We start from the raw sequence: 55,213 nt of genomic DNA, 5'->3' as shown, positions 1-55,213 counted from the left end.
GTTCCTGTCCGGATCGCAAGCTTTGAAAGCAGATGCCCTGGATTTTTTGGGCGACGGCGCAATCACCTTTCTGGGCCTGCTCGCTATCGGTTGGAGTCTGACATGGCGGGCGCGGTCGGCGATGATCCAGGGCGTGTTCTTGGGATTTCTGGGGCTTGGCGTTGTCGGCAGCACAATCTGGCGTGTCCTGAATCAGACGACACCAGAGGCCGGGTTAATGGGAGCCTTCGCCGTGGGCGCGCTGATCGTAAACATTCTTGCGGTGCTGCCGCTGCTAAAACACCGCAAGGGCGACGCCAACATGCGGGCCGTATGGCTGTTCTCCCGGAACGACGCCATCGGCAACCTCGCCGTGGTGATCGCTGCCGGACTGGTCGCCTGGCTCGGCAGTGCCTGGCCTGACCTCATCGTTGCTTTCGCCATCGCAGGGCTGTTCCTGCATTCGTCATGGATGATCATCCGGGATGCGCGGAGTGATCTGTCAGAAACCGAGTGATCTGGCGGAAAAGCTGACGTGCGAACCGGAAACCGACATTCGCCACTGCGCAGCGAGTCCGGAACTTTGGGCTCGAACCGGCAGTTTGCTGCGATGGGCATGAACGTCCGGTCTGACGCGGTAGCCGCATGATGTGCATGTCGAGAAGAAAGCAGCGCTCACGCGCCGCCCTCATGCTTCAGGACCGGAATGCCCAGCTTGCGCGCCTTGTCGGCAAGGTTCTCCTGGATCCCGGTGCCGGGGAAAACCAGCACACCAATCGGCAGGACGTCAAGCATCGCATCGTTGCGCTTGAAAGGGGCCGACCGACCGTGGTTGGTCCAGTCGGGCCGGAACGCGACCTGCGGCACCTTGCGGTGATCGGCCCAGCGGGAGGCGATGAGTTCCGCGCCCTTGGGTGAGCCGCCATGGAGCAGCACCATGTCCGGGTGCTTGGCATGGACACGGTCGAGGCGCGCCCAGATCAGGCGGTGATCGTTGAAATCCGCCCCGCCGGTCACGGCCACCTTGGGGCCTTCGGGAAGAAGCAACTGCGATTCGGCCCGGCGGCGGGCTGCGAGGAAATCCCGGCTGTCGATCATCGCGGCGGTCAGGTTGCGATGGCTGACGCGCGAACCGGACCGGGGATGCCAGGGCTTGCCTAGGTGATGCTCGAAGCCCTCGGCGGCGAGGTCGCGGAAGAGTTCCAGCGCGGTACGCCGTTCGACCATGCTCTGCCCCTCGGCCACCAGGCGTTCGAGTTCGAGGGATTTCACCTCGGAGCCGTCCTGTTCCCTTTGCAGGCGGCGCTGCGCCTGTTCGTTGTCGTCGAGCTGCCGCTCGGTCCGCGCCAGCGCGCGGTGGAAGAGGTTGACCGCGCCCCAGAGCAGTTCGTCGAGATCGGGTTCGAGCCGCGTGTCGCCGAGCGTTGCGACAAGGGCGTCGATGATATCGGCGACGGCCCCGGCGATCTGGTCGCCCTCCGGCAAGGGGCGCGGGTCGGGTTCATCCTCGTAGGGGCGCCAACCGTAGAGCTGGAGTTCGGTCAGGACATGGGCGGTCGGGGACGTACTGTGATGCGGCTCACGGGCATCGGTTTCGGGATCAAGGGTCATCTGTGGGGTCCTTCCTCGGGGGAGCCGCGCGCCACACGCGGCCTTCGTGGCAGGAACGCGCCCACGGGCGGGACGGTCGGGCAGCCCGAGCCCTTCGCGAGGGCCTTGATGGCCAAGCCCGGCTATTTTGCATCGCGATGCAAAGCGCCCCGCGGGGCGCGGCGGAAAATAGTCGGAGCGCGGCCATTGCCGGGCCGTCCCGGTTGTGGGCCCCCTGCCCTCTGAGAAGGCCGTGCGCGCAGGCCTGTCCCGTGGTCGGGACCTGCGCGGCATACCCGTCCGAAAGCGATGCTGTGAGCCTTGCAGCGCCAGCCCGATTGCCACCCTGTCACACCGGCACGAACCGCGCGGCGTCCTGGGCTTGGAGATGTAGCCGCAACCGCGCTTGCAAGGCCGCCAGACCATAGCGCCGGAGATCATCGTTGAAATCGCCCAATCGCGGCGTGAGGGTCAGCGTCTCGATCCCGGCCTCGGTTGCGCGTGCGGCCAATCGATCCCTTGCCGCCGCGCCCGCCGGATCGCGATCGCGCAACACGTAGAGCCGCCGCAGGCCAGCGGGAAACTGGATGGCGGCCAGGTGTCCCGACGACAGCGCCGCGAGGGCGGGCATTTCGGGCAGGGCCGAACGCACGGATAGGACCGTCTCGATCCCCTCGCCCGCGATGAGCACGTCACCGGGCGCGCCAAACCGCACCCCGTTCCCGAGCAAAGCCCCCATCGCGCGCCGCGGCGTGTCGATATTGGCCTTGGCGCTCCCGTCCGGGCGTAACCACGTGCGGTGAGTCCCGGTCTGCCGGCCCTCGAGATCGGTGATGGCAGCAAGCATGGCCGGAAGCCGTGCAACCGGCCCGCCGCCGTCGGGCCGATAGTAGCAGGCGAGATGGAACCGCAGGCTTGGCATCTGGTCGGTCGCTCGGATGCCACGCCCACACAGATAGATTTCCACCGGAGTTCCGCGGATCGACACGGCCATTGCAAACAGGCGTCGCGCCGCTTCCTGGGATCCGATGGCAGCTGGTGGCTGTGAATGTGGAGAATGCTGTCGGGGTGGATCAGGTAAGGGCAGGCTCAAGAAGCGTCGGGCCTCGTCGGCGACGTCCTTGAAGTCGACCAATCCGCAGGATTCGCGGATGACATCGAGCAGATCGCCATGCTCGGACGTGGCTGCATCAGTCCATTTTCCGGCAGCACGGGTGCCGGTTGCTGGCCCGGACAAGCGTACGAACATGGACCGCCCAGCGGTGTTCCGAACATCACCAACCAGCCAGTAGTGGCCCTGCTTCCGCCCGTTCGAGAGATAATGCCGGCACACAGCCTCGGCATTTTCGGCAAGCTGGCGCGAGAGATCGGCGGCGGAGCTTGTCATGTCGACCTCCATCATGCTTGGACGAAATCAGGGGCCCGCCATGACTGACGGGCCCCTGTGTTAGGAACCTGGGTGGAAGGTCCCGACCTGCTCGAAGGTCACTCGGCGGCTGTTTTGGCGAAGGCGTAACCGGCGACGGGATCATCGTCCTCCATCGGGTCGGAGTCTCCGATAGCCGGTTCGCCGCCGTCTTCCGCCGATTGTGCTTCGCCGGTGTCGGGCTCGTGGTCCGAAGGTCCTCCATCGGCGTCGTCGATCAACTTGATCTCAGGCGCGTCCTCTTCCGGCAGGGGTGGCGTGCGTAGCGGGTCGGGTAGCCAGCCGGTGCCGACGAGCAGGTCCTCGGCAGCGGTCACCATCTCGGCCTTTTTCAGCCCTGCGATCCGGTCAGTGGCGTCCTCGCCCTTCGCGTCGCGCACGGCCTCGAGGATGCGCGCCTTGGTCACGCGACCGAGGTAGCTGTCGCCTGTTGCCGTCCAGCCCGCCTTGGCCATGTCGAGCCGGACGGTCCCGGCCAGAACATCCGCATGCGCGATGGCGCGCGGGCGGCGCTGGTAGGGGTCGTGGACGGCATTGACGCTCATCGCCACGCAATGGGCGAAGAGCGCCTCGCGGCTGCAACTGTCGAACTCGGTCAGGGCCTCCCAGAGCTCTTCGGGCGCCTTCGGCAGGTTGCGCGCCCAGGTCTCGTGGCGCTGGTCAATGGCCTGCGCATAGCCCGTGTCGCCGAGGCCCGGCACCTGCGATCCGAAGCCCGCGTTGCGCGGTTCGATCTCGACGCAGCTGTCGACGGCGTAGCGGTAGAAGAGCCGCAGGACCATCGCGTGCAGGGCCGCGAGGAAGGCGACCTGCGGGTCCTGGGCCAGCGCATTGCGCAGCGCCAGGGTGCGATGGGCCGTCAGTTCCATGACGAGGCGGTCGGAGAGCGGTTTCAGGCCGTCGTCCTCTTCTTCGTCGTCCGTGGTGGACGTGACGGTGTCGTCGGAGTCCTCGACTGACGCTGCTTCCGGTGCGACGTCGCCAGTGTCCTCCACCTCTTCCACAGGCTCATCCTCGGGCCGCACGTAGCCGCGCTCCACGCGCAGACGCCCCGAGCTGTCGATGCTGACGAAGGCTCCGGCCAGCGCGAGGTCGTCGACCTCGAACCGGATCGGACGCGCCTCGAACGCCTCCATCGCCTCCTCGATCTCGCCCAACCGGGCATCGACTTCGTCGGGCAGTTCGTCGGCCTCTGCGTGCTCGGCCTCGAGCGCGTCGTATTCGGCCTTCAGAGCTTGGTAGCTTGCAGCCTCCTCGTCGCTCATCGGCTCCGCTTCGCCATGGATCCGGCGCATGCCGAAGGTATGGCCATAGGGGAATTCGGTATCCACCTCGACCCATTTCCAGCCCTCGGCACGGACCCCCTCGGCCTCCTCGGCCAGCTTCTCGTGCACCATGACGTCGAGAAGGGCGGCATCCTGCAGCCAGCCGCCGTCGTCCTGCTGGAACAGGTCGCGCAGGATCTCGCCCCCGGCCTCGACATAATCGTCGAGCCCGACGAAATGCGCCCGTTTGTCCGAGGCTCGCACGGCACCCTCGGTCAGCATGCGGCGGATCTCGTAGGGCTGCCGCGAATAGTGCCGCTGCAGCGCCTCCCAGACCTGAACCTGGAGCGCGTGATCGGGATTGACCGTAAAGGCCATGAGCTGGTCGAGCGTCATTTCCTCCTCGGCATAGGCATCATGCAGCGATGGTGCCACGGCGGCGAGCTTCAGCCGCTGCTTGACCACGCTGGCCGAGACGAAGAACGCCGCGGCGATCTCCTCCTCGGTGCGGCCCTTGTCCCGCATCGACTGAAACGCACGGAACTGGTCGAGCGGGTGTAGCGGCGCGCGCTGGACGTTTTCGGCGAGGCTGTCCTCTTCGGCCAGTCCGTCCGTGCGCACGATGCAGGGGACAAGTGCTGTCTTGTTCATGCGCTTTTGCTTTACAAGCAGCTCGAGCGCCCGGAACCGCCGCCCACCGGCGGGGATCGTGTACATGCCGGTCTCGGCGCCGCTGTCGTCCAGCACCGGCCGCACGGTGATGGAGCTCAGCAGCGTCCGCCGCGCGATGTCTTCGGCCAGTTCCTCGATCGACACACCGGCCTTGACGTGGCGCACGTTCGACTGGCTGAGCATCAGCTTGTTGAAGGGAATGTCGCGCGAGGCGCTGAGGGTGATTTTCTGTTGCTTTGTCATCGGGATATCTCCGCGACAGGCCAGCCGGGAGCCTCTCTCCCGACCTCCAAACCCGTCACGGAAAACCCGGCCCACCTCTTACTCTGAGAGAGCCACGATAGATCGATGCCGACACCGCGAAACTTCCCACCATCACCACTTGCAATGGCGAACGTGCCATACTATTTCTGAAGCAAGAGGGTTGGTTCCCTCACCGGCATAGACGGGCTAAGCATTCGGTGCTGCCCAATATTTTAAGGGCCGCCGGAGAGTAGCTGCTTAGTAGCAGCACCTGCGGCGGCCTCAATTGCCAAGTCAGCTTTCCTGTCGAAATAGCCGAAAAAACCTCCAAGGTTGCGCCTAAGCCACCCGGGTTTAAGCTGTTCGTCTATTTCGCGGCTCATGCGAGCAACGTCGATATCCGCACTCCTGAGAATCTGACGCAGTGCTTCACAGGTCAGTGCGTCGCCATGTTGATCTTCTACCGGCTCCAAGGCCGATAGACGGTCAACAAGTGATTTGAGCGCGGACTCTAGAGACCTCGGACCAGAGATCAGTCCTGCCTCAACCTGGCGCAAATAGAATGAATGTGCAAAAACAAGTGTCCTCAGCTGCGAGTAAAACAGCCTCGCAAGTCGTTCATTTGCATTTTCATCATCCAAGTCCCTTTGAGATTGGATTACGGCAGTATCAAAAATTTGGCCCTGTGACCCAGATCGTGTAAGAAATAACCTCAAGTCATCTTGATCGAGGAGATTCCGTTTCTGGCGTTCCTCTGCCAGCCTTGTCTGGTTCCCAGCCCTAATAAATACGAATGGCTTCCCCACGCCGACATAGTTGGCCCCAACAGTTGAGATGTCGAACGTACTTAGTGCCTTCGTTTTTGTGCTGCTGAGAAGCCATCCATCGCGAAGAGCATTCATCGCGTTCGAAAAAGGCTGCGTCAGCTCTCTGCCGTCAACGAGCTGTACTCGAACCTCTTCATCAAGAAGCTTCTTCGCCAAAGTGGATGCAATATACTGGGCATCGCCTCTAGTAACTGAGATGTCGGCAAGCGATCCTTCGTTGAGGCGAAAACCTAGTTCAAATCTGCCAGCCATCTGACCATCGAAAAAGAACCGGCGATAGAATGGGTAAGCAAGAATTGGGCGATTGAAATCAGCAAAAGGTGATACGAATATTTGCTCCGGATAACGAATTAGGTTGTCGCAATCGGCATAGTAATTCTCTCCAGAAAATCCATTTCCAGACTTTGTCCGCGTATGTATAGCTCCAAAGCCACGGGCGAATTGCGCCTGAGGATCGGTCCTCCCCCAAGCAGGCCGATCAAGCCTTCCGGCATTTTCGCGATGCAAGTTGCGAAAGTCCGCAACGGGGAAGGTGATCGAAATATACATGACTTCTGATTGCTCCTTATCCAGCATAACGACAATTAGATGGTACAAGCTTCGCGGACCAGACTTGTTTTCCTTGTGGCCCCAAGGTGGCGGTGCACTTGTGCCCGCCACCCAATATCGAGGATTAAAGCGCCCTTTCCAACAACACCTTCGCTTTCCCCTCCATCACCAGCCGCGCATCCTGCTGCGGCTTGGACCGGGCCACCGCCGTGATCCCTTGCACGAAGTCGAAGACGCTCTCGGGCGGGCGGCCTTCCTCGGCAAGGACCGTCTCGACGATCCGCCCCGTTTCCGCCTTCGAGAACCCGCGCTTGCGCAGGAAATCCTGTCGGTCGTCGTCCGACCGTGCGACGATCGTCTCCCGCGCCGCGCGGATGCCGTCGATGAAGGGCGCGGGCGAGGACTCGGCGAAGCGGCTGAGCGCCGGGGCGGCCTCGTGGGCGAAGCGGGAGGCGGCGTATTTCGAGTGTCGGATCGTGATCTCCTGGAAATCCTCGACGCCCCAGAGATTGCGGTTCTGGCAGACCGCGCGCAGGTAGAAGCTGGCGATGCCGAGCGTCTTCGCTCCGACCTCCGAATTCCAGCAATAGAATCCCCGGAAATAGAGGTCGGGCGAGCCGTCGGGCAGCAGCCCCGCCTCGATGGGGTTCAGATCGTCGACGAGGAACAGGAACACGTCGCGGTCCGAGGCGTAGAGCGTCGTCGTCTCCTTCGTAACGTCCACGCGCGGGTTGTAGATGCCGGTCGACCAGTCGAGCACGCCCGGCACCTTCCAGCGCGTGTCGCCCGTGCCATTGCCCGCGATGCGTTGAACTGCAGAGACCAACTCGTGGTCGTAGATGCGGCCATAGTCGGGTCCGGTCACGGCGCGCAGTTCGGTGCGACCGTTCGCGACCTCCATGGTCTTGATCTGCTCGGCCCGGTGGTTGGTCAGGCCGTATTGCAGGTTGATCCCCGCCAGCGGCGCAGGCAGCTGCCGCAGATAGGCGGCGGGCGCGCCGACGAGGCTCGAGAGCTGGCCGAAGGACCAATGCGTTGGTGCGATGGGTTCATCCGCACCGGGCAGGACCAGCCCCAGCTTCTTCGGGTTGTCGCGATGCGCCTCGACCCGGATCGCAGCACTTTCCACCGTCCGCGTCCGGCTCCGCTCCGCCCGGCCTTTGACGGATGCGAAGAGATCGTCGAGCGACAGATACCGCTCGTCGTCGGGCCGCGAGAACCACTCGGACGACACGCGGTCCACATTCGTGCCGCGCGACACATCCACCTTGTAGCCGCGGCTCATGTCAGGCCCGGCATCGATAATCTCGGTATTCATGTGTTTTCTCCCGCGACGGGCGCCGGAGGCCTCTCCTCCAGCCTTCAACCCGTCACGGCTCCCCTGCCCGCCTCTGGCTCTCTGAAACCCGGTGAACGTCCGCAGGAAGTCCGCCGATTTGATCGCATTCTGTCCTATTTGTTCGCCATCTTGCGCCGCCGCTTGCCGCCCTTTTCACGATCCAGGTCCCTGATCCCATCGAACACCGCCGCCCGCTCGCATTGATGGACAACGTGGCTGAGGTCAGGATGCGGAGCAGAGAAACCACCGAGACTGACCGATGAACACGCTTTTTCTCCTGATGGCTCAATATGATGGCCGCGCGGTCGTGCCGGTCGATGCGGTCTGCAAAGACTACTTTTCCCATCTGACCTTGCCGAAGTTTCTCAGGAAGGTCAGTTCCGGTGAAATCGATCTGCCGCTGGTGCGATCGGAGCGCAGCCAGAAGAGCGCGAAGGGCGTCCACCTTTCGGATCTCGCCAGCTATCTCGACAAGCGTCGCGAGGTTGCGCTGTACGAGCGGGACGCCTTCAAGTAGTGACCTTCGGCTTTTCAGAGTAGGCTCGTCCTGTGGCTCAGAGCACCCGCTGGAAGCAATCCGCCGAGGGGTTTTGTCACCACCTCGATCCGTCCAATCCAGCTGGCTAAAGCTTCGCCGGTGAAAAACTGGGCATAACCTTTCCAGCCCGACGCCAACCCTCTGAAATTAAATTCGAAAACAGGGTCGCTCGACGATGGCCTATCAGATTTTCTGCCTACTTTTTGTGCGCACGACCGGGACGGACTTACAACATAATTTACAACACGGGTTACAACATGACCGTAAAAAATTGAAATTTAACAGACTTTTTGAACTGTCGGTCCAGTCCATCATAGGGGCACAGGATAATCTAGCGTGTTGATTTATTTGCATTTTTTGTGTATCTTCAAACTGTTGGCGGCGGATGCTGCTACGCTGGAATACGCCCCAATATCCCCGAATTTGCCCCTCTACGACGACTCATTGCACACACAGCGCACACGAAAATGGCCTCCATCACCAAGCTCCCCTCCGGTGCATACCGGGTCCAGATCAGACGAAAGGGCCGCTACGCGAGCGAGACGTTCCTCCGCCGCGACGACGCCCATCGCTGGGCCCGCCAGGCGGAGACCCGGGTCGATCAAGGGCTGGCGCCGAACAAGTCGTCCGTTTCCCGCCTCCAGACCTTTGGCGACCTCATCGACCTTCATATAACCGATATGTGCGAGGTAGGGAAACCGCCGCGTCGCAGCAAGACCGCCACGCTCACGACGCTCAAGCGCGATCTCGGCAAGGAGAAGATCGGGCACCTGGACCGGCAGAAGCTGATCGACTACGGCAAGATGCGGGCGGAGCAAGGTGCGGGCCCGGTGACGCTCGGGATCGATATCGGGGTGATCAAGATGATCATTACCCACGCGGCAGCCGTGCACGGGCTCGACATTTCTCCGGAACCCGTCGATCTGGCACGCGTCGCGCTCAAGCGTCTCGGCCTCATCGGCAAGGGCACAGAGCGGGATCGTCGTCCCACCACGGACGAGTTGAACCGCCTCTTCCGTTGCTTCGAGGACAACGAGCGCCTGACCCTGCCGATGACACGCATCGTGAAGTTCGCGGTGGCCACGGCGATGCGGTTGGACGAGATCTGCCGCGTCGAATGGAGCGATCTCGATGTCCACCGCCGGATGCTCATGATCCGCGACAGGAAGGACCCGCGCAACAAGACCGGGAACGACCAGCGGATCCCGCTCTTCGCCGCCACGGGGTTCGATGCCTGGGCATTGGTCACCGAACAGGCCAAGGAACTCGGGCACGCAAGGGGCCGGATCTTTCCCTACAACTCGAAATCGGTCGGAACGGCCTTCCGGCGCGCCTGCGTCGAGGTCAGCGTGAAGGACCTGCATTTCCACGATCTACGCCATGAGGGCACAAGCCGCCTGTTCGAGGCCGGCTTCGCGATCGAACAGGTCTCGCTGGTCACCGGCCACAAGGATTGGAAAATGCTGCGCCGGTACACGCATATCCGCCCGGAAACGCTGCACCGGCTTGCCGCGTCGCGCGCCCCTTCCCGGCTCGAGACCCGCGCAGCCGAGTGATCCGAGAGTCAGAGGGGTGCCGTCCCGGCCCGTGACGGGTTTGGAGGTCGAGAGAGAGGCTTTCGGCCGCCCGTTGCGGGAGAAAACCCATGAACACCGAAATTATCGATGCCGGGCGTGACATCAGCGGCGGCTACAAGGTGGATGTGTCGCGCGGCACGAACGTGGACCGCGTGTCGTCCGAGTGGTTCTCGCGGCCGGATGACGAGCGGTATCTGTCGCTCGATGATCTCTTCGCCTCGGTCAAGGGGCGTGCGGAGCGGAGCCGGACGCGGACGGTGGAAAGTGCTGCGATCCGGGTCGAGGCGCATCGCGACAACCCGGAGAAGCTGGGCATTGTCGTGCCAGGCACGGATGAACCCATCGCGCCGACGCATTGGAGCTTTGGCCAGCTCTCGAGCCTTGTCGGCGCGCCCGCGGCCTATCTGCGGCAGCTGCCCGCGCCGCTGGCGGGGATCAACCTGCAATACGGGCTGACCAACCACCGGGCCGAGCAGATCAAGACCATGGAGGTCGCGGATGGCCGCACGGAACTGCGCGCTGTCACCGGCCCCGACTATGGCCGCATCTACGACCATGAACTGGTCTCCGCCGTGCAGCGCATCGCGGGCAACGGGACAGGCGACACGCGTTGGAAGGTCCCCGGCGTCCTCGACTGGTCCACCGGCATCTACAACCCGCGCGTGGACGTCACGAAGGAGACGACGACGCTCTACGCCTCGGACCGCGACGTGTTCCTGTTCCTCGTCGACGATCTGAACCCGATCGAAGCGGGCCTGCTGCCCGATGGCTCGCCCGACCTCTACTTCCGGGGGTTCTACTGCTGGAATTCCGAGGTCGGCGCCAAGACGCTCGGCATCGCCAGCTTCTATCTGCGTGCGGTGTGTCAGAACCGCAACCTCTGGGGCGTCGAGGATTTCCAAGAGATCACGATCCGGCACTCCAAATACGCCGCCTCCCGGTTCGCACATGAGGCTGCTCCGTCGCTGAGCCGCTTCGCCGAGTCCTCGCCCGCACCTTTCATCGACGGCATCCGCGCGGCGCGGGAGAAGATCGTCGCGCGGTCGGACGAGGACCGTCAGGATTTCCTGCGCAAGCGCGGGTTCTCGAAGGCGGAAACCGGGCGGATCGTCGAGACGGTGCTTGCCGAGGAAGGCCGCCCGCCCGAGAGCGTCTTCGACTTTGTGCAGGGGATCACCGCAGTGGCTCGGTCGAAGCCACAGCAAGATGCGCGGCTGGTGATGGAGGGGAAGGCGAAGGCGTTGCTGGAGAAAGCCGTCTAGGGAAGTATGTGGCGGGCGGCCATCAAAGGTTGGTCGCCCGTTGTAAATCCAAGGGTCGAGGATTACGGATCATAGATTATTGGTTCGCGCTGCACTTTGCGATGACGTCACCTCGGAGTTGGTACATGGAAGAAATCGATTGGTCCGATCGCGCGTTTTATGACGATGGGGAGTGGGTGACTTGGTCAGAAATAGACGAACAGCTTCGATACAAGGAATGGGGTGCTAAATATCCAAATGCAATCCGTTCGATGATTCCGTTTTTCCTTGATCTATTGTCCTTGGCTGAGAGCTATCATCTGGAAACCGGTCTGCATTTGAACGTTTACGGAGATATCGGAGAGCTATTTGGCGCAATCACCTACGGCATAAAGCTGAACAAAAACTATGCCCAAGGCGCCGATGGAAGACTCGGAAATGACCACATTGAGGTCAAGGCCATCACGCCTTTCAAAAACCGAGATGAGGTATTCGTGAAGCTGGCAGGAAATTGGTCCAAGTTATTGGTAGTCAAAATAAATGAGGATTTCGAGGTTTCTGGCAGAATGATTGATCGAAAGTCTTTTCCAAAGACGAAAGGCAAGAGTCTGCGTGTCCGATGGAGCGATTTGCCGTCCGATCAGTGAGGGGCTCCTTTTCTGTTCTTTAGCGCTGCGGCGCGGTGCCCCTTCTGCCTTTAGAGTGAAAGGGGTGCCGGGTTTTCCGTGACGGGTTTGGAGGTCGGGAGAGAGGCTCTCGGCTGGCCCGTCGCGGAGTATCCCGATGACCAAGCAACAGAAAATCACCCTCAGCGCCTCACGCGACATTCCCTTCAACAAGCTGATGCTCAGCCAGTCGAACGTGCGCCACGTCAAGGCGGGCGTCTCGATCGAGGAACTGGCCGAGGACATCGCGCGGCGGACGCTGCTCAGCTCCATCACCGTGCGGCCCGCGCTGGACGACAGCGGCGCCGAGACCGGCATGTACACGATCCCCGCCGGCGGGCGGCGGTTCCGGGCGCTCGAACTGCTCGTCAAGCAGAAGCGCATGAACAAGACCGCTCTGGTGCCCTGCATCGTGCGTACCGATGGGCTCGCCGAAGAGGACAGCCTCGCCGAGAACGTCCAGCGCGCGCCCCTGCATCCGCTCGACCAGTTCCGCGCCTTCCAGGCGATGCGCGAGAAGGGCCGGACCGAAGAGGAGATCGCCGCGGCCTTCTTCGTTTCGGCCAGCGTGGTCAAGCAGCGGCTGAAGCTCGCCGCCGTGGCGCCCTCGCTGCTCGACGCCTATGCCGAGGAGGAGATGACGCTCGACCAGCTCATGGCCTTCACGGTCAACCCTGACCACGCGCGACAGGAACAGGTCTGGGAGGCGCTGCAGCGGCACTATTCCCGGCAGCCCTACGAAATTCGGCGCATGCTGACCGAGGGTGCGGTGCGGGCCTCGGACAAGCGGGCGCAGTTCGTCGGGCTGGACGATTACGTCGAGGCCGGGGGCGAAATCCTGCGCGACCTGTTCCAGCAGGACGACGGCGGCTGGCTGCAGGATGCCGCCCTTCTCGACGTCATGGTGCGCGAGAAGCTCGCCGAGGAGGCCGAGGCGGTCCGCGCCGAGGGCTGGAAATGGGTCGAGGTCAATACCGAGTTCCCCTATGGCCACACCTTCGGGATGCGCCGGGTCCATGGCGAGGCGGTGCCGATGACCTGTGAGGAGGCCGCCAGCTACCAGGCGCTGAAGGCCGAATACGACGCGCTCGAGGCCGAGCATGCGGAGGCCGACGAGCTGCCCGACGACATCGATACCCGGTTGGGCGAGATCGAGGAGGCGATGGAAGCACTCGAGGCGCGTCCGATCCAGTACGAGGCCGACGATCTCGCTCTGGCCGGGGCCTTCGTCAGCATCGACAGCTCCGGGCGACTGCGGGTCGAGCGCGGCTACGTGCGGCCCGAGGATGAACCGGTCGAGGAGGCGAAGGACACCGGCGAGGTCGCACCGGAAGCAGCGCCGGGCGAGGACATTGATGACACCGTCACTTCCACCACGGACGAGGAGGAAGAGGACGACGGCCTCAAACCGCTCTCCGACCGCCTCGTCATGGAACTGACGGCCCACCGTACCCTGGCATTGCGCAATGCGATGGCCCAGGATCCGCAGGTCGCGTTCCTCGCGGCGCTGCACGCGATGGTCCTGCGGCTCTTCTACCGCTACGCCGTCGACAGCTGCGTCGAGATCGAACCGCGGACCGCCACCTTCGGATCGCAGGTGTCGGGCCTCGGTGATACGGCCTATGCGCAGGCCATCGACCAGCGTCACGAGACCTGGGCGCGCAACCTGCCGAAGGCACCCGAGGACCTCTGGCAGGCGCTGACCGAGTTCGACAGCTGCAGCCGCGAGGCGCTCTTCGCTCATTGCGTGGCGATGAGCGTGAATGCCGTCCACGATCCCTACCAGCGCCGTCCCCGCGCCATCGCGCATGCGGATGTGCTGGCCGGGACCGTCGGCCTCGACATGGCCAAGGCGGGCTGGACGGTGACAGGCGACAGCTACCTCGGTCGCGTGACCAAGGCCCGCATCCTCGAGGCCGTGCGCGAGGCAAAGGGCGAAGATGCCGCTGACCGGATCGCCGGCCTGAAGAAGGCGGAGATGGTGACCGCCGCCGAGGACCTGCTCGTCGGCACCGGGTGGCTGCCCGACCCGCTGCGCACGCCGCCGCTGCCGGAAGAGGACGCGCCGGAGATCGAGTTGGTCGACGACACCGACACCGCCGATGGAGGACCTTCGGACGACGATCCCGAGACCGGCGAAGCGCAATCGGCGGAAGACGGCGGCGAACCGGCTATCGGAGATTCCGACCCCTCGGAAGAAGATGATCCCGTCGCCGGTGACGCCTTCGCCAAGACAGCCGCCGAGTGACCTTCGAGCAGATCGGAGCTCCTGTCCCCCGAGTTCCGGCAGCCGGGGTCCGCCAGAAATGGCGGGCCCCTTTTTATATCCACGACAGGAGGCACAAAGCATGCAAAGCCCCGCCGCCGACATCGCCCGCCGCCTTGCCGAGAATGCCGAAACAGTCTGCCGTCACTACCTTACGAACGGGCGCAAACAGGGCCGCTACTGGATCGTTGGCGATGTGCAGAATACGCCGGGCCGCAGCCTCTATGTCCGACTGACCGGTCCGATCTCTGGTCCCGGTGCCGCCGGAAAATGGACCGATTCCGCAACCGGGCAGCATGGCGACCTTCTGGACCTGATCGCCTTGAACATGGGTATAACCACCCTGAGGGACACGCTGGACGAAGCGCGCAGGTTTCTCAGCCTGCCGCAGACAGAAAGGCACCGCGCCGCCAATCCCCCAGTCTCTCGCGGCTCACCCGAGGCCGCCCAGCGGCTCTGGGCCATGGGCCAGCCGATGTCGGGCACCTTGGCGGAACGCTATCTCGCAGGGCGCGGCCTCACCGGGCTGGGCGATCTCGACAGCCTCCGGTTTCACCCGAAATGCTTTTACGTGCGCGAGGATCACGCGCCGACAGACCGTCCTGAGGCCTGGCCCGCCCTGCTCGCCAAGGTGACGGACCTCGACGGACGGCTCACCGGCCTGCACCGCACCTGGCTTGACCCCGCCACTGCGGACAAGGCCCCGGTCATTCCACCGCGCAAGGCGATGGGCAATCTCCTCGGCCATGGTGTTCGCATCGGCAAACCGGTCAGCGTGCTGGCCGCAGGCGAAGGGCTGGAGACCATGCTCTCCCTGCATCTGGCGCTGCCGGAGTTGCCTGCGGTGGCGGCTCTGTCCGCCAATCATCTCGCAGCCCTGCAACTGCCCGCCGATCTTCGCCGCCTCTACATCGCCGTCGATGCCGACCCGGCAGGCCTGTCCACCGCGGACCAACTGGCGCATCGGGCCATCGGGGCCGGGATCGCCGCCGTCCATCTCTCCCCCTGTCTCGGCGATTTCAATGACGATCTGCGGGCCAATGGCCGCGACGCCTTGCGCGCGCATCTGCGTCCGCAACTGGCGCCCGAGGATGCCGTGACCTTCCTAGACCACGCCATCGATTGATCGGGATCGGCGCAGCCGGCCAGCGCCTCCGCGATCAGAGCCACGCCTTCCGGCCTTCCGAGAGCGGGCAAAACGGAGCAGAGCCCGGACGGGCCCGCAACGGCCATGGCCGTCCTCCGCTGCGCTCCGGTTCCACCCCATCGCGCGGGCGCGACGGGGACCCCTGAGAATGCAGCCCCGTCCGGCCCCCGCTTTTCCGTTGCCCGGGAAGGCCGCGAGAGGCGCGGCTTCGACAACCGGAGACGACATCATGACCGACACACATCTTCAAACCCGATCTTCCACCGCCGTCGTGCTCGAGGAACTGCAGCTCTACGGCTGGCGCCCCTTCACCGACGAGCCCGATCCCCGCCCCTTGCCGGAACCCGACGCCATTCGCACCGCCGTCGCCGACATCTTCGACGCGCTCGTCTCGACGCTGTCCGACACGCGGTTGGAGCCCGACCTCGAAGACCTGCTCTGGTCAATGGCCAACCTGTTCCACCGCACATCGACGCGGATAAACCGTGAGCTCGACAGCAATGAACAGGCGCAGAAGCGGTCGCACCGCGAGCAGGACGGATCCGAGGTCCGCTCGGTCGAACTGGAAACCCTGATCGCGGAAGGCATCACGCTGCTCGAGCGGCGCAATGCCTTTGAGGCCATGCGCGATCTCGCCGCCGAGTTGTTCGAGACCCATCTCGGCCAGACCTGGCACCCGCGCACGGGCAGCCATGTGAACCGCCGCACCCTGACCGCCTCGTTGATCGACAGCCGCGATCACTTGGCCGCAAGACGCAGGGCCGATCTGGAACCGCTCCTGCCCCAAGGCACAAAAATCGCCTTCACCGGCGGGCTGGACTGCAACGATCATGCGGCCATCTGGGCGGCCCTCGACCGCGTCCATGCGAAACACGCCGACATGGTGCTGCTGCACGGCGGCGCACCGCGCGGGGCCGAACGCATCGCTGCAGCCTGGGCCGACAACCGCAGCGTGACACAGATCGTCTTCAAGCCCGACTGGACGCGGCACGGCAAATCGGCCCCCTTCAAGCGCAACGACCAGTTGCTCGACACCCTGCCCATCGGGCTCATCGTCTTTCCGGGCTCGGGCATCACCGAAAATCTCGCCGACAAGGCCCGCGCGATGGGCATTCCCCTCTTAGACTTTCGGCCGAAAACCGCCCCACAGGCATGACCGGATTTCCGCCGATGCCCGCCCCGGACCCTCCCGGGGCTGGCCGTTTTCTGCTATGATCTGCCCGTGCCAATGGAGGAGGTGGCGGCGCGATCCTTGTTCTCGAAAGGAGTGCCTCATGTTTTTCTCCACCCTCTTCACGCTGTTCGGCCTCGGTGCCCTCTGCTGGATCCTGTTCAACTTGGCCGTCTACGCCCTGCCCTTCGCGATCGGGCTGACGTCCGGCATGTATCTTCACGAAACGGGCCAAGGCGTTTTCCTGTCGATCATTGCGGGCCTCTTCATCGGCGGCTTCGTCGCCGCTCTGGGGGAATTCGCCTTTGACCGCATCCGTTGGGCCCCGCTCAAACTCGCCATCGGTCTGATCTACGCGGTCCCCGCCGGGATCGCCGGGTTTCATGCGGCAAAGGGTCTTGCCGAGTTTGGCAGCGCGGGCGCTGCGACCATCACCCTCCTGTCTTGGCTGGGCGCGCTGGTCGTGGGCGGGACCGCTTGGGCGCGGGTGTCGGGCTGGTCCGAGGTCAACGCCATGTCCGACCCGCATCCGCACAGGTCTTTCGACGAACACTGAACGCCCTGTGAAGCTTGCGCCGGTGCGTGCCGTTCGCCAGATCGTCAGCGTGCGCCGCAACCGATTGCTGAAAAAGGTCTCGATGCTCGCCATCACCGCAGCGTTGCGGTTGGGCAGGACCGGCTGAGCCAGATCGCCGAAACCCACGTTGTTGCGCATGGCCCCGGTCGCGCATCCACTTGGAACAACGGCAAACCGAACATCACGGCGGACAAACACAGACACGGCGAGAGGGGGCAATCCCGGAGTACCGAAGCACGTCCGGGACATGCACCGTTTCCGCCTGCACGCCAAAACCTGTCTTTGCACGACGCATGCTGTCGGGGTCTTGCGCGGTCCAGAGGCAGCCTGTCATCCCCTCTCCCATGGCTTGCGCCACGCGTCCCTTGCGGGCCTCTCAGCGGCTGATCTGACCGTGATCGGCTGACGCCTCGACCGCCTAGGCCGCAACGGCCGGTCCGGACTTTCTTCCCCTGGCGCCCCCGAAAAGTATCGGGTCCGCCATTCCTCGCGGCACAAGAAAGACCGGCCTTGCCGTCCTCCGCTGGCGCTGCGGGCCACAGGGGCTGCGTCGGCGGATCGTCCCGGTCCTGACGATCGCCATCGAGGCCGCGAAGGGCGCGGGCTCGGACAAGCCAAAAGGAGATATGACATGGCCACCATCGGAACCTTCAAGAAGACCGGCAGCGAATACGTCGGCGAGATCGTCACCCTGAGCGTTCAGGCGAAAGCCGTCCGCATCGTCCCCGAGGACAGCACCCCCAACGACAACGCCCCCTCCCACCGCGTCTTCGTCGGCCGTGCCGAGATCGGCGCCGCCTGGTCCAAGCGCTCGACCGAGGGCCGCGACTACCTGAGCCTCAAGCTCGACGACCCGAGCTTCACCCAGCCGATCTACGCCAACCTCTTCGACGACACGGTGATCGAAGGCGGCGAGGAGACCTTCAGCCTCATCTGGTCGCGCCCCAACACCCGCCGCAACGGCGACTGACAGCAGACCGCCCCGCCCGGGATCACCGGGCGGGGTGCGCTTTGCTCCCGCGAGTTTAACAATGAGCGCTTCGAGGACATGCCTTAACTGACCGGTCCGGCAATTTGCGGCCGTCTGCGACTGTGTCGAGCGCTGCAATGCACCTTCACCACGACTAGCCAGTTGCTATAGGTTGTTCCTGTACCCGACCGACAAGACCACTTGGAGCGCGCAAACTTGGAAAAGAATAACCAGAAAAGGCCTCCGCTATCATTGCGAGCGGCAAGTGCGACCGGGCGCTCAGCGCTGTTCTTGGCTAAGGTCGCGGGGAAAGTTGGTTGGGCAATCGCCAAGCCTGTGGGGCGGCAGACAGGTAAGCTCGCCGCAAAAGGGGGTAAAGCGGTCAAGGATCACGCGGCTGTAAAATTCGCAGAATTTGAACTTAGGCATACCAAATATACGCCGGAGAACTTTTTCGAAAAAGGCGCAATCTCTCTGGAAGACCTCGTCGATGCGCTGTTGATTGAAAAGCGCGGCACGTCGGCCAGGATTGTTACAGCGCTTTCGGGGAAATTGGCCGCGGCAGGTACGACAGCAAGTCTATTTTCCATCGCATCCATTCTCGGAACAGCCAGTACGGGAACGGCCATTTCTTCACTTTCAGGCGCAGCTTTCAACAGTGCCGCGTTGGCGTGGATTGGTGGAAGCGTTGTAACTGGCGGGTGGATTGTCTTGGGTGTAGCTGCCGTTGGAGGCGCGATCGCATATTTTGGATCTCGCAAGCTTGTTGGAAAATGGACCGGAAAAAGGCGCAAGAAAAAATCCTTGGACCCGCAAGAAGTGCGGTTCGTCGAGACCTGTTTGATGTTGGCAACGGCGTTTCGTGAGCGGGCCAATCAAAACGCCGTTTTAGACCCACTCACCGCTACAACCCTGCAGCAGAACTTAAGACATGATTTCCTCGAACAGTTGGATGTCTGCATCGCCAAAGTCAGCGACTGGCCGGATCTTCCGCTGATGCGCCTTGAAGATCGCAAGGTAGATCTAGTTGAATTGTTCGACGCGTTATCAACGGCGCATGGTCAAAAGCCGTCAGTCAGAAGAAATCCCTCTGCGGCTGCTCCCGTCGCTACAGGTGTCGTATCCGCCACGATATTGAAATTGATGTCGGACACCTTGCCTTCGTTTACGGAAGATGAGGAGTTGGTTCTTCAGGCGCTACGCCGATCGAACAATAGCCTTGCTGATGCCAGTGAGCTTGAGCTTTCAGAATACGTGCAATCGCTATCCGTTGAGCAAATTTCCGGGCTCAAAAACAACGTAAAGGGAATCTACCATGAACTCGCATTTCAGCGGAAAGAGAACCTGGATGGCGACGAGTACATTGTCGAGCTCTTCGGCGACACGAACCATGCTGGCGCTGATGTCCGGATTATCAATGTTGCGACCGGCGATGTTTCCGAGGTTCAACTCAAGGCAACAAAATACGCATCATATGTGCGTGAACACAACGCAAAATACGAAAACATCGACGTGCTAGTGACCAGTGAGGTTGCTGGCTCGTCGCCGGATTGGTCTTCTTCTGAGTTCAGCAATGCCAACCTTACAGATGATACGTCGTCGACTTTACACAAGCTCGGTCAAGGGGCCGACGCCGACATTGTTGACAGTATGGGGGTCGCTGCGATGGTGACACTTGCGGCCAATGCTAAGTCCATGTTGAAGGGAGAAGCTCTTTCAACAGAAGCCAAACAAAAAATAATTCAGGACGGAGTGGTTGCAGCAAGCGTTGCTGGATTGGTTCAGCTCATTATCTAACGTCAAAATTCTCTGCCGTATTTACAATGACATAGAAACTCTCGGCCAATTGAAGTGTCATATTTCGAAGGGCAGTGAACGACCACTCTCCGCACTCCCTGAAGAGATTGCGAATCTTCAAACCTTAACGTATATGACTAAGTCATACCCCAGAGGCAATCATGACCGTCAAGACAACCCTCAGCTTTACCGACCGCCACCATCGGTTCCTGACCGACAAGGTGGGCCAAGGCGTCTTTGCCTCGCAGAGCGCGGCTGTGGCGGCGGCCCTGGAGCAGATGATGCGCGATGAAGAGGAACGCGAGTTGGCCCTTGGAGCGATGGCCGAAGAAATCCGGGCGCGGCTCGACACGCCGCGCGCCGACTATGTCTCGGCCGAAGACGCATTTGCCGCCGCGCGGGCCCGGCTGCAGGCTGCGCGCGAGGCGTGACCTATCGCATCCGGTTCCATCCGGCGGTCACGGATGATCTCGACGCCATCACGCGTTGGCTGATCGACTATGCCGGCCCGCAATCCGCCGCGCGCCGACTGGACGAAATTGAGGCCACCATCGCCAGCCTGTCAGACCTGCCGCACAAGGGCAGCCGCCGGGACGAGATCGCCCCCGGGTTGCGCGCCATCCCTGCAGGCCGCAAGGCCGTGATCGCCTTCACCGTCGACGATGATGCGCGCGAGGTTCATATCCACGCCGTGACCTATGCCGGGGCCGACTGGATCATGCGCAGCAAATCGCGAGGGCGGTAGCAGGATGGCGCGCAAACCTGTCCACAAATGGGCCTTCAAACCCGGCATGCGCGCAAGCGCTTTCGGATGGCGCGGCTCCGCCAAGGCGATCGAGCGGTTGAAATCGGCCAGCGCGGAAATCCGGGCCGTCAATCGCGCGGAGCCTGTCACGGCGGCGGACGGCGTGGTCGCATTGGCCGCGCGGATCTGGCCCGCGTTTGAGCATATCGACACCTCGTCGGGCGCGCTTGGCACCGCCGTGCGCCGCACACTCGACGACCTTGTGCCGATCCTGATCGCCGCCCCTGCCGATGAAAAGACCCGCGCCAAATGGCTGGAACAGCTGCGCACGGCGATCGAGGACGATGGCGTCGACTACCTTGCCCCGATTTCGGAGCGGTTCGGCGAGATCGCCGTATATCCCGCGCTCATGACCCTGCATGCCGACAGGGATCTCGCCCTGATCCATCGCGCCTGGTCGGATTGGGCGCGGTATTCCCATGTCGGCACCGCGACCCTCACGCTGTCCTGCCTGCTCGAGGCCGGACGGTATGACGATCTGCTGGCGCTCCTCGCGGTCAAGAAGACACGGCTGTGGTTCGATGACAAGTTCGGGGCCGAAGCCCTTCTCAGACAGGGCCGCGAGGATGACGCGCTCGCCTATGCCGAGGCGCTGCTACAGGCGGACCGCCAGACATGGGGCCATCACGACATCTGCCGGTTCTGCGAGGCGATCCTTGTGCGCCAAGGCAAGGCAGACGAGGCTTATCGCCGGTTCGGCCTGCCAACAGCGAGCGGGAACACCTGGCTGGCAATGTGGCGCGATCTGGTCAAACGCTACCCTGACCGGGATGCCCGTGCATTGCTGGAAGACCTGATCGCGCTCCACGGGAGCAAGGGCAAATGGTTTGCCGCAGCCAAGACCGCGACGTATTTCGACATCGCGCTCGACTGCGCGGCCGATCATGAGGCGGCCCCGGCCACGCTCATCCGGGCCGCCCGCGATTTCGCGATCAAGGAACCAGCCTTCGCTGCCGATGTCGCTCTGCATGCCATCAGGCATCTTCTGGCGGGCCGTGGGTATGAACCCAGCCCGTTCGATATCGACGAAGCCGTCGATCACCTGATGACCGCCAGCACACGCATCGACCGGCGGGGCTGGGCCATCGCGGCGCTTCAGCGACTGATGGAGATCACGCCCGGCGATGATCTGATACAGCGCCGCCTTGGCCAGAAGTTGACCGAACTCAGTGCTGAATAGCGGATTGATCGGTATCGAGAAGCAGCCTGCACGCCGCGATGAAACCAACCAATGCCCTGCCCCGACCTCACAAGTTTCGCCCGAACAGCTGACCGCCCAGACGATCGATCACGGTTTTCAGGAACGCACATCGCCTTCGGCGCGTTCTTCGATCAGCTGTGCTGGTGCTACATCCAGATGCGCCGCGACCCGCTGTAGAGTTTGCAAGGTGACGTTCTGCTGGCCGCGTTCCATTGCACTGACATGGGCGCGGTCGACATCCATCGCCGCCGCCAACGCGGCCTGCGTCAGCCCACGCGCTTGGCGGTAGTGCTTGAGATTACTTGCAAAAACAACGCGGATGTCCATCCGCAGCTAAAAAGCCTATCGCGTATTTTGGTGCGACGTATTATCCCACATTCTCCAAGTAAGTCGCTGATTTCGCTGTCGTAATCGTGATATTTCGCATATAAATCATGGCGTTGACGGCTGCGAGGGGCGCGTTTCATGGATCACCTGGAGGGTGCGGGCTTGGCGCGGGGAGATCGGGTTGATTTCGACCGCCGTGTGCGTCTGGAGTTCCGTGGTGCGCAGATCAGTTCAGACGGTGGCCTGCTGGTGATGCGCGAGCTTGATGACGTGCTCGGCCTGTCCAATCTGGCGTCGGAGGCGCTGCGAGACAGCCGCACCGGGAAGAACACGCTCCATCGGCTTGACGGATTGTTCCGGCAATCGGTGTTCGGACGACTGGCCGGATACGAGGATGTGAACGATGCCGACCGCTTGGCCCTCGATCCCGTGATGCGTCAGGTCGTTGGCGGCAGGGCCGTCGAGGCGCAAGCTGCTTCGGCATCGCAGATGGGACGGTTCGAGACCGAGACGCTGGCTCTGGCCGCGAACCGGGCGGCGCTGGCCGATCTGAACGGCCAATGGATCGACCGGTTTCATGACCGCAACGGGTTGCAATACATCGTGCTGGACATGGACAGCTCGGTCAGCCCCACCCACGGCGATCAGGAAGGTGCTGCCTGGAACGGGCATTTCGACTGCACCTGCTATCACCCCATCTTCTTGTTCAACCAGTTTGGCATGCTGGAGCGCTGCGCCCTGCGTAACGGCAATGTCCACAGCGCCGATGGCTGGCGGGATGTCCTTGATCCCGTCATTGCCCGATATGCTGGCCGCGACCTTGGTGGACGCTTCTTCCGGGCCGACGCTGCCTACGCGATCCCCGCGATCTATATGCGGCTGGAAGAAGCCAGGTTCTTCTACGCCATCCGTCTGCCCGCCAACGCCGTCTTGCGCGAGAAGATCGCGCATCGGCTGACACGGCCCGTGGGACGGCCTTCGCTGACCAAGGTCAAACGGTTCTTCGAGGACTTCGAGTATCAGGCGGCGTCCTGGGACAAGCCGCGCCGCGTCATCGCCAAGATCGAATGGCATCCGGGCGAGCTGTTCCCCAAAGTCGGCTTCATCGTCACCAACCTGCCGATGGAGCCAGACTGGGTGGTGAGGTTCTACAACCAGCGCGGCACCGCAGAGCAGCACATCAAGGAAGGCAAATATGCCTTTCGCTGGACGCGGCTGTCATGCCGGAAGTTCCGGCACAACGAGGTGCGGCTGCAACTGCACGCGCTGGCCTACAACCTGGCAACCTTCCTGCGCTGCATCGAACTGCCCGAGGCCATGGCGGACTGGTCGTTGACCAGCCTGCAACTCAAGCTGATCAAGATCGGCGCCCGCGTCGTCCGCCACGCCCGCGCCATTACCTTCCAGTTGGCCGAGGTCGCCGTCACCGGCCCGATGGTGCGGGCCGTCCTTGCCGCCATCCGCCGTCTTCGAACGCCTCCGTCATGCGCATGACCACGATCCATGCCCAAGCTGAACGAAAGCGGCAGGACAGGTCCGTCTGCCGCGCGGAAAAGCGGCTCTGCCGGGCCAGAATGCTGCGGGTTCGAGGCTTGATCCACCCGACTTCGGCCGTTTGCGCGACGACAGACACCGCTCGGGGCGAAAAACGCTTGCCCAGCGAGCAAAATCAGGCGATCTTGAAGTCAAGCGGCAGGCCACTTGGGGAATGTCGGGTATGTATATTTGGAGAATGGCGAGTAAAAATGCGCCAATATCGAGCCGATCAACAATAAAGGGAGGGCCGCGACAAGAAGAAGTCTTCTGTATTTTCTAAAGGTCATCGTATAGCCTCACCATGCAGGCATGAGCCATGCCAACTAAGGATTATCCCTTTTATGAAGTCTTTGTTTTTATATAAAATTTTTGCTGTTACGGTTTGTGTAGCGTCTTCAACTGGTGCTCAATCTCTGGATTACAGGCATTTCATAACCGGAAATGACTTTCATGAAATGTGTAGAAATGACTTCACCTCAGCATACAGATACACAGTAGGAGTATTTGACACACTGTATGCAATGAATGTTGTTTTGAACAAGCAGGTTTCTCTACCGTGCATGGCTCCAACCACTGGCGCAAGAGTAACCCAGATTGCGTGCCGCTACGTAAATTCACATCCAGAGAGCAGAGACCAATCCGCAGCACTTCTGATCTTTCTTGGCTTTGCAGAAGCTTCACCGTGCTAAAACAGTTATGAACTGGCTCCCTTTTCAACCGGACAGTGTGGGGTTCTCCCTCACCGGACAGAGCTTTTTTCCGGCCCCACCCGGCTCATCCGACTTCGCTCGCTAGGTAATCCCCCCATTTTTGCGGGGACTTGGTCGTAGAATTTACGCGGCCATCTTCAGTTTCTGTGCAGGTGTCATCCCGCCGTTGCCCATGTTTGGGCGCTCATGGTTGTAGGACCAGAGCCATTCGGTGGCAATCTGCTGGACCTCCTCGATGCTTTCGAAAATGTACAGGTCCAGCCATTCGTGCCGGACCGTCCGGTTGTAGCGCTCGACATAGGCGTTCTGCTGGGGCTTGCCGGGTTGGATATAGGACAGGGTGATGCCCCTGTTCTCTGCCCATTCCATGAGGGTGCCACTGACGTATTCCGGGCCATTGTCGACTCTGATCGCCCTTGGTGCGCCGCGCCATTCGATGATCTGGTTCAGCGCCCGGTCGACCCGCTCAGCAGGCAGCGAGAAGTCGATCTCGATGCCTAATCCCTCGCGGTTGAAATCGTCCAGGACGTTCAGCAGGCGGAATTGCCGTCCATCGCCGAGCCGATCCGCCATGAAGTCCATCGACCAGACCTCGTTCGGGACCTCTGGCACGGCCAGCTCGTCGGGCTTCTCCCGCTTCAGGCGCTTGCGCGGCTTGATCCGCAGGTTCAGCTCCAGGTCGCGGTAGATCCGGTAGACCCGCTTGTGGTTCCAGCCGTGACCCTGGACGTTGCGCAATTATAATGCTCATCTGCAACCTGACTGACCGCGATCCGTTCTTGCACAGGCAATCCGATGTGCTTTTATGGACCATAACGCCAAACGGCGAGGGGGAATCATGTCTGCCACCGGCACCACGCCGATCTCTGATCTCGCACCACAAAGCGATGATCTGACCGACTACGACCACGCACATATGACGCTTTACCTCCGCCTGTTCGACGCCGCTGAAAGCGGTGCAAGCCTGCAGGAAGTTAGCAAGATCCTGTTCGGCCTCGATGCGGACAAGGAGCCGGAGCGTGCCCGAAAAATCTATGACAGCCACCTCGCCCGTGCGCGCTGGATGACCGAACACGGCTATCGCAAGCTGCTTGAGGGCGGTAACGGCTGAACTTTGCGCAATTCGGCCCAGATCGGCGAACACTCGCGCAGGTTGCGCAAGTTGACCGTTCGCGTCGTCGTTTTCTTGCACCTCCCGGCTATACTCTTTCCCCATCGAAACCTCTGATGCGGAGCTTCGCCATGACCAGGGATTGGCAAGACGAAGCGGCGTATCGGCATTTCGACAGCCTCGACCTGTCCGGGCTGGCTTGGGAATGCCTGCGCCGCAATTCAGACTATCGCGCAACCTACCCGCAGATGCGGGATGGATTGAGATCACCGGCTGCATGGGGGTTACGATTTCCCGGTTGATCCGGACATCGACGCACCCAAAGCACCCGTGTTCTGGACGCCTTCAATCGCCCCGGCAGCGGTCGGGTATGTTGTGCCGGTCCCCGGCGGCGACACCGCCGCGCCGCACATCGATGCAGATGATCTGACCGTCATCGGAACGCAGGACGGCTTGATGTATGTGCGCCTCGCAACAGGCGCGTTGCTCGTGCTGGATGCAAAGAACCTGCGCCGGCCCCTCGGCATCCTGGTGCCGCTGGACGAGCATTGGACGGCACGGATCAATTCGCTCGAGTCGCTCCGCGTGCAATTGCTGCATCACAAACGATCCCCTCCGCCCCTGACGTCGCAGCAGCGACGGCGCATCCAGCTTGCATTGCGCACGCTCGACGCGCGCCGGGATCGTGCCAGCTATCAGACAATCGCGGGGCATTTGTTCGGCGCAGAGGCTGTGTCCCGCGAGCATTGGAAGACCAGCTCCCTGAAAGCCCAGATCACCCGACTGACAGCCCATGGCACGCATCTGACCACCAAAGGCTATCGTTTTCTCCTTCTCGGTCGCGGACCAACGGGGCGCTCCAAGCCGCGCAAGTGATCACCGCGCGATCTCCGAAAATCGAACCCTCATCTGGCCCTGCTCCTGTTGGCCTTTGGGGGTGACGTTTTCGTGCCGCGATCTTCGTCATCCCTTCCCATGGCCCGTCTGCGTTTTGATGACCTCCGACAGCCCGCGACGCGCCGTCGCTAGGCCTAGCCACCGGAGATGCTCAAATGCCCGACCCAAATGAAGGACTACCGCCCCGCTACCTCAGAACACCGGAAGCCGCCCGATTTCTCGGCCTGTCTGGCCGTACGCTGGAAAAACACAGGACCTACGGGACCGGCCCGCGGTATTCAAAAATCGGCGGGCGTGTCGTCTACGCGGTCGATGATCTGCAGGCCTGGGTCACACGGGGCGAGAAAAACTCGACCTCGGACGAGACCGAAGACCGCGTCCTGCCTGCCAAACGCCATGCCGCCGTATCGCCGGCCTATCTGCGACGGGGGCGCTGAGCCGATGCAGACACTTGTCCACCTCACCTGGATCGAAGGGCGCATCGAGCGCTGGATCCGTTTCGGTCGGATGGCCGGGGAAATCATACTGACGCGCACGGAAAAACGCGTGGCCTTCACCCCCGGCGCAATCTTCGCGCTCCTGCGCTGGTCGTCGAACGACTATGGCACCGTTGAAAGCCGGATCGACATTCTGCGCGCCGTTGGTGCAGGCGAGCCCTGCTCCACGGTGCCCTGTGTCACGCCAGGCGGAGAGCTATTGCTGCGCCTCTCCGGTTGGCCCAAGGTCGAGGCGGCCCTGCGGTCCGTCGATATCGTGGAAAGCTATGGCATCGCGCCGGAAGATGTCTGCCCCGATCATTGGCGGCACGTCCACAACCGCCTGACAGCTGCATTGGAGCCCCGGCCCTACACCCCTGCCCGGCATGCGGCCTGGCTCAGGCGTCGCATGGTGACGACATGAGCGCGGCGGCCCCTCCCCTCCTCGCGGCCGGATTGTCCCTCGGTCTGCTCGCAGTCGCACAGATCGACCGCGCACCGCGTCTGATCTGGAATGCCTCAGCAAGCGTGCCGATCGGCCTCTACGTCGTTCGAGCGTCACACGGGCCATCGCTGGGCGATCTCGTTGCCGTGCGCCTGCCGGAAGACCTGTCATCCTGGGTGGTTGAGCGCGGCTATGTCGGTGCGGATACCCTGCTGTTGAAACGCGTCGCGGCCGTCTCGGGCATGACCGTTTGTCGGAACAATCTCGAGATCACCATCGACGGCAGAGTAGTTGCCGAGGCAGCATCGGATGACCAACAGGGCCGCCCGCTTCCCCGTTGGACGGGATGTGTCACGCTCGCCTCGGACGAGGTCTTCCTGCTCCTTGCTGGTGTCGCCGACAGCCTCGATGGACGATACTTCGGCCCGTTGTCAGCGGACACGATCCTCGGACGTGCCATCCCTCTTTGGACATTTGGAGGGGCGGAAGATGCGTCGTCTTGAACGCGGGCACAGCCGTCAGCACACGGGCGTCACGACGGCGCTTGTACTGATCCTCTGCATGCCGATCACCGTGGTACCGTCCGCCGTGATCGCTCAGGACCGCAGTGTTCCAGCATCTGAGCAGCAACCCATCGACATCCATATCGCAGAAGCCGCGCGCAGGTTCGGCATCCCGCAGCCCTGGATTCGTGCCGTCATGGAGGTCGAGAGTGCGGGCAATCCGCGCGCGGTGAGCCACGCGGGCGCCATGGGGCTTATGCAGATCATGCCCGACACCTGGGCCGAATTGCGCGCAGCCCACCGGCTTGGCAATGACCCTTTCGATCCACGCGACAACATCCTGGCCGGTACCGCCTATCTGCGGCAAATGTACGACCGGTTCGGGTCCCCCGGCTTTCTCGCGGCCTACAATGCCGGGCCTGCACGGTACCAGAACCACCTTGATACCGGACGCGCCCTGCCCCTTGAAACCCGCAATTACCTCGCCATCCTTGCGCCACTCATCGCCGATGGAACCGACGTCGCGCGGGCGGTGAAAAACCCGCAGAGGACGCAGGACTGGCGCGACGCCCCGCTGTTCGCGGCAATGGCCGAGGAGGGTCAGACCCCAGGCGATGACGCCCAACGGATTGCGTCTGACGCGTCTCGAAACGGCATCTTCGTGCCTCTCAGCCGGGGGCAAACGCCATGATCCGCGAAATCGCACCATGGCGAGGTGTGGAACGCCCGGTCGCAGGAATGGGCCGGAGAAGGTCGACGCGCAGGGTCTCAACAGAAAGAGCGCAAGATAAAAGAGGTGCCGCAAGCGGACCTCAAGCTGTTGTTTCTCTGCGAGGAATTGCGCGGCACATCCAAGCTGCATGCCGCAGGACTTCACCTAGAGAGTTGATTTATGGAAGTTTTTCAAGCGGCAGCTGGTCCTGCAAGCGAGTGCGGCCATGACCCGGCGCGACAATGACCTCCGTATCCGGCCCGGGCGAATCCGCGACGGCGGCAGGACCTCGAAGCAACCGACACGCTTTGTCAGTGAGGTAATGCGCGCTGCCCGTAAGTCCGGTCAGACTGGTTATCGTTTCGGAGCCAAGCAATCTCAATCGACTTCCGGATCTTTCGGACGTGGGCGCTTTCAGAGAGCAGCGCTGAACATGTCACGCACATCTCGGCGCGTCATAGTCAATGCCCGCGTCGTGCGCCACCAGGGCAAGCGCTTTCGCTCCGCGCCGATGGCCAAGCATCTCGGCTACCTGCAGCGCGACGGCATTGGTCAGGACGGACGCGACGCAGACTTGTTCGGGTCTGAGCGCGATGATCTCGACCGGGGCGGATTTGCGGCGCGCTGCGAAGACGACCGGCATCATTTCCGGTTCATCATCTCGCCGGAGGACGCGGGCGATCTCGAGGATCTGCGCGCCTTCACCCGGGATCTGATGGCCCGAGCCGAACGGGATCTCGGGACCAGATTGGACTGGGTCGCGGTCGACCACTGGAACACCGACAATCCGCATGTCCACATCCTGGTGCGCGGAAAGGCCGACGATGGGCGGGACCTTGTGATCTCGCGCGATTACATCAGCCAAGGGTTTCGGGCGCGCGCGGAAGACCTCGTACAACTGGAACTGGGACCCCGCAGCGAGCGGGAGATTTCCCAAGCCCTGGAAACGCAGGTCACGGCGGAACGCTGGACCGATCTCGACCGCGGCCTGCGATCCCTGGCGGACGATCACGCCGGTATCGCCGACCTGCGGCGCGGAACGCCGGAACCCCGCGATCCGGAGCTGCGCCGCTTGATGATCGGGCGTGCCCAGACACTGGAGAGGCTCGGGCTGGCCGAACAAATAGCCCCTGCCGTCTGGGAGTTGAAACCGAATGCCGAAGACACTCTGCGCGAGCTCGGGATGCGCGGCGACATCATCAAACGGATGCATCGGGCCAAGGGTGCCGAACGCCACCGCGCGGCGGGTGATTTCGCCATCGAAGGAACGCCCACCGCGCCGATCCTCGGGCGACTCATGGAACGCGGCTTTCATGACGACCACGCCGGGACCGGCTACGCGATCATCGACGGCGTTGACGGTCGCGTACATCACCTGCGCTTCCGGGATCTCGATGCGACCGGCGACACGCCGCAAGGTGGCATTGTCGAAACCCGGCTCTGGACAGGGAAGACGGACGCGACACCGCAACTGTCTCTTGTCGGTCGTTCCGATCTGTCGCTGGCCGCCCAGGTCGAGGCGGATGGTGCCACCTGGCTCGACCGCCTGCATCTAGCCCAGGACCGAGCACCGCTGAGCGGTGCTGGATTTGGGGCAGAGGTTCGCCAGGCATTGGAGCGGCGCTCGGACCACCTTGTCGCCGAAGGCCTCGCTCGACGGCAAGGTCAGCGGGTCACCTTTGCCCGCGATCTGCTGGCCACCCTGCGCAACCGCGAACTGGACGCCATCGCTCAAGACCTCAGCACACAAACCGGCCTCCCCCGTTACAAGCCGACCGAGGGCGAACCCATCGCAGGGACGTTTCGCCAACGCCTCAATCTCGCCTCGGGCCGCTTCGCCATGATCGATGATGGCCTCGGATTTTCGCTTGTTCCCTGGACCCCGCAACTCGAACGCCATCTCGGCCAGACCGTCACGGGCACGATGACGCCCGGCGGCGGGATCGATTGGAGCCTCGGGCGCAAGCGCGGGCTGAGCCTCTGAGCAGAAAGGACATCACCATGAGCCGTCAGGACACGTCATCGGCCACCAAGATCCTCTGGGGCCAGATCAGCATCGTCAGCATCGTGGCGCTGCTCTTCGTCTGGGCAGCGACGCAATGGGTCGCGTTTCGTCTGGGGTTCCAACCCCAGCTTGGCGCGCCTCTCACCGCCCTGTTCGGCCTGCCGATCTACCGCCCGTGGCAGGTCTTCACCTGGTGGTACTGGTACGACGCCTACGCGCCCCGCGTCTTCATGGAAGGAGCAGCGATCGCCGGCGCAGGCGGGATCGCCGCCATTGCCGTCGCGATCTTGCTGTCGGTCCTGCGGGCGCGCGAGGCGAGCGACGTGACGACCTATGGCTCGGCCAGATGGGCAGGCCTCAAGGATATCACCGCCGCCGGACTATTCGCGGAAGACGGAGTCGTGCTCGGCCGCCTCGACAAGCGCTACCTCCGGCATGACGGACCGGAACATGTGTTGTGCTTCGCGCCCACCCGCTCCGGCAAGGGCGTCGGCCTGGTGATCCCAAGCCTGCTGACCTGGCCCGGCTCCGCCATCGTCCATGACATCAAGGGCGAAAACTGGCAACTGACGTCCGGATGGCGGGCGCGGTTCGGGCGTGTCCTGCTCTTCGATCCAACCAATGCGGCCAGCGCCGCCTACAATCCGCTGCTCGAAGTCCGCCGCGGCGAGCGCGAGGTGCGGGACGTGCAAAACATCGCGGATATCCTCGTCGATCCCGAAGGCCAGCTCGAGCGGCGGAACCATTGGGAGAAGACCAGCCATTCCCTTCTGGTCGGCGCGATCCTGCATGTCCTCTATGCCGAGAAGGACAAGACACTGGCAGGCGTCGCCGCCTTCCTGTCTGATCCGCGGCGTCCCATCGCCGCCACACTGACTGCAATGATGCGGACTGCCCATCTCGGAGATCGCCCGCATCCTGTTGTCGCCCAGGCCGCTCGCGAGCTGCTGAACAAGTCCGAGAACGAACGCTCCGGCGTCCTGTCCACCGCCATGTCCTTTCTCAGTCTCTACCGCGACCCCGTGATCGCCGCCGTGACCCGGCGCTGCGACTGGCGGATCGATGATCTGGTCTCGAATGCGCGGCCACTCACCCTCTACCTCGTGGTGCCGCCGTCGGATATTTCCCGCACGAAACCGCTGGTCCGGCTGATCCTGAACCAGATCGGCCGCCGCCTGACGGAAGAATTGCACAACATCAACCGCAAGCACCGCCTTCTGTTGATGCTCGACGAGTTCCCCGCCCTCGGGCGCCTCGACTTCTTTGAAAGCCAACTGGCCTTCATGGCGGGCTACGGTCTCAAGGCGTTTCTGATCGCCCAGTCGCTGAACCAGATCGAAAAAGCCTATGGGCAGAACAATGCCATCCTCGACAACTGCCATGTCCGCGTCGCCTTCGCGACCAATGACGAGCGCACGGCCAAGCGCCTGTCGGACGCGCTCGGCACCACGACCGAGCTGCGCGCCATGAAGAACTACGCCGGGCATCGCTTGTCACCCTGGCTCGGACATCTGATGGTCTCGCGCCAGGAAACCGCCCGCGCCTTGCTGACCCCCGGTGAGATCATGCAGCTGCCATCCGACGACGAAATCATCCTCGTGTCGGGCGCAGCCCCGATCAGGGCACAAAAAGTACGGTACTTCCGCGATGCGCAACTTACGGCGAGAATCCAAAAGCCGCCTATCGTCGAAGCATCAGTACCCGTCAGCCCCGTGGAAACCGATGATTGGAGCAGTCTTCAGCCAGTCGCACCACCCCAAGAAGCTGCCACGAAAAAGCCCGCTGACGACGGGGATGGTGGCATCCGACGAGAACCTGAGATCCCCGAACATGAGGATGTGGCGCCCGAACTGCCGTTCCCGCGCGAGGAATTCGCCGCCCTCGAAGACGAACCTGACGACGAGGCCCAACGCGCCCGCGCTATGCAGACCCGCTTCCGCAACGTCGCGCGTCAAGCGGCCCTCGATCCCGACGACGGCATCGAATTGTGAGGTGACGCGATGAAGAAAGCCAAGATCACCGCTTATGTCGACGCAGCCCTCTTCGATGAAATCGACGAACTGGCCGCACGGCGGCGCGTCCCCAAAACCCAGATCATCGAGGCGGCCCTGGCGTCGTTCCTCTCACCCGACAGCGCCGAACAGAGTGAGGCCGCGATCGTCCGCAGGCTGGACCGCCTGACAAGGTCGCTCGAGCGGCTGGAACGCGACCAGGAAATCACGACTGAGGCGCTGGCGCTATTCGTCCGCTTCTGGCTGACGACGACCCCACCTTTGCCGGATGACACCTATGCGGCCGCCAAAGCAACGGGCAAGGAGCGGTATGGTGGTTTCGTTCAAGCGCTCTCGCGTCGATTGGCGAAGGGTTCAACTCTCACCAAAGAACTCGTCCAAGATTTGCCAGCAGGACAGACAGACCCAACCGACGGCATCCACTGAAATCCTTGCTCCAGCGAATATCGATCCAACAACTGGAATTAGACGCCCAACCCGTACGCTCGCCAATTGCCTTTTCGCTCCTTGAACGCCATGATTGAAAAAGTATAGCAATTTCAGGCGTTATGCGTGTCACCTGATGTCAACCAAACCCCCGAGCAGCTCGCCCGGGACCGGATCGATGAACGCCTGCGGGCGTCCGGTTGGCATGTCCAGGACAAGGACGCGCTCGATTTCAACGCCGGGCTTGGCGTGGCCGTGCGTGAGTACCAGACGGATATTGGGCCCGCCGACTACGTTCTGTTTGCCGACAGGCACGCGGTCGGCGTGGTCGAGGCTAAACCCGACAAATGGGGGGTCCGCCTGACCTCGGTCGAGGAGCAATCCGAGGGGTACGCCAACGCCAAGCTGAAATGGGTCACCAACGCCGAGCCGCTTCCGTTCCTCTACGAGAGTACAGGCCAGGTCACCCGCTTCACCAATGCCCGCGATCCTAATCCTCGTTCGCGCGAGGTCTTCACCTTTCACCGCCCCGAAACCCTAAAGTCCTGGGCACAAGCGCCAAAGAGCCTTCGCGCGGGTATCGCAGCCCTGCCGGGTCTCAACCCGGACGGCTTGCGCGACTGCCAGATCAAGGCGATCACGAACCTCGAGGCCTCACTAAAGACGGACAAGCCGCGCGCACTCGTTCAGATGGCGACCGGGTCGGGCAAGACCTTCACGGCGATCACGCAGGTCTACCGCCTGCTCAAACACGCTGGCGCGCGCCGCATCCTGTTTCTCGTCGACACCAAGAACCTCGGTGAACAGGCCGAACAGGAATTCATGGCCTTCATACCCAACGACGACAACCGCAAGTTCACCGAACTCTACAACGTCCAGCGCCTCACCTCGCCCTCCATCGCGAACGACAGCCAGGTCGTCATCTCCACGATCCAGCGCATGTACGCCACGCTCAAGGGCGAGGAGCTGAACGAGGGTGCCGAAGACGAAAACCCGGCCGAGCAGAAATGGCGCCGCAAGGAACCTCTGCCGGTCGTCTACAACGCCAAGCTGCCGCCGGAATACTTCGACGTGGTCGTCATCGATGAATGCCACCGCTCGATCTACAATCTCTGGCGCCAGGTCATCGAGTATTTCGACGCCTACCTCATCGGCCTGACCGCCACACCCGACAATCGCACCTACGGGTTCTTCCAAAAGAACGTGGTCAGCGAATACACCCACGAGAAGGCCGTCGCCGATAAGGTCAACGTGGGCAACGAAATCTATCTGATCGAGACCGAGATCACCCAAGGTGGCGAAACGCTCAAGGCCGAGCAGCTGGTCGAGAAACGCGAACGCGAAACCCGCGCGCGCCGATGGGAAACGCAGGACGACGAACAGGCCTACGCCGCGACCCAGCTTGACCGCTCCGTCGTGAACCCCGACCAGATCCGAACCGTGATCCGCACATTCCACGAAAAGTGGCCGGAGGTATTCCCCGGCCGCAAGGAACTGCCCAAAACACTGATCTTCGCCAAAACGGACAGCCATGCTGACGACATCATCCAGACGGTCCGGCAGGAATTCGGCGAGGGCAACGATTTCTGCCGCAAGATCACCAATGGCGCGAAGAACCCAAAATCCTCGCTCTCGGCCTTCCGCAACGACTATTACCCGCGCATCGCCGTCACCGTGGACATGATCGCCACCGGCACCGACGTCAAACCGCTCGAATGCCTGATCTTCATGCGCGACGTGAAGTCGAAGAACTACTTCGAACAGATGAAGGGCCGCGGCACCCGCGTCATGAAACCCGACGACCTGAAAAAGGTCTCCCCCTCCGCCCAGGCCAAGACCCATTACGTCATCGTCGATGCCGTCGGCGTGACCAAGTCGCTCAAGACCGCCAGCCAGCCGCTCGACACCAAAACCTCGATCCCCTTCAAGGACCTCGCCATGGGGCTGATGATGGGCGATCGGTCCGAGGAAACCGTCAGTTCGCTCGCCGCCCGGCTGTCGCGGCTCGACAACAAGCTCGGCGCCGAGGATCAGGAGAAGATCACGACCGAGGCCGGCACATCCCTCACCGCCATCGTGCGTGACCTCTTCGACGCGATCGACCCCGACAAGGTCGAGGCCGACGCCAAGGCCGCCGGCCACCCAGAGCCCGACGATACCGCGATGCAGGCCGCGCGCGAGGAACGGATCAAACACGCCGCCAACGTCTTCACCGGGCCGCTCATCAACCTGATGGACACGATCCGCCGCGACAACGAACAGACCATCGACCATGACAACCTCGACACGCTTTTGCGCGCCGAATGGGCGGGCGACGTGGCCGAGAACGCCAAGCAGATCGCACAAGAGTTCGAGGCGTACCTGACCGAGAACCGCGACGAGATCGAGGCGCTGTCGATCTACTTCAACACCCCCGCCCGGCGGTCCGAGGTGACCTTCGCCATGATCAAGGACGTGCTGAAGAAACTGACCGAGGATCGCCCGCGCCTCGCCCCACTGACCGTCTGGCGCGCCTATGCGCATTTCGACGACTACAAGGGCAGCAATCCGGCCAGCGACCTGACTGCCCTCGTGGCGTTGATCCGCCGGGTCACGGGGCTGGATGCCACGCTCACCCGCCATTCCGAACGGGTGCGGCGCAACTTCCAGAACTGGGTGCTGAACCGCCATTCCGGCGCGGGCGAGAAGTTCACCGAGGAGCAGATGGACTGGCTGCGAATGATCCGCGACCACCTCGCCACCTCCTTCACCATCGAGCGCGACGATCTGGAAATGGCCCCCTTCGACGGCAGGGGCGGGATGGGGCAGATGTACGCGCTGTTCGGCGACGGCATGGACGAGGTCATGACCGAGATGAATGAGGCGCTTTCGGCATGACGGAATTGCCTGCCACGTGGGCTAACGCGAAGTTCTCAGATTTCGGAACATGGATCGGGGGTGGCACACCCTCCAAAGCCAACCCCCGTTTCTGGAATGGTCCCATTCCATGGGTTTCCCCAAAGGACATGAAAACGAAGGTCATTCGCAAGGCCATTGACGGCATCACAGAGGAAGCGGTCGAAAACTCTGCGGCGAAGCTGGTGCCTGCGGGTTCGGTCCTGATCGTGACCCGCTCGGGAATCCTTGCGCACACTCTCCCCATTGCGGTCACCGCTGTTGAGAGCACGCTCAACCAAGACCTCAAGGCGCTCGCTCTTCCGGATGGCATTGGTTCTGAATATATCGCATGGGGCATGCGAGCTTTCGAGCAACGCATCCTCGACAAGTGTCGAAAGGGCGGAACAACGGTTCACAGCATCGAGATGCCGCGCCTTGCATCATTCGAGTTGCCGATCGCCCCCACCAACGAACAACGCCGCATCGTGGAGAAGATCGAGGCGATGTTCGACGAGATCGACGCCGGGATCCAGAGCCTGCACACGGCGCGCACCACCCTCGGCCTCTACCGCCAGTCCCTGCTGAAATCCGCCTTCGAGGGCCGCCTCACCGCCGACTGGCGCGTACAGAACGCGGACAAGTTGGAAACCCCCGAAACCCTCCTCGCCCGCATCCAATCCGAACGCGACGCCCGCTACAAAGCCGCCCTCGACGACTGGCAAGACGCCCTCGCCCAGTGGCGCGCCGATGGCGAGAAGGGCAAGAAACCCGGAAAGCCGAAGCGGCCGCGGGACATTCCAGCCAAAGCAACTGACATCGGTATACTCGGATGGACCATGATGCCGCTCGGCCTGCTTATCGACGAACCGGCATACGGGACGTCGAAGAAGAGCGACTACGATGGTGGTAATAAAGGCGTTCTGCGCATCCCTAACATCGCGGCTGGGGTGATTGACGCGACCGACCTCAAGTCTTCGAACTTCGACGAGGCGGAGCTTGAGCAATACCAATTGATCGAAGGCGACGTGCTGACCATTCGGTCGAACGGAAGCCTTTCATTGGTCGGCAAGCCAGCATTGGTTCGACCAGTTGACACGCAATTCGTCTATGCAGGCTATCTGATACGCCTTCGCCCCATACCCAGCTCGTTGGTTCCCAAGAACCTCGTCTATCTGATGATGGAGCCGACCGTTCGCGGCCAAATCGAGAACAAGGCGAAGTCCACGAGCGGCGTCAACAACATCAACGCGAAGGAGCTGCAGGAACTACAAGTCCCAATCTGCTCCGCTGCCGAGCAATCTGAAATCGTCCGCATCCTCGACGCACGGCTCGAAGCCGCCGACGCACTCGAGGCCGAGATTGACGCCGCCCTCACCTGCGCCGACGCCCTGCGCCAATCCATCCTGAAAAAAGCCTTCTCCGGCCAGCTCGTCCCCCAGGACCCCGACGATGAACCGGCCTCGGCCCTGCTTGAGCGGATCAAGGCGGAGAAGAAAGAGCGCGAGAACTCCGCAAAGGAAGCGCGCACGTCCAGGCCCGTGCGAGTGGCTGAACCAAGGAGACCCAAATTGACCGACCTTCTGGACGTATTGAAGCAGCAGAAATCCTGGATACCAGCATCGAAAGCGGCAGAAGGGCTTGGCCTTGGCGACGGAGCATCTTCCGATGACATCGAGGCCTTTTACCACCAGCTCAAACAGTACGTCGAAAGTTCCGCGATAGAAATTGAGCGGCGCGGCGATGAAGACTGGCTGCGTTTGGCCGAAGTCGAGGCGAACTAATGCGCATCGATTGGCTGTGGATCGACAACTACAAGAACCTGCGGGATCTGACGATCGATTTCGCGCAGGACCACCTGATCACAGTCGTTATCGGGCGCAATGGTACGGGTAAATCCAACGTTCTCGAGGCGCTCACGGTTATCTTCCGCGATCTGATCATGGGCGAGCGCCTCCCCTCGATGAAGTATCGCATTGCATATCAGATCGGCGATCATTGGGTTTTCATTGATGCCGATCCGGAACGGGCCGCAGATCCCTACCGAGCCAAGGTAATCACCATTAATGACCAACCGGATCCGTTTGAAGTAGGTGCCAGTTTCGAGAAAATCAGCGGGACGACTATCAGCCGCACAAAGCTGGTCGGAGAAAATTCACCATATCTACCAAGATTTCTGTTTGGATATTATTCAGGCGAAAGCCGCCGGATGAGCGAACTCTTCCGAGCTTACCTGGAAAGCTATGATCGCAAGTTGGTCTCCGGCGAAGACCCCGGCGCTAAACGCATGTTCTTCGCGGAACCCGTCCACAGTAACTTTGTGCTCCTTTCCTTCATTGTGAACAACAAAGAGCAGACTAACGCTTTCCTTGAAAAGCAGTTGGGGTTGGAAGACGGTGGCATTGAGTCCGTCCTTTTCGTGCTCAAGCAGCCCTACTGGAAGTCGAAAGAGGGTGACGCCCGATTCTGGAACTCTCGCGGTATCGTCCGTGACTTTCTTGCCAAACTCTACGACATCTCCCTTGCACCCATTCGGATCAAGCGTCGTGAATTTTACGATGTGCGCAGGACGCGAACCAAAGAATACCTCTACCTCTTTGCGAAAGACATAGATGCGTTGCGCGAGTTGGCGGAAGGCAAGACACCAGCAGAATTTTTCCGCGATCTCGAGAGCACACATGTTTCCGATCTGATCGACGAGGTCCGCATTCGGGTCAAGCTGAAGAAGAATGATGGATCTGTGACCTTTCGCGAGCTGAGCGAAGGTGAACAACAATTGTTGACGGTGCTTGGCTTGTTGCAGTTCACCTCTGCAGAAGAAAGCTTGTTCCTTCTGGATGAGCCGGACACACACCTTAATCCCCGCTGGAGCGTTGAATATATTCAACATATCCGCGACTTTTTAACAGATGACAGTGGAGCGCAGCCAAATAGCCATGTGCTTTTGGCGACGCACAATCCAATTGCCGTAGCCGAGCTTGTCAAAGAACAGGTCCAAATCCTCAAACGTGATCCTGAAACACATGCGATTATCGCTTTTGAACCGGACACGCACCCTCGGGGCATGGGTTATGCTGGTGTCGTCACAAGTGAATTGTTCGACCTCAATGCCGCTTTGGACACATATACGCAGGACCTTCTTGAGGAGAAACGCAAACTAAGCTCGCAAGAGGACTTGAGTTCAGAAGACTTGCAACGGCTCAGAGAACTTACGCATGAGCTTGACGGCTACGGGTTCCGATATCAAGTCCGCGACCCGGAAGAAGCCAAGAGACTTCACCAAATGTTGAGTTCTGATGATGGATCCGACCTAGAGACGCCCGGCTCTCCGGATGATGCGGCGAAAGCTGAACGCCTAGTAAAGGAGGCGCTGTCGCCCAACAATGACGGAGGCGATAGTGAGAGTTCTTAATAAGGATTTGCTGGAACTACCTGAGGGCTGGGAGGAACGGGCTCAAGCCGCTCGCGATGCCGGGCCGTCCGAAGTGAACAACAATGCAAGCCTCTGGCAAGAATGCAAACCTTGCCTGAAAAAGATCTCATATGACAAGTGCTTCTACTGCGAGGTAAAGCAGATCAGATCCGACAATGCTGTCGATCACTTTAGACCAAAAAAACACTATCCCTGGTCTGCATTCGATCCACTTAATTTCCGCTTTGCATGCACCTATTGCAACAGCAGGCGCAAAGACATCGAAAATGGGCGAACCGGAGGTAAAGGGGATTATTTCCCCTTACTTATTGAAGAAAACCGCGCAACTTGCTGCGAAGAGGAATGCAATGAAGCGCCCGTTCTTCTTGATCCGTATAAATCTGACGAGCCCAGCCTAATTGATTTTACCGACGATGGCAGGCCAATACCGACGTTTACAAGCGACCAGCATGCTAACCGCCACCGCAGAGCGGTTGAGTCAATAAGACTATATCACCTGGACCATCAAGACCTTGTCGATAAGCGTTTAACTTTGGCAGCGGAGATAACTAGTATTGTTGAAACCACAAACCGCTTGTTCCCAAAAACTGAGGCTGGCGACCCTGATGTTGACAGTGCCTTCAAAGAAAATGTCCGATTGCTAGGAAAAATGATGCTTCCAAACGCTGAGCTGTCGTCATTTGCACGCCGAATGCTCGATGGATATCGCCACTATGTCTGGGTTCCTGGAATTCTGAGGACGTTAAGCTAAGAAAAAAGTAGTTTGAAAGGGTGAGGCGACCGGCATCAGCCTCACAAAAAGAGGGCCATTTCATGGACGCAGACGATCACCCCGTAGAAGTTGTTTTGAAAGAAGCCCGCCGCTTCATGGTGCCTTTGTATCAGCGCAAGTATCAGTGGGGCGACAAGCGGCTGGAGCCGTTCTGGGATGATGTCTCAGCCAAAGCCGCCGAGGTGTTAGACGGTGAGAGCAAGTTCGAGCATTACATGGGCGCGCTAATCCTGTCTCCGGTCGAGGAAGGCTCTCAGATCGCCCGTACGCCCCGAGTGCAGGTGGTTGATGGCCAGCAGCGCCTGACCACCTTTCAGATCTTCCTGGCCGCCCTGCGCGAAGTGGCGCGGGACCATGATCTTGAAGACCTAATGGGGCACATCAACGGCTATCTGTTCAATGAGCCGAAGAACAAAGACAAGGACCCTCTGACACGGTTCAAGCTGACACCGACACCGTCGGACCGGGACATCTTTCACGACATAATCGAGATGCCCTACGAGGATGTAACGCATAAGCACCGCAACCTGTTTTACGGCCAGCGTGTGCCCAAGAACACCAGTTTTCCGGCTTTCCGTGCTTACCATCTTTTCTGCACCTGGATTGAGGAATTTGCTTTTCACGGCCCGGAGGAAGACAGCGAACTTGATCTGGAAGGCGAGAGCAAGACCGGCGGAGAGGACGAAGTCGAGCTTGAGGTGTTGGAAGAACGCCTTGAAGCCCTACTCAGCGCTGTTCTGGATCGGCTGAAACTAGTGGTTATCACGCTTGGTGAAAACGACGATGCGCAGGTGATCTTTGAGACGCTGAACTCAAAGGGCGAGCCGTTGCTTGCGATGGACCTTGTGCGGAACAACATCTTTCACCGAGCGGAGAAACAGGACGCGCCTGTAGAGGACTTGTATGCCAAGCTGTGGGATCCTCTAGACGACATGTGGTGGCGTGAGCCTGCGCCCAATGCACGCCCACGTCGTCCGCGTCTGGACCACTTCCTAGCGCATGTGTTGACTGCCGAAACGGGCAAAAAAATCTCAGTGCGCGAACTCTATGCCGAGTACCGGGCCTTCGCGGTTCCGAAGGGCAAACCTCGATTTGACGATGTTGAGCATGAACTGAAACTGCTGGAGCGGTATGCGCCCCTGTATGAAACGTTAGAAGGCAGGGCCGAGGAAGACCCGGCGCTCTACTGGCTTGGGCGAAAGCTGGCGGATTGGCAGGTGACAACGGTTTTCCCCGCTGCCTTGCAGATAGGTGGATCGGATTTGCCTGCGGAAGTGAAGATGCACCTTGCCCAACTGATCTATTCTTTCTTGGCGCGGCGTGCCATGTGCGGGCTGACAACGAAGAACTTGAACAAGGTTTTCCAGTCCATTGCAGAGGTATTCCTGCGCCAAGGACCCTCGGTGGAAGCGTTTCGAGGATACTTTAATCAGAGGTCTGGCGACAGCACCCGATTCCCGCGCAATGACGAATTCCGGCGCGGTATCCTGGATGGAAACGCCTACAGCATCGCCCCTCGAACTCGCTTGGTTGACATACTGTGGGAACTGGAAATGGCGAGTAGGTCGCATATGGCAGAGAGCGCCACTAAGCCCAACGGCCTTTGGGTCGAGCACGTTCTGCCACAGACCTGGACCGATGAATGGCCTTTCCCGGATGGGCAGACCCATGAAGTCTATTCTGATGAACCAGATGCCTTGGCGCGCCGTACCCTCGTTCATTCCCTCGGAAACCTGACCTTGCTTACTGGCGGTCTGAACATCTCTTCTGGAAACTCTGGCTTTGCACTGAAGAAGGAAAAGTTCGAAGAACACACCGGGCTGTTTCTGAACAAGTGGTTTACTAAAAAGGGCCACTGGACGGAGGCGGAAATCCGGGAGCGTGGAGAACATCTTGCTGCTATGGCAGATCAAATCTGGATCGACCTGGAGTAATCACTCATGAACACGGCCCCAATTGTCTCCAAGGTCTGGAGTTTCTGCACGACGCTGCGTGACGACGGCGTGGGTTATGGCGACTACCTGGAGCAGCTGACCTACCTGATCTTCCTCAAAATGGCGGACGAATACGCCAAGCCCCCCTATAACCGGGATGTGGGAATCCCGGAGGGGTACGACTGGACCAGCCTGACCTCACGCCGCGGGGCGAAGCTGGAAGCGCACTACGTCATGCTGCTGCGGAAGTTGGGCGAGCAGAAAGGCATGCTCGGCCAGATCTTCACCAAGGCACAGAACAAGATCACCGATCCGGCGAAGCTGTTCCGTTTGATCGACATGGTGGACGGCACGAAGTGGGTGACGCTTGGGGCCGATGTCAAAGGCGACATCTACGAAGGGCTGCTGGAGCGCAACGCCGAGGATACGAAATCAGGCGCCGGTCAGTATTTCACGCCGCGTGCCCTGATCCGCGCAATGGTCGAATGCGTCCGCCCCGAGCCTCGCAAGACCATCGCTGACCCGGCCTGCGGGACCGGCGGATTCTTCCTCGCCGCGCATGATTTCCTGACGGACCCGGACAACCATGCGCTCGACAAGGACCAAAAGGCTTTCCTGAAGCACTCGACCTTCTTCGGCAATGAGATCGTCGCCGGAACACGGCGCCTCTGCCTGATGAACATGTTCCTCCACGGCATTGGCGAAATGACTGGCGACACGTTGGTTTCACCCGCCGATGCACTGATATCGCCGCCATCAGAAACCTTCGACTATGTTCTGGCAAACCCGCCTTTCGGCAAGAAGAGCTCAATGAGCTTTACCAATGCCGAAGGTGAGCAGGAAACGGACGACCTGACGTATAATCGACAAGATTTCTGGGCTACCACCTCGAATAAGCAGCTTAACTTCGTCCAGCATATCCGGACCATGCTGAAGACAACGGGCCGTGCCGCTGTTGTCGTGCCGGACAATGTCCTATTTGAGGGCGGTGCGGGAGAAACCATCCGGCGCAAGTTGCTCCAGACGACCGACCTGCACACCATACTCCGCCTGCCAACGGGCATCTTTTATGCGCAAGGCGTGAAGGCAAACGTCATCTTCTTCGACAACCGCACCGCCAGCCCCGATCCGCAGACGTCTAAGGTCTGGTACTACGATTATCGGACGAACGTGCATCACACGCTAAAACAGAAGCCATTGACGTATGCGCACCTCGAGGACTTCGTGTCCTGCTACGCACCAGGCAACCGACATGGGCGCAGCCCAACCTGGAGCGAAGAAAGCCCCGATGGGCGCTGGCGCGCCTTTGGCCGGGAAGAACTACTGGCACGTGACAAGGCAAGCCTCGACCTTTTCTGGCTTCGTGATGCGTCAATGACCGATCTCGAGAACCTCCCAGAGCCTGACGTTTTGGCAGAAGAGATCATGGAAAACCTTCGAGCAGCCCTCGCGAGCTTCGAAGCCGTGAGCGTAGAATAGGATTCGTATTCGTTCCGGTGGTCGCGGAAATCGTCGCGCCGGAACGCCCCGGTTTGGGGGACTTACTTCCGCCGGAACCCTGCCGTTCTAACCAATAGCACTACTACGCCTTCTCAGCTGTTGCCCGTAACCAAATAGCGGTCTTCTTGATCGGTCTCGTGATCCATCGCGAGGCCACTCATGACCGTTACCCCTTTCAAAACCGAGACGTCTTCCCGCGGCGCACGCATGTTGCGCACGGCACTTGGGCCGGGCATCGCCGCCTGGCTCGAGGATGCTGGCGTCGTCGAGGTGATGCTGAACCCTGACGGGCGGCTCTGGGTTGACCGGCAGGCCGATGGGCTGGCTGATACTGGCGCGGTCCTGTCCCCTGCCGATGGCGAGCGCATCATTCGTCTTGTCGCGCACCATGTCGGGGCGGAGGTCCATCCCGCGGCCCCGCGTGTTTCGGCTGAATTGCCGGACACTGGCGAGCGCTTCGAGGGTTTGCTGCCCCCAGTGGTTTCCGCGCCCACCTTTGCCATTCGCAAGCCTGCCGTCGCGGTGTTTACCCTCGAGGACTATGTCGCAAAGGGCATTCTCTCCTCAGATGCGGCTGCGCAGTTGCGCGAGGGGGTCACCAGCCGGGCCAATATTCTTGTCGCGGGCGGGACCTCCACCGGCAAGACGACCCTGACCAATGCGCTGTTGGCGGAGGTCGCCAAAACCTCAGACCGCGTTGTCCTGATCGAGGACACGCGCGAACTGCAATGCCTGACCCCCAACCTCGTGGCTCTCCGCACGAAAGACGGGGTTGCGACCCTGTCCGATCTCGTGCGCGCGTCGCTTCGGCTGCGGCCTGATCGCATCCCCATCGGCGAGGTGCGCGGGCCGGAAGCGCTCGAGCTCCTGAAAGCCTGGGGCACCGGTCATACGGGCGGGATCGGCACGATCCACGCCGGGTCCGCCATCGGCGCTCTTCGGCGTCTCGAGCAGCTAATTCAGGAAGCGGTGGTCACCGTTCCCCGCGCGCTGATCGCAGAGACCATCGACCTGATCGCCGTTCTGTCCGGACGGGGCGCCGAACGTCGCCTCTCTGAATTGGCGCGTGTCACCGGCCTGACCGCCACGGGCGATTACGCCCTCACCCCCCTTTTTCCACCAACACAAGGAAGCCATCCATGACCCTTCTGCCATCATTTCGCACAGCCCTTGGCGCAACCGCCCTCGGCCTCGTCGTCTTTGCCCTGCCCGAACCGGCGCTCGCCGCCGGGTCAGGCATGCCGTGGGAAGCCCCCTTGCAAACCATCCTCGAGTCGATCGAAGGCCCGGTCGCCAAGATCGTCGCCGTGATCATCATCATCGTCACCGGGCTTACGCTCGCCTTCGGCGACAGTTCAGGAGGGTTCCGGCGTCTGGTGCAGATCGTCTTCGGCCTTTCCATCGCATTCGCCGCCTCGAGCTTCTTTTTGTCCTTCTTCTCCTTCGGCGGCGGGGCGCTGACCTGATGGAGAACCACACCGACTTCCCCGGTTATTTCGCGCCGGTACACCGAGCCCTGATCGATCCGATCCTGCTGGCCGGTGCGCCGCGCACCATTGCCATTGCCAATGGCACTCTCGCGGCCGCCATCGGGCTCGGCTTGCGGCTCTGGCTCGTAGGCCTCGCATTTTGGCTGGTCGGCCACCTCCTCGCGGTCTGGGCCGCGAAGCGGGACGCGCAGATCGCCGAGGTGGCACGGCGGCATCTCCGTTACCCGTCCTGGTTCGGGGTCTGAGCCGATGATGCGTCTGGCCGAATACCGCTCCAAATCCGCCCTACTGGCCGATTTTCTACCCTGGGTTGCATTGGTCGCACCCGGCGTTATCCTGAACAAGGACGGCAGCCTGCAGCGTACGGCGCGGTTTCGAGGGCCGGACCTGGATTCCGCCACACCCGCCGAACTGGTCGCCACATCAGCCCGGCTCAACAGCGCGCTGCGACGGCTTGGCTCCGGCTGGGCCGTCTTCATCGAGGCGCAGCGGATCCCGGCACTGGACTACCCGACCTCCGAGTTTCCCGATCCGATCTCGGCCCTTGTCGATGCCGAGCGGCGCGCGCAATTCGAAGAAGCGGGCGCGCATTTCGAGAGCGCGTATTTCCTGACGCTGGTCTGGATGCCGCCCGCTGACGACGCGAGCCGCGCCGAAGGCTGGTTGCTGGAGAATGCCCCGGATCGCAGCACCAAGCCTCAGGATCATGTTTCCAGCTTTGTCGGCCGCGCCGACCGGCTGACCGATTTGCTCGACGGGTTCATGCCGGAGATCGCCTGGCTCTCCGATGAAGAGACCCTGACCTACCTGCATTCAACCGTTTCGACCCGACGCCAACGCGTCCGCGTGCCGGAGGTGCCGATGCATCTGGACGCGGTGCTGGCCGATGACCCGTTGGTGGGTGGGCTGACACCCCGGCTCGGGGCCGCGCATCTCAAGACCCTGACCATCATCGGACTGCCAAGCGCTACCTGGCCGGGTTTGCTTGAAGAGTTGAACGCGCAGGGTTTCGAGTATCGCTGGTGCACGCGGGCGATCTGCCTCGACAAGACGCATGCTGCCCGGGTGTTCACCCGTATCCGCCGCCAGTGGTTCGCCAAGCGCAAGTCGGTGGCCGCGATCCTCAAGGAGGTGATGACCAATGAGGCCTCGACCCTGCTCGACAGCGACGCGGCCAACAAGGCGGCGGATGCCGACGAGGCACTGCAAGAACTCGGCGCCGATGTGGCGGGCGCGGCTTACGTCACCGCCACGATCACCGTCTGGGACGAGGATCCTCGCACGGCCGAGGCCAAGCTCAAGGCCGCCGAGAAGATCGTGCAGGGGCGCGATTTCAACTGCATCCCGGAAACATTGAACGCGCTCGAGGCCTGGCTCGGCTCCCTGCCCGGCCATCTCTACGCCAATGTCCGTCAGCCACCCATCTCGACGCTGAACCTGGCCCATATGATCCCGATCTCGGCGGTCTGGGCGGGGCCGGACCGAAACGACCATCTGGACGGCCCGCCGCTGTTCCACGCCGAAACCGACGGCACGACCCCGTTTCGCTTCTCCACACATGTGGGCGATGTCGGCCATACCTTGATCGTCGGCCCGACCGGGGCAGGCAAATCAGTCCTTCTAGCGTTGATGGCGCTGCAATTCCGGCGCTATGCCAGTGCCCAGGTCTTCGCCTTCGACTTCGGCGGCTCGATCCGCTGCGCCACGTACGCCATGGGCGGAGATTGGGAGAACCTCGGCGATGCACTGTCGGGCGACGATCCCGCCGTCCAGCTGCAGCCACTCGCTGGGATCGACAAGGCGTCGGAACGCGCCTGGGCGCAGGATTGGCTCGCGGGAATCCTCGGACGGGAAGGCGCGACGATCGACCCAGGCGCGCGGGACCATCTCTGGTCAGCGCTGATTTCTCTGGCCTCGGCCCCGCGCGAGGAGCGCACGCTGACCGGCCTTTCCGTCCTGCTGCAATCAACCGAACTCAAACGCGCGCTGAAGCCCTTCTGCCTCGGCGGGCCTTTCGGCCGGCTTCTGGATGCCGAGGTCGAGGAACTGGGCTCCGCGGATGTGCTGGCCTTCGAGACCGAAGGGCTGATCAGTTCCCCCGCCGCACCCGCCGTGCTGGCCTATCTCTTCCACCGGATCGAGGCCCGGCTCGACGGGAGGCCCACGATGATCCTGATCGACGAAGGCTGGCTTGCGCTGGATGACGCCAATTTCGGCGGACAGCTGCGCGAATGGCTGAAGACGCTGCGGAAGAAGAACGCCTGCGTTGTTTTCGCCACCCAATCGCTGGCCGATATCGACGGGTCCCTCATCGCGCCCGCAATCATCGAGAGCTGCCCCACGCGCATCTTCCTTCCCAACGAGCGCGCCGTCGAGCCCCAGATCGCACGGATCTACCGGAACTTCGGGCTGAATGACCGCCAGATCGACATCGTCGCCCGCGCGACGCCCAAGCGCGACTACTACTGCCAGTCGCGCCGCGGCAACCGGCTCTTCTCGCTGGGCCTCGGCGAGGTGGCGCTGGCCTTCACCGCCGCCTCATCCAAGGCCGAACAGGCCGCAATCAGCGATCTGCTCGCCACCCATGGCCGGGATGGCTTTGCCGCCGCCTGGCTACGCCATCGCGGTCTTGATTGGGCCATCGACCTGCTCGGGCCCGACATCGCACCAGCCGATCCGACATCCCCTCACCCCGACCAAAAGGAGACAGAACATGACCCGAAATCCTGAGCGCCCTGCCCGGCCCCGCAAACTCGCCGCCGCATTGATGGCCAGCGCCCTCGTCCTGACACCGGTCCTGACGACACCGGCCCAGGCCTTCCTCTTCGGCGGCGGTGGGCGGATCGTCTACGACCCCCGGAACCACGCCGAAAACATCCTCTCGGCCGCCCGCGCGCTCGAGCAAATCAACAACCAGATCGCGCAGATCCAGAACCAGGCGCAGATGCTGATGAACGACGCGCTGAACCTTGCGAACCTGCCGCATTCCTCGCTGGCGCAACTGCAGGCCGCCATCGGCGAAACCCAGCGCCTTTTGGCCGATGCCCAGAGCCTCGCCTTCGACGTCGCCACCATCGAACAGGCCTTTGCGCAGGATTACGGCGCTGCAGCAGCCCAGGGTGATTTCGATGCGATGATCGCCGGCGCGCGCGAACGGTGGGAGACCTCGGTCGCGGGCCTCGAGGACAGCTTGCGCGTGCAGGCGGGGGTCGTCGGCAATATCGACGGTGCGCGCAGCCAGATGGACGCGCTCATCCGCGAAAGCCAAGGAGCCGTTGGGGCCCTGCAGGTCGCGCAAGCCGGGAACCAGCTTCTGGCCCTGCAATCGACGCAGATCGCGGATTTGACCGCTGCCATCGCCGCGCAGAACCGGGCCGAAGCGCTGGAAGCCGCCCGCATCGCCTCCGCCGAGGCGCAGGGCCGCGAAAACCTCGCCCGGTTCCTCGATTACGGCGGCGGCTACTCCCCCGGCACCGTGCGCTTCTTCGGGGATTGAGCGTATGGCACTCGACACCCCGCGAACTCTGCGCCTGATCGCCTTCGGTATCGGCGGTCTTGCCGCCCTCGCCGCCGCTGTGGAACTGACCCGCACGATCCTGCCCACCGACACCAGGCATGTGGTCAGGGATGACGCTTTGCGCGGCACCCTCGCGCGTTGCCGTGACCTGACGCCCGAAGACTACGCCACCGACACAGAATGCCGCGCCGCCTGGGAGGCGGCCCGGCAGCGCTTCTTCGATCTGGCTCCAGAGCCGGCCGGGACGGAGTAAGGCAATGGGCGGCGTCAGTGTCATCGACCGGTTTCTCGAGGTCTTCGCCTCCTACATCGATTCCGGCTTCGGCCTTCTGGGTGGCGACGTCGCCTTCCTCGCCACCACGCTGATCGTCATCGACATCACGCTGGCCGCCCTCTTCTGGGCCTGGGGTACGGATGACGACATCATTGCCCGGCTGGTGAAAAAGACCCTCTTTGTCGGGGTCTTCGCCTATATCATCGGCAACTGGAACACGCTGGCCCGGATCGTTTTCGACAGTTTCGCGGGGCTTGGGCTGTTCGCCACCGGCGGCACGATCTCCGCCGGTGAACTGCTTCAGCCGGGGCGCATCGCGCAGGTCGGGCTCGAGGCCGGCCAGCCGATCCTCGCCTCAATCGCCGAACTCTCCGGGTTCGTCGCCGTCTTCGAGAACTTCATCCAGATCGGGATCCTGTTCTTCGCCTGGCTGGTGGTCCTGCTGTCGTTCTTCATCCTCGCGATCCAGCTCTTTGTCACCCTGATCGAATTCAAGCTGGCCACGCTGGCGGGTTTCATCCTCGTGCCCTTCGGCCTCTTCAACAAGACCGCCTTCATGGCCGAACGCGTGCTGGGCCTCATCATTTCCTCCGGCGTCAAGGTGCTGGTGCTGGCCGTGATCATCGGCATCGGCTCCACCATCTTCAGCGAATTCACCGCCGGATTCGCGGGTGAACCCACGATCAACGACGCCTTGTCGGTGGTCCTTGGCGCGCTGGCGCTCCTCGCTCTTGGCATCTTCGGACCGGGCATCGCCAATGGTATCGTCTCTGGCGGGCCGCAACTTGGCGCAGGGGCCGCTGTCGGCACCGGAATTGCCGTGGGCGGGGCCGCGGTCGCCGGTATGGCCGGGACCCGGATGGCCCTTGGCACCGGTGGCGCGGCCTTGCGTGGTGCCAGTGCGGTTGGCAGCGGAACCGCCACTGCATACCAGCTTGGTGCCGCGTCGCGCAGCACAGCACTGGGCAAGTCCGTCGGTGGCGTGGCCGCTGTCGGCAAGACCGGTGCCGTCGCCGCGTTCAGCCCGCTCCGGCGCGCGATCTCGGAGGGCGCGCAGTCCGGCGCCCGCGCAGCCTATGCCGCAACCGGGGGACGGATGGCGGGTGGTGACCTGTCCGCCCCGGCCAATGACGGCCCACCCGACTGGGCGCGCCGGATGAAGCGCCAGCAATCCCTTCAACACGGCCTCTCGACCGCCGCACATGTCATCCGCTCCGGCGATCATGGCGGCGGCGGCACGGTCGTCAGCCTCTCCGAAAGGTCCTCCTGATGTTCCGACGCCCCAGTGTTCGCTATGGCACCACGCCCGAGCCTGTCACCCCCTACCAGAAGGCCGCCCAGGTCTGGGACGAGCGCATCGGCTCGGCCCGCGTTCAGGCCCGCAATTGGCGCCTCATGGCGATGGGCTGCCTCGCCCTGTCCGCCGGGCTCAGCGCGGCGCTCGCTTGGCAATCGACGCGCAGCAGCGTCGTCCCCTACGTGGTCGAGGTCGACAATCTCGGTGCGGCGCAGGCCGTCACGCCAGCCTTGGCCGAGTATCGCCCGACCGATCCGCAGATCGCCTGGCATCTTGCCCGCTTCGTTGAGCATGTCCGGCAGGTCCCGGCCGATCCGATCGTGCTGCGCCAGAACTGGCTGCGCGCCTACGATTTCGCCACGGATCGCGGCGCTGTCGCGCTGAATGACCATGCCCGCGTGAACGATCCCTTCGCGCAGGTCGGCGACACGCAGGTCTCCGTCGAGGTCTCGAGCGTCATCCGTGCATCAGAGTCGAGCTTCCGCGTCGCCTGGATCGAGCGGCGCTACGAAAACGGTCAGCTCGCCACCACCGAACGCTGGACTGCCATCCTGACCGTCGTGATCCAGCCACCGCGCGATGCGGAGCGCCTGCGGGCAAATCCGCTCGGCGTCTATGTCCATGCCATCAACTGGTCGAGGGAGAATGCCCAATGAGACGACTTCGCCCCATCCCCGTTCTTCTCCTCGCGGCCACGGCGCTGACCGCCTGCACGGGACAGCGCCCGCCCGAAATCGCCTATGATGATCACGTTCCGGCCCTCGCGCCGCCGCCGGCACCACCCCCGGCCGAGGGGCCGCCCCGCCCGGTTCACACGCCGCCAGCCTGGACGCCCTCCCGCGGCGGCGATCAGGAAGCGGATACGCCGGAGGCGCGCATCATCGCTGCCAATGCCGCCGCCCGGGTCGAACCCCGCCAGCAGGGCTACTACAACGCCATGCAGGTTTTTCCGTGGAGCGAAGGCGCGCTCTACCAGATCTATGCCGCCCCCGGGCAGATCACCAATATCGCGCTCGAACCCGGTGAACGCCTGACCGGTCCCGGCCCGATCGCAGCGGGCGACACCGCGCGCTGGATCATCGGCGACACCACCAGCGGCGCGGGCCGCAGCGAGCGTGTCCACATCCTAGTCAAGCCAACGCGCCCCGACATCTCCACCAATCTCGTCGTCAACACCGACCGGCGCACCTACCACATCGAGTTGCGTGCGAATGAGGAGGCTTGGATGCCCAGCGTCGCATGGGCCTATCCAGAGGTGCGAACCACGTCCCGCGCCCCGACCGTCCGCCGTCCGGCGATCCCGCCCGAGGCCGAGCGGCACTACCGCTATGGCCTGCAGGGCGACGCCCCACCCTGGCGGCCGGTCTCGGTCTTCGACGACGGGCGCCGTGTCTATGTCGTCTTCCCGCCCGGCATCGCCCAGGGCGAAATGCCTCCGCTCTTCGTGATCGGCGCGGATGGGCGCGGCCAGATCGTGAACACCCGCGTCCTCGGCAACCTCCTGATCGTGGACCGGCTGTTCGGGGCTGCAGAACTGCGTCTCGGCGAAAGACAACAGCAGGTCGTGCGGATCGTGCGTACGGATGGCGATCAGCGCCCGCCGCGTGCGCCCCAGCCAGAGGTGGAGCGATGACACAAGTCCCTGATATGCAAGTGCCGCCACGGACCGAGGAAGACATCGCCCAGGAGCTTCGCCTCAGGCCCGATCCGCCCCGTGTCATGCGCCTGTCCCGCCGGGCCATCGCCCTTGCCACCGCCATCGGCGGTCTGGGTCTGGGCGCGATCCTGATCGTGGCGCTGCAGAACAACCGGCAGGAGGGCACCCAGACCGAGCTCTTTTCCACCGAGCGCATTCAGGCGGCTGAAGGGCTGTCCACACTACCTCGGGATTACGCCGATGTCCCGCGTCTCGGCCCACCCTTGCCCGGTGAGTTGGGCCGCGCCATCCTTGGGGCGCAAGATCGCGGCCAGCCGGTCCCGGCACCGCCCATTTCCGGTCCATTGGCCCCCACAGTCGATCCCGAGGAACAACGCCGTCTCCAGGAACTCGACGCCGCCCGGCTGAGCGCCCTTTTCGCCGAGGCGCAAACCGTGCCGCGCGGCGGAGCACAGGTCACACCGACGGCCCCCGCAACCGGCGCGCTGTTCCCCTCCACTTTGGGTAGCCCGACGGCAAGCGATCCGGTCTCAAACCGGGAGGTGTTCCTCACCCGTCCTGGAGACACGGACACCGTCAGTGCGCAGCGCATGGTGTCGCCGCCCAGCCCCTACATCCTGCAGGCCGGCACGGTGATCCCGGCCGCCCTGATCACCGGCCTGCGCTCCGATCTACCCGGCCAGATCTCGGCTCAAGTGACGTCGAATGTCTACGACAGCCCGTCCGGGCGCTACCTGCTGATCCCGCAAGGCGCTCGGCTTCTGGGAGAATATGACAGCCGGATCGCCGCTGGCCAAAGCCGCCTGCTCTTGGTCTGGACCCGTCTGATCCTCCCGGATGGTCGGTCGATTGTCCTGGAACGCGCGCCCGGCACTGACGGAACAGGCGCGTCCGGCCTGCAGGACCGGGTCAACTATCATTGGGGTCGCGTCTTTCTCGCCGCTGGCCTGGCGACGATCCTGAACCTCGGCCTGGAAAGTGGCGCAGAAACCGAAGACGACGTCGCCCGCGCCATCCGCGAGGCCGCACAGGACACGATCGGACGGACCGGGGAGGAGATCGTTCGGCAGCAGCTCGCCGTCCCGCCGACACTGACCATACGCCCGGGCTTCCCCGTCCGCGTCATGGTCACCCGCGATCTGATCCTCGAGCCCTTGGGAGAAGTCCGATGACGAAGCTGAAGCTTGGTCCGATCCATGACGACAAACCGGTCAAGCTGACCGTGGAACTTCCCGCCGATGTGCACCGCGACCTTTGCGACTACGCGGCTGTCCTCGGCCAACAGACCGAACAGGACCTTGAGCCCGCCCGCCTAGTCGCACCCATGCTGGACCGATTCATGTCCACGGACCGCGGGTTCGCCGCAGCGCGCAAAACGGGATCGAGGGCGAACCGCAAGAAACCAGACCCGTCGAAGCCACTGGATACCGATCAGGGCTGAGTATCTGAGAAATCGTAAGTCTTTTGGCGGATCGCATTGCACACGGATCGCACATAGGCACCCGCTACCCGCCTGAAGTTACGACGGAGTCGAGCCGATCCTCCATAGATTGATGGTTTGCGAATCGATGCCTTGCCGTGACCGGAAGTTCGAAACGAAGATCGATCTGAGCCTAGTTGGGCCAATGCTGCACGGTAAGAGAGCGACTGCCTTCGGAGACATCGTCGTTGGACTCTAGGTAAATGGAAGAAGGTGCCCCCCAAAAAAACTGTTTCGGGAAAGCGATTGACCGAATACTCTTTGGGATTATGGCCTGTGGAAAACCACCTGAACCTGGACGATCTACACCCCCATCTGAGCGTTGCGATTTTGCAATGACCCAGACTGTTGACTTGCTCAATCATATAGAAGGCATGATTGCTCAAGGTGGTTTGAGTGACAAGTTTGACAGGAGTATCGACGCCGCTGAGCGAACGATAGATCGGTTGCGTGTGGCGGGCGCGACAGATCAGCAGGTACGCAGTCTTCAAGGTCGCTTGGATCAATTGCGTGGCGAGGCAATGGGTGCGCTACGGAGAGAAGCGGAAGGGTTTGGAAGTGACAAGCCTAAAGGAACCAGAGCCCCAGATGGCAAACAGGTGATCGAGAAGCTGCGGGACGGCACCCCTGAGCGTACGGCACAACGTGCGAGAGATGTCCTCACTAAGCCCGGCCATTGGGCGCACGAGGCATTCAAGCAGGAAGTCTTTCGAGTCATCGAGGCGAATGGAAAGATCCCGCAAGACTACAAAGACACGTTGGCACGAGACGCTGCCGAGATGTTGAAAGTCTGCCCTTCGGCTGGTGGTCTGGTTGCGGCGATGGTCACACGGGGGCAACCAAGAGGTTCATTTGCCCGGCGGTTGAGCACCAAAGGCAACGACGCCGTGGGTGCTGCTTACGAGATTATGGGTACGGCGGCCTTGTGCAAAGGCGTTTCCAATCCAGCGAACTCTAAGCACGAAGCGCCAAAGCTGAGTATCAACCCGAACAAGGACAAGTTGGTATTCGGACCCAAGGCATACATGAACCATCGGTATGCATACGACAGAAAGGTTGGGGAGCGAGATCGCCGCACCGTTGAGGCTGATGCGCAGGTTTTTCAAAAGGGCCGAGAAATTGGTATCGACTTCAAACACGTCAAGGAAGCCGGGACGCGGTCGAATTCACGCGACCTGAATAAGCAACTGTCCGCCGTAGCCGAAGCCATCTCACACGGTCAGTATGACGAGTATCACTTTGTGACCAATGGCCGCTTCTCAGACACGTTTAAGAATGCGGTTGACGAAATCAATGATGATCTGGTTCGGAACGGAAATTCAGCAATTGCATGCCACGAGCATGTGACCTCGATTAATGACGATCCATACGCAGATCAAGAGACCTAATCGTACATGGTCTCTGTAATGGATCTATACCACGAAATTCGATCACATGAGCGTGGCGTACTCGAAGACGTGCTCTTCGATCCGAGCAGAGATGCGAACTCACCAAATGGCCTGCACTTTGCTGTGCGAGTATTGAGGGTGCAAACGTAAGCATCCGGCGTAGGCCACAGGTAGGTCATCGCTCGCGATCACGGTCCATTTCGATGAGCTCTTGCAGGTTTTCGATCCCGAATGGAGTGAATGCGATGACACCGTCGTCGCTGGGACCGTAGACCCAGATTATACCATCTTCGGTTTCCATACCGATGGCGAGATCGAAGATCCGATCAACGGTTTCGCCCAGTTCGACAGCGACGCGGTCGATTGTCTTGACGGAATACACCTTGTTCAGCTGCATGGTTACGCTGCTTGTGTAAGGGATAGAGCTTTCCAGTTCCAAGGCAGAAGTTCATGCACGCGCGAGACGGGCAAGTCGGGCAGCCGGGCGAGAACATCGGCGAGCCAGGCCTGCGGATCGATGTCGTTCATTTTGGCGGTGACGATAAGGGTATACATGGCGGCAGCCCGTTCACCGCCGCGCTCTGAGCCTGCG

General features: G+C 62.0%; 52 protein-coding genes and 1 pseudogene. 44 read left to right on the top strand and 9 right to left on the bottom strand.

Annotation, left to right across the window (positions count from 1 at the left end; genetic code table 11):
* Positions 1–496: cation efflux transmembrane domain-containing protein (locus ACN0WV_RS16635; protein ID WP_417607240.1), on the top strand; the 496-nt coding region annotated here is incomplete at its 5' end.
* Between the two features lie 158 nt (positions 497–654).
* Here ACN0WV_RS16635 and ACN0WV_RS16630 read toward each other — a convergent pair.
* The 5 genes from ACN0WV_RS16630 to ACN0WV_RS16610 form a co-directional block, all read right to left on the bottom strand.
* Positions 655–1,590 (bottom strand): DUF2493 domain-containing protein, encoded by a 936-nt coding sequence (locus ACN0WV_RS16630; RefSeq protein ID WP_417607238.1) that lies wholly within the window; start codon positions 1,588–1,590, stop codon positions 655–657.
* Between the two features lie 328 nt (positions 1,591–1,918).
* Positions 1,919–2,971 (bottom strand): DUF7146 domain-containing protein, encoded by a 1,053-nt coding sequence (locus ACN0WV_RS16625; RefSeq protein ID WP_417607236.1) that lies wholly within the window; start codon positions 2,969–2,971, stop codon positions 1,919–1,921.
* Between the two features lie 83 nt (positions 2,972–3,054).
* Positions 3,055–5,175 carry a ParB/RepB/Spo0J family partition protein gene (locus ACN0WV_RS16620; RefSeq protein WP_417607234.1) on the bottom strand — a complete coding sequence of 707 codons (2,121 nt, stop codon included), beginning with the start codon at positions 5,173–5,175 and terminating at the stop codon, positions 3,055–3,057.
* Between the two features lie 233 nt (positions 5,176–5,408).
* Positions 5,409–6,578 carry a hypothetical protein gene (locus ACN0WV_RS16615; protein ID WP_417607233.1) on the bottom strand — a complete coding sequence of 390 codons (1,170 nt, stop codon included), beginning with the start codon at positions 6,576–6,578 and terminating at the stop codon, positions 5,409–5,411.
* Positions 6,579–6,675: 97 nt separating this feature from the next.
* A complete protein-coding gene (locus ACN0WV_RS16610) occupies positions 6,676–7,869 on the bottom strand; it encodes a DUF932 domain-containing protein (RefSeq protein WP_417607231.1) in 1,194 nt (397 codons plus the stop codon).
* Positions 7,870–8,149: 280 nt separating this feature from the next.
* On the opposite strand from ACN0WV_RS16610, the gene ACN0WV_RS16605 reads away from it, so the two are divergent.
* From ACN0WV_RS16605 to ACN0WV_RS16545, 13 genes are all read left to right on the top strand, one after another.
* The gene (locus ACN0WV_RS16605) at positions 8,150–8,407 is read left to right on the top strand and encodes a pyocin activator PrtN family protein (RefSeq protein ID WP_417607229.1); all 258 of its coding nucleotides are present in this window, start codon (positions 8,150–8,152) and stop codon (positions 8,405–8,407) included.
* A 488-nt stretch (positions 8,408–8,895) separates the two neighbouring features.
* A complete protein-coding gene (locus ACN0WV_RS16600) occupies positions 8,896–9,984 on the top strand; it encodes a site-specific integrase (RefSeq protein WP_417607227.1) in 1,089 nt (362 codons plus the stop codon).
* An 89-nt stretch (positions 9,985–10,073) separates the two neighbouring features.
* Positions 10,074–11,267: a DUF932 domain-containing protein gene (locus tag ACN0WV_RS16595; protein ID WP_417607225.1), complete on the top strand. Its 1,194-nt coding sequence runs from the start codon at positions 10,074–10,076 to the stop codon at positions 11,265–11,267.
* A gap of 125 nt (positions 11,268–11,392) precedes the next feature.
* Positions 11,393–11,893, top strand: coding sequence for a hypothetical protein (locus ACN0WV_RS16590; protein ID WP_417607224.1), 501 nt, complete (start codon positions 11,393–11,395; stop codon positions 11,891–11,893).
* A 136-nt stretch (positions 11,894–12,029) separates the two neighbouring features.
* Positions 12,030–14,159 carry a ParB/RepB/Spo0J family partition protein gene (locus tag ACN0WV_RS16585; RefSeq protein ID WP_417607222.1) on the top strand — a complete coding sequence of 710 codons (2,130 nt, stop codon included), beginning with the start codon at positions 12,030–12,032 and terminating at the stop codon, positions 14,157–14,159.
* Between the two features lie 100 nt (positions 14,160–14,259).
* Positions 14,260–15,303: a DUF7146 domain-containing protein gene (locus tag ACN0WV_RS16580; RefSeq protein ID WP_417607221.1), complete on the top strand. Its 1,044-nt coding sequence runs from the start codon at positions 14,260–14,262 to the stop codon at positions 15,301–15,303.
* A 250-nt stretch (positions 15,304–15,553) separates the two neighbouring features.
* Positions 15,554–16,480 carry a DUF2493 domain-containing protein gene (locus ACN0WV_RS16575; protein WP_417607220.1) on the top strand — a complete coding sequence of 309 codons (927 nt, stop codon included), beginning with the start codon at positions 15,554–15,556 and terminating at the stop codon, positions 16,478–16,480.
* Between the two features lie 118 nt (positions 16,481–16,598).
* Positions 16,599–17,051, top strand: a complete 453-nt coding sequence (locus tag ACN0WV_RS16570) for a hypothetical protein (RefSeq protein ID WP_417607218.1) — start codon at positions 16,599–16,601, stop codon at positions 17,049–17,051.
* A gap of 652 nt (positions 17,052–17,703) precedes the next feature.
* Entirely contained in the window at positions 17,704–18,042 is a 339-nt protein-coding gene (locus ACN0WV_RS16565) for a DUF736 domain-containing protein (RefSeq protein ID WP_021100681.1), read from the top strand.
* Positions 18,043–18,258: 216 nt separating this feature from the next.
* Positions 18,259–19,839: a hypothetical protein gene (locus ACN0WV_RS16560; RefSeq protein WP_417607215.1), complete on the top strand. Its 1,581-nt coding sequence runs from the start codon at positions 18,259–18,261 to the stop codon at positions 19,837–19,839.
* A gap of 161 nt (positions 19,840–20,000) precedes the next feature.
* Positions 20,001–20,270: a hypothetical protein gene (locus tag ACN0WV_RS16555; RefSeq protein WP_417607213.1), complete on the top strand. Its 270-nt coding sequence runs from the start codon at positions 20,001–20,003 to the stop codon at positions 20,268–20,270.
* Complete coding sequence (locus ACN0WV_RS16550) at positions 20,267–20,584, top strand: type II toxin-antitoxin system RelE/ParE family toxin (RefSeq protein WP_417607211.1); 318 nt, start codon at positions 20,267–20,269, stop codon at positions 20,582–20,584. The genes ACN0WV_RS16555 and ACN0WV_RS16550 overlap by 4 nt, the downstream gene beginning before the upstream one ends.
* A gap of 4 nt (positions 20,585–20,588) precedes the next feature.
* Positions 20,589–21,824, top strand: a complete 1,236-nt coding sequence (locus ACN0WV_RS16545; protein ID WP_417607209.1) for a hypothetical protein — start codon at positions 20,589–20,591, stop codon at positions 21,822–21,824.
* Positions 21,825–21,941: 117 nt separating this feature from the next.
* Here ACN0WV_RS16545 and ACN0WV_RS16540 read toward each other — a convergent pair whose 3' ends face one another.
* Entirely contained in the window at positions 21,942–22,172 is a 231-nt protein-coding gene (locus ACN0WV_RS16540) for a helix-turn-helix domain-containing protein (protein WP_209056325.1), read from the bottom strand.
* A gap of 138 nt (positions 22,173–22,310) precedes the next feature.
* Here ACN0WV_RS16540 and ACN0WV_RS16535 point away from each other — a divergent pair, with 138 nt between their 5' ends.
* Both ACN0WV_RS16535 and ACN0WV_RS16530 read left to right on the top strand, forming a co-directional pair.
* Complete coding sequence (locus ACN0WV_RS16535) at positions 22,311–23,666, top strand: IS1380-like element ISPme1 family transposase (RefSeq protein ID WP_171380759.1); 1,356 nt, start codon at positions 22,311–22,313, stop codon at positions 23,664–23,666.
* A gap of 383 nt (positions 23,667–24,049) precedes the next feature.
* On the top strand, positions 24,050–24,397 hold the full coding sequence (locus ACN0WV_RS16530; RefSeq protein WP_417607207.1) for a Rap1a/Tai family immunity protein: 348 nt from the start codon (positions 24,050–24,052) through the stop codon (positions 24,395–24,397).
* Between the two features lie 144 nt (positions 24,398–24,541).
* Here the strand turns inward: ACN0WV_RS16530 and ACN0WV_RS16525 are convergent.
* Positions 24,542–25,156: pseudogene (locus ACN0WV_RS16525) on the bottom strand (IS3 family transposase); the annotation flags it as partial.
* A gap of 100 nt (positions 25,157–25,256) precedes the next feature.
* On the opposite strand from ACN0WV_RS16525, the gene ACN0WV_RS16520 reads away from it, so the two are divergent.
* The 28 genes from ACN0WV_RS16520 to ACN0WV_RS16385 all read left to right on the top strand — a co-directional run bounded on the left by ACN0WV_RS16520 (position 25,257) and on the right by ACN0WV_RS16385 (position 54,621).
* The gene (locus ACN0WV_RS16520; RefSeq protein ID WP_417607205.1) at positions 25,257–25,529 is read left to right on the top strand and encodes a DNA -binding domain-containing protein; all 273 of its coding nucleotides are present in this window, start codon (positions 25,257–25,259) and stop codon (positions 25,527–25,529) included.
* A 131-nt stretch (positions 25,530–25,660) separates the two neighbouring features.
* Entirely contained in the window at positions 25,661–25,831 is a 171-nt protein-coding gene (locus ACN0WV_RS16515; RefSeq protein WP_193142252.1) for a transcriptional regulator domain-containing protein, read from the top strand.
* 28 nt (positions 25,832–25,859) lie between these two features.
* A complete protein-coding gene (locus ACN0WV_RS16510; RefSeq protein WP_417607203.1) occupies positions 25,860–26,405 on the top strand; it encodes a DUF2285 domain-containing protein in 546 nt (181 codons plus the stop codon).
* A gap of 176 nt (positions 26,406–26,581) precedes the next feature.
* Positions 26,582–26,863, top strand: coding sequence for a helix-turn-helix transcriptional regulator (locus ACN0WV_RS16505; protein WP_417607201.1), 282 nt, complete (start codon positions 26,582–26,584; stop codon positions 26,861–26,863).
* 4 nt (positions 26,864–26,867) lie between these two features.
* The gene (locus tag ACN0WV_RS16500; protein WP_471869402.1) at positions 26,868–27,326 is read left to right on the top strand and encodes a DUF2840 domain-containing protein; all 459 of its coding nucleotides are present in this window, start codon (positions 26,868–26,870) and stop codon (positions 27,324–27,326) included.
* On the top strand, positions 27,323–27,850 hold the full coding sequence (locus ACN0WV_RS16495) for a S26 family signal peptidase (RefSeq protein WP_417607197.1): 528 nt from the start codon (positions 27,323–27,325) through the stop codon (positions 27,848–27,850). Before ACN0WV_RS16500 ends, ACN0WV_RS16495 begins: the two co-directional genes overlap by 4 nt.
* Complete coding sequence (locus ACN0WV_RS16490; protein WP_417607195.1) at positions 27,837–28,541, top strand: lytic transglycosylase domain-containing protein; 705 nt, start codon at positions 27,837–27,839, stop codon at positions 28,539–28,541. Before ACN0WV_RS16495 ends, ACN0WV_RS16490 begins: the two co-directional genes overlap by 14 nt.
* Before the next feature lie 532 nt (positions 28,542–29,073).
* Positions 29,074–30,546, top strand: coding sequence for a relaxase/mobilization nuclease domain-containing protein (locus ACN0WV_RS16485; protein ID WP_417607194.1), 1,473 nt, complete (start codon positions 29,074–29,076; stop codon positions 30,544–30,546).
* Positions 30,547–30,563: 17 nt separating this feature from the next.
* The gene (locus ACN0WV_RS16480) at positions 30,564–32,558 is read left to right on the top strand and encodes a conjugal transfer protein TraG (RefSeq protein ID WP_417607193.1); all 1,995 of its coding nucleotides are present in this window, start codon (positions 30,564–30,566) and stop codon (positions 32,556–32,558) included.
* 9 nt (positions 32,559–32,567) lie between these two features.
* Entirely contained in the window at positions 32,568–33,005 is a 438-nt protein-coding gene (locus tag ACN0WV_RS16475) for a ribbon-helix-helix domain-containing protein (protein ID WP_417607191.1), read from the top strand.
* 126 nt (positions 33,006–33,131) lie between these two features.
* A complete protein-coding gene (locus ACN0WV_RS16470; RefSeq protein ID WP_417607189.1) occupies positions 33,132–35,882 on the top strand; it encodes a type I restriction endonuclease subunit R in 2,751 nt (916 codons plus the stop codon).
* Entirely contained in the window at positions 35,879–37,663 is a 1,785-nt protein-coding gene (locus ACN0WV_RS16465; protein WP_417607187.1) for a restriction endonuclease subunit S, read from the top strand. The genes ACN0WV_RS16470 and ACN0WV_RS16465 overlap by 4 nt, the downstream gene beginning before the upstream one ends.
* Entirely contained in the window at positions 37,663–39,291 is a 1,629-nt protein-coding gene (locus ACN0WV_RS16460; RefSeq protein ID WP_417607185.1) for an AAA family ATPase, read from the top strand. The genes ACN0WV_RS16465 and ACN0WV_RS16460 overlap by 1 nt, the downstream gene beginning before the upstream one ends.
* Positions 39,278–40,063, top strand: a complete 786-nt coding sequence (locus tag ACN0WV_RS16455; protein ID WP_076980880.1) for an HNH endonuclease family protein — start codon at positions 39,278–39,280, stop codon at positions 40,061–40,063. The genes ACN0WV_RS16460 and ACN0WV_RS16455 overlap by 14 nt, the downstream gene beginning before the upstream one ends.
* A gap of 62 nt (positions 40,064–40,125) precedes the next feature.
* The gene (locus tag ACN0WV_RS16450) at positions 40,126–42,018 is read left to right on the top strand and encodes a DUF262 domain-containing protein (RefSeq protein WP_417607183.1); all 1,893 of its coding nucleotides are present in this window, start codon (positions 40,126–40,128) and stop codon (positions 42,016–42,018) included.
* A 6-nt stretch (positions 42,019–42,024) separates the two neighbouring features.
* Entirely contained in the window at positions 42,025–43,497 is a 1,473-nt protein-coding gene (locus tag ACN0WV_RS16445) for a class I SAM-dependent DNA methyltransferase (protein WP_417607181.1), read from the top strand.
* A 228-nt stretch (positions 43,498–43,725) separates the two neighbouring features.
* Entirely contained in the window at positions 43,726–44,661 is a 936-nt protein-coding gene (gene trbB / locus ACN0WV_RS16440; RefSeq protein WP_417607179.1) for a P-type conjugative transfer ATPase TrbB, read from the top strand.
* Positions 44,658–44,984 carry a TrbC/VirB2 family type IV secretion system protein gene (locus ACN0WV_RS16435; RefSeq protein WP_417607177.1) on the top strand — a complete coding sequence of 109 codons (327 nt, stop codon included), beginning with the start codon at positions 44,658–44,660 and terminating at the stop codon, positions 44,982–44,984. The genes trbB and ACN0WV_RS16435 overlap by 4 nt, the downstream gene beginning before the upstream one ends.
* Positions 44,984–45,253 (top strand): VirB3 family type IV secretion system protein, encoded by a 270-nt coding sequence (locus tag ACN0WV_RS16430; protein ID WP_417607176.1) that lies wholly within the window; start codon positions 44,984–44,986, stop codon positions 45,251–45,253. The genes ACN0WV_RS16435 and ACN0WV_RS16430 overlap by 1 nt, the downstream gene beginning before the upstream one ends.
* Before the next feature lie 4 nt (positions 45,254–45,257).
* Entirely contained in the window at positions 45,258–47,738 is a 2,481-nt protein-coding gene (gene trbE, locus ACN0WV_RS16425) for a conjugal transfer protein TrbE (protein WP_417607175.1), read from the top strand.
* A complete protein-coding gene (gene trbJ, locus ACN0WV_RS16420; protein WP_417607174.1) occupies positions 47,722–48,504 on the top strand; it encodes a P-type conjugative transfer protein TrbJ in 783 nt (260 codons plus the stop codon). The genes trbE and trbJ overlap by 17 nt, the downstream gene beginning before the upstream one ends.
* A gap of 4 nt (positions 48,505–48,508) precedes the next feature.
* Positions 48,509–48,778 carry a putative entry exclusion protein TrbK-alt gene (trbK-alt, locus tag ACN0WV_RS16415; RefSeq protein WP_417607173.1) on the top strand — a complete coding sequence of 90 codons (270 nt, stop codon included), beginning with the start codon at positions 48,509–48,511 and terminating at the stop codon, positions 48,776–48,778.
* A 4-nt stretch (positions 48,779–48,782) separates the two neighbouring features.
* Entirely contained in the window at positions 48,783–50,069 is a 1,287-nt protein-coding gene (gene trbL, locus ACN0WV_RS16410) for a P-type conjugative transfer protein TrbL (protein WP_417607172.1), read from the top strand.
* Positions 50,069–50,752 carry a conjugal transfer protein TrbF gene (gene trbF / locus ACN0WV_RS16405; RefSeq protein ID WP_417607171.1) on the top strand — a complete coding sequence of 228 codons (684 nt, stop codon included), beginning with the start codon at positions 50,069–50,071 and terminating at the stop codon, positions 50,750–50,752. Before trbL ends, trbF begins: the two co-directional genes overlap by 1 nt.
* On the top strand, positions 50,749–51,729 hold the full coding sequence (gene trbG, locus ACN0WV_RS16400) for a P-type conjugative transfer protein TrbG (protein ID WP_417607170.1): 981 nt from the start codon (positions 50,749–50,751) through the stop codon (positions 51,727–51,729). Before trbF ends, trbG begins: the two co-directional genes overlap by 4 nt.
* Complete coding sequence (locus ACN0WV_RS16395; protein WP_417607169.1) at positions 51,726–52,925, top strand: TraB/TrbI/VirB10 family type IV secretion system protein; 1,200 nt, start codon at positions 51,726–51,728, stop codon at positions 52,923–52,925. The genes trbG and ACN0WV_RS16395 overlap by 4 nt, the downstream gene beginning before the upstream one ends.
* Positions 52,922–53,194 (top strand): DUF2274 domain-containing protein, encoded by a 273-nt coding sequence (locus ACN0WV_RS16390; protein WP_417607168.1) that lies wholly within the window; start codon positions 52,922–52,924, stop codon positions 53,192–53,194. The genes ACN0WV_RS16395 and ACN0WV_RS16390 overlap by 4 nt, the downstream gene beginning before the upstream one ends.
* A gap of 374 nt (positions 53,195–53,568) precedes the next feature.
* Positions 53,569–54,621: a hypothetical protein gene (locus ACN0WV_RS16385; protein WP_417607167.1), complete on the top strand. Its 1,053-nt coding sequence runs from the start codon at positions 53,569–53,571 to the stop codon at positions 54,619–54,621.
* Positions 54,622–54,796: 175 nt separating this feature from the next.
* Here the strand turns inward: ACN0WV_RS16385 and ACN0WV_RS16380 are convergent, their stop codons facing one another.
* Both ACN0WV_RS16380 and ACN0WV_RS16375 read right to left on the bottom strand, forming a co-directional pair.
* Complete coding sequence (locus tag ACN0WV_RS16380; RefSeq protein WP_417607166.1) at positions 54,797–55,018, bottom strand: hypothetical protein; 222 nt, start codon at positions 55,016–55,018, stop codon at positions 54,797–54,799.
* A 2-nt stretch (positions 55,019–55,020) separates the two neighbouring features.
* Positions 55,021–55,213, bottom strand: a 193-nt coding sequence (locus tag ACN0WV_RS16375) for a transposase domain-containing protein (protein ID WP_417607164.1), incomplete at its 5' end; no start/stop codon positions are given.

It is taken from the genome of Primorskyibacter flagellatus (assembly GCF_048268605.1).
GTDB classification, from domain to species: Bacteria; Pseudomonadota; Alphaproteobacteria; order Rhodobacterales; family Rhodobacteraceae; genus Primorskyibacter; species Primorskyibacter flagellatus.
This window is presented reverse-complemented; position numbering and strand designations above follow the sequence as displayed.

What these genes read in the sequence shown, in the direction of transcription:
- ACN0WV_RS16630 (WP_417607238.1), bottom strand. Translation starts at nt 1,590, where the DNA reads ATGACCCTTGATCCCGAAACCGATGCCCGTGAGCCGCATCACAGTACG.
- ACN0WV_RS16625 (WP_417607236.1), bottom strand. Translation starts at nt 2,971, where the DNA reads ATGATGGAGGTCGACATGACAAGCTCCGCCGCCGATCTCTCGCGCCAG.
- ACN0WV_RS16620 (WP_417607234.1), bottom strand. Translation starts at nt 5,175, where the DNA reads ATGACAAAGCAACAGAAAATCACCCTCAGCGCCTCGCGCGACATTCCC.
- ACN0WV_RS16615 (WP_417607233.1), bottom strand. Translation starts at nt 6,578, where the DNA reads ATGCTGGATAAGGAGCAATCAGAAGTCATGTATATTTCGATCACCTTC.
- ACN0WV_RS16610 (WP_417607231.1), bottom strand. Translation starts at nt 7,869, where the DNA reads ATGAATACCGAGATTATCGATGCCGGGCCTGACATGAGCCGCGGCTAC.
- ACN0WV_RS16605 (WP_417607229.1), top strand. Translation starts at nt 8,150, where the DNA reads ATGAACACGCTTTTTCTCCTGATGGCTCAATATGATGGCCGCGCGGTC.
- ACN0WV_RS16600 (WP_417607227.1), top strand. Translation starts at nt 8,896, where the DNA reads ATGGCCTCCATCACCAAGCTCCCCTCCGGTGCATACCGGGTCCAGATC.
- ACN0WV_RS16595 (WP_417607225.1), top strand. Translation starts at nt 10,074, where the DNA reads ATGAACACCGAAATTATCGATGCCGGGCGTGACATCAGCGGCGGCTAC.
- ACN0WV_RS16590 (WP_417607224.1), top strand. Translation starts at nt 11,393, where the DNA reads ATGGAAGAAATCGATTGGTCCGATCGCGCGTTTTATGACGATGGGGAG.
- ACN0WV_RS16585 (WP_417607222.1), top strand. Translation starts at nt 12,030, where the DNA reads ATGACCAAGCAACAGAAAATCACCCTCAGCGCCTCACGCGACATTCCC.
- ACN0WV_RS16580 (WP_417607221.1), top strand. Translation starts at nt 14,260, where the DNA reads ATGCAAAGCCCCGCCGCCGACATCGCCCGCCGCCTTGCCGAGAATGCC.
- ACN0WV_RS16575 (WP_417607220.1), top strand. Translation starts at nt 15,554, where the DNA reads ATGACCGACACACATCTTCAAACCCGATCTTCCACCGCCGTCGTGCTC.
- ACN0WV_RS16570 (WP_417607218.1), top strand. Translation starts at nt 16,599, where the DNA reads ATGTTTTTCTCCACCCTCTTCACGCTGTTCGGCCTCGGTGCCCTCTGC.
- ACN0WV_RS16565 (WP_021100681.1), top strand. Translation starts at nt 17,704, where the DNA reads ATGGCCACCATCGGAACCTTCAAGAAGACCGGCAGCGAATACGTCGGC.
- ACN0WV_RS16555 (WP_417607213.1), top strand. Translation starts at nt 20,001, where the DNA reads ATGACCGTCAAGACAACCCTCAGCTTTACCGACCGCCACCATCGGTTC.
- ACN0WV_RS16545 (WP_417607209.1), top strand. Translation starts at nt 20,589, where the DNA reads ATGGCGCGCAAACCTGTCCACAAATGGGCCTTCAAACCCGGCATGCGC.
- ACN0WV_RS16540 (WP_209056325.1), bottom strand. Translation starts at nt 22,172, where the DNA reads ATGGACATCCGCGTTGTTTTTGCAAGTAATCTCAAGCACTACCGCCAA.
- ACN0WV_RS16535 (WP_171380759.1), top strand. Translation starts at nt 22,311, where the DNA reads ATGGATCACCTGGAGGGTGCGGGCTTGGCGCGGGGAGATCGGGTTGAT.
- ACN0WV_RS16530 (WP_417607207.1), top strand. Translation starts at nt 24,050, where the DNA reads ATGAAGTCTTTGTTTTTATATAAAATTTTTGCTGTTACGGTTTGTGTA.
- ACN0WV_RS16520 (WP_417607205.1), top strand. Translation starts at nt 25,257, where the DNA reads ATGTCTGCCACCGGCACCACGCCGATCTCTGATCTCGCACCACAAAGC.
- ACN0WV_RS16515 (WP_193142252.1), top strand. Translation starts at nt 25,661, where the DNA reads ATGACCAGGGATTGGCAAGACGAAGCGGCGTATCGGCATTTCGACAGC.
- ACN0WV_RS16505 (WP_417607201.1), top strand. Translation starts at nt 26,582, where the DNA reads ATGCCCGACCCAAATGAAGGACTACCGCCCCGCTACCTCAGAACACCG.
- ACN0WV_RS16500 (WP_471869402.1), top strand. Translation starts at nt 26,868, where the DNA reads ATGCAGACACTTGTCCACCTCACCTGGATCGAAGGGCGCATCGAGCGC.
- ACN0WV_RS16495 (WP_417607197.1), top strand. Translation starts at nt 27,323, where the DNA reads ATGAGCGCGGCGGCCCCTCCCCTCCTCGCGGCCGGATTGTCCCTCGGT.
- ACN0WV_RS16490 (WP_417607195.1), top strand. Translation starts at nt 27,837, where the DNA reads ATGCGTCGTCTTGAACGCGGGCACAGCCGTCAGCACACGGGCGTCACG.
- ACN0WV_RS16485 (WP_417607194.1), top strand. Translation starts at nt 29,074, where the DNA reads ATGGCCAAGCATCTCGGCTACCTGCAGCGCGACGGCATTGGTCAGGAC.
- ACN0WV_RS16480 (WP_417607193.1), top strand. Translation starts at nt 30,564, where the DNA reads ATGAGCCGTCAGGACACGTCATCGGCCACCAAGATCCTCTGGGGCCAG.
- ACN0WV_RS16475 (WP_417607191.1), top strand. Translation starts at nt 32,568, where the DNA reads ATGAAGAAAGCCAAGATCACCGCTTATGTCGACGCAGCCCTCTTCGAT.
- ACN0WV_RS16465 (WP_417607187.1), top strand. Translation starts at nt 35,879, where the DNA reads ATGACGGAATTGCCTGCCACGTGGGCTAACGCGAAGTTCTCAGATTTC.
- ACN0WV_RS16460 (WP_417607185.1), top strand. Translation starts at nt 37,663, where the DNA reads ATGCGCATCGATTGGCTGTGGATCGACAACTACAAGAACCTGCGGGAT.
- ACN0WV_RS16450 (WP_417607183.1), top strand. Translation starts at nt 40,126, where the DNA reads ATGGACGCAGACGATCACCCCGTAGAAGTTGTTTTGAAAGAAGCCCGC.
- ACN0WV_RS16445 (WP_417607181.1), top strand. Translation starts at nt 42,025, where the DNA reads ATGAACACGGCCCCAATTGTCTCCAAGGTCTGGAGTTTCTGCACGACG.
- trbB (WP_417607179.1), top strand. Translation starts at nt 43,726, where the DNA reads ATGTTGCGCACGGCACTTGGGCCGGGCATCGCCGCCTGGCTCGAGGAT.
- ACN0WV_RS16435 (WP_417607177.1), top strand. Translation starts at nt 44,658, where the DNA reads ATGACCCTTCTGCCATCATTTCGCACAGCCCTTGGCGCAACCGCCCTC.
- ACN0WV_RS16430 (WP_417607176.1), top strand. Translation starts at nt 44,984, where the DNA reads ATGGAGAACCACACCGACTTCCCCGGTTATTTCGCGCCGGTACACCGA.
- trbE (WP_417607175.1), top strand. Translation starts at nt 45,258, where the DNA reads ATGATGCGTCTGGCCGAATACCGCTCCAAATCCGCCCTACTGGCCGAT.
- trbJ (WP_417607174.1), top strand. Translation starts at nt 47,722, where the DNA reads ATGACCCGAAATCCTGAGCGCCCTGCCCGGCCCCGCAAACTCGCCGCC.
- trbK-alt (WP_417607173.1), top strand. Translation starts at nt 48,509, where the DNA reads ATGGCACTCGACACCCCGCGAACTCTGCGCCTGATCGCCTTCGGTATC.
- trbL (WP_417607172.1), top strand. Translation starts at nt 48,783, where the DNA reads ATGGGCGGCGTCAGTGTCATCGACCGGTTTCTCGAGGTCTTCGCCTCC.
- trbF (WP_417607171.1), top strand. Translation starts at nt 50,069, where the DNA reads ATGTTCCGACGCCCCAGTGTTCGCTATGGCACCACGCCCGAGCCTGTC.
- trbG (WP_417607170.1), top strand. Translation starts at nt 50,749, where the DNA reads ATGAGACGACTTCGCCCCATCCCCGTTCTTCTCCTCGCGGCCACGGCG.
- ACN0WV_RS16395 (WP_417607169.1), top strand. Translation starts at nt 51,726, where the DNA reads ATGACACAAGTCCCTGATATGCAAGTGCCGCCACGGACCGAGGAAGAC.
- ACN0WV_RS16390 (WP_417607168.1), top strand. Translation starts at nt 52,922, where the DNA reads ATGACGAAGCTGAAGCTTGGTCCGATCCATGACGACAAACCGGTCAAG.
- ACN0WV_RS16385 (WP_417607167.1), top strand. Translation starts at nt 53,569, where the DNA reads ATGACCCAGACTGTTGACTTGCTCAATCATATAGAAGGCATGATTGCT.
- ACN0WV_RS16380 (WP_417607166.1), bottom strand. Translation starts at nt 55,018, where the DNA reads ATGCAGCTGAACAAGGTGTATTCCGTCAAGACAATCGACCGCGTCGCT.